Source organism: Ensifer sp. ENS11, assembly GCF_014851895.1.
In the GTDB taxonomy this organism is placed as follows: domain Bacteria; phylum Pseudomonadota; class Alphaproteobacteria; order Rhizobiales; family Rhizobiaceae; genus Ensifer; species Ensifer canadensis.
Genome location: NZ_JACVAN010000032.1, coordinates 1 through 52,099 on the forward strand (window position 1 = coordinate 1; position 52,099 = coordinate 52,099).

The window sequence follows — 52,099 nt, forward strand, 5'->3', positions numbered from 1 at the left end:
CCCACGGTACCGTCAAGCCGTTCCACCACGCCGCCAAGCTGCCAACCGGACGTGATCACCGGGGCGTCGTTGGTGCCGGTGATGACGATCGTCACCGTCTGCACTGCCGTGCCGCCATGGCCGTCATTGACGGTCACGTCGTACTTCTGCGTCAACGTCTGGCCTGCCTGCAGCGAGTCGAGCACGCCGTCGGCCACCTTGAAGCTCCAGCCAACCTTGTCAGTCGCCTGATTCACCGGGCCGAGCGAGAATGCGCCGAGATAACCGCCACCCTGCGCCGCGAAGCTGGCGTTGTGTGTGTCGAGCGTATCCACATCGGCAAAAGTGACCGCGCCGCCCTGCACATGCACAACCGCATTCTCACCGGCCGCGTTATCAGCTCGTTCCGTCACCGCACCGCTCTGCACCGCAGAGGTGATCACCGGAACGTCGTTCGTGCCGGTGATCACAATCGTCACCGTCTGCACTGCCGTGCCGCCATGGCCGTCATCGACCGTCACGTCATACTTCTGCGTCAGCGTCTGGCCGGCCTGCAGCGAGTCGAGCACGCCGTCGGCGACCTGGAAGTTCCAGCCGACCGAGTCACCCGCCTGGTTCAGCGCGCCGAGCGCGAAGGTGCCGAGGTAGCTGGCGCCCTGTGCGGTGAAAGTTGCGCTGTGCGTGTCGAGCGTATCGACGTCGGCAAAGGTTACCGCACCATTCTGTGCATGCGTTGTCGCATTCTCGCCCGCAACACCGTCGGCGATCTCCGTCACGGAGCCACTCTGCGTGCCCGAGGTGATCAGTGGAACGTCGTTCGTGCCGGTGATCACAATCGTCACCGTCTGCACTGCCGTGCCGCCATGGCCGTCATCGACGGTCACGTCATACTTCTGCGTCAGCGTCTGGCCGGCCTGCAGGCTGTCGAGCACGCCATCGGCGACCTCGAAGTTCCAGCCGACCGAGTCACCCGCCTGGTTCAGCGCGCCGAGCGCGAAGGTGCCGAGGTAGCTGGGGCCCTGGGCCGTGAAGCCGGCACTGTGGGTGTCGAGCGTATCGACATCGGCAAAGGTTACCGCACCATTCTGTGCATGCGTTGAAGCATTCTCGCCCGCAGCACCGTCGGCGATCTCCGTCACCGAGCCACTCTGCGTGCCCGAGGTGATCACCGGAACGTCGTTCGTGCCGGTGATGGTGATCGTCACCGTCGTCGACGATTTGTCGCCATCGCCATCAGTGATCTCGTAACTGAACGTATCCGTCACTGTCTGGCCCGCAGCAAGACCTTGGACGGCGCCATGCGCGTTGTTCAGTGTATAGGTGTAGCTGCCGTCAGCGCCCAAAACCAGCGTACCGAACTGGCCGACCGTTGCGCCACCAACCACGCCCGCCGCGTCGCCAGACGATACGGCCGTGACCGACGCCCCGTCTGCCCCCCGCACGTCCTTGACGCCGTCCGTACCATTGGCATCCGTGCCACCCGAGCCGGTCAGTACATTGCCATCCGCAACGAGCACACCATCTTCGGTCGCGCTATCCGTGTCCGCTGCAGCCGTCGCAACGTCGTCGGAGACCGAGACGGAGACGGTGCCTTCCGCCGTGTCGCCGTCCGTGTCGGAAGCGATGACCTTGACCGAGCCGAGTGCGGCGAGATCGTCGGCATTGACGCCGGGATGGCTGGCATAGTTGTCGGTAAGCGTCGCCGTCACGGTCGCGCTGTCGCCGCTGCGCACCAGGTCGAGGGTGACGATGGTCACGCCGCCGGCCTTGCCGACGATCTGGGTGTCGGAGACCCGATCCCAGGTCAGCGCACCGGTGAGGGTGCTGGTGTCGCCGAACACGATGGTGGCGATGGCATCTGAACCGGCCACGAAGCCGATCGTGCCGCTGCTGGTGTCGGCGCCCGGCGTGGTGCCGTCGGCCAGGTTCTGGTCGTCGAGTGCAAGCGAGGCGGAAGCCGCAAGCGGATCGACTGCCGGGCCGGCGCCGTCCGTCACGGTGATCGTCTGGCTGTCGCTCGTCGTGTCGTTGTCGGCATCCTTGGCCGACAGCGTGAAGCTGACATTGACTCCGCCCGCATTGTTGAGGTTGCTGGCCGCTGCAAACGACCAGGTCTTGTCGGCATTGACCGTCAGCGTACCCTCGGCAAGCGCAAACGCCACCGACTGGCCCGCCGTCAGGGTCAGCGTCTGCGTCGTGTTGCCGACCGTCACGTCGACTGTGCCGACGCCATCGGCACCTGCCGAAAGCGTCCAGCTGCCGGCAAGCGTCTGGCCTTCCACCACGCTCGGCGCGGCCGGATCGGTGATCCCGATCACCGGAACGTCGTCGATGATATCGATCTGGAGGGTGGCCGAACCGCCGGCACCATCGTGATCGGTGACCGTGAGGTCGAAGATGTCCCGGTCCTGCTCGATATTCGTACCGGGATTGACCCCGGAACTCGTGACTGCGCTCGTCAGCTCGTAGGTGTACTCCGCCACACCGGTAAGCGGGTTGTAGCCGGTGATGGTCAATGTACCGAATTGACCCACAACCGTTTGCCCGACGAGACCGCCGATGGCGAACGTCTGACCGTTGATGGTCAGGCCAGCGATGTCGTCAAGCCCGTCCGGATCGGTGAGCGCAAACACACCGCTGACCGACGCACTGCCATCGCCCGCACGCGATCCGACTGCGAGGCCGGCTTCGTCGACTTGCCTGTCGCTCACCGCGATGCCGCCTGGATTATCTTTGGAGTCGGGGATGATCGACGGGTCATCGTTGGGGTCAAGCGCGAAGGGCAGACGCTCGGTCGCTTCAAGCGCAGGAAACTCCAGGGCGGTCGGGGCGAGCAAGTCGATGACCGGCCCGGCCTGGCCGATGTCGCCGGTCGCATCGGAGAGATCCCCGCCGCTGCTTTGGTTCGACACGACGCTGATGGTGCCATCCGGGCCCGCGGCGACGTTGATACCGTTTTCTCCAAGCACCGCCACGAGGGTTTCGCGGGGGATTTCGGCGTCACCGATGACGAAGGTCGGAACTTTCAATGCGGCGTTCTGGATCGTGATTGTAGAGCCATCAGGCTGTTCTAAAACGATATCAGTGCCGACCACCTGGATCTTTTCGATCGATGCGCCTGCAGGGAGGTGCACGATATTTGAAGCATCGGCGCTGACCGTCGCCGGCATCGGCGGCGTTTGGGGCGCGTTCTCAGCGCCCTTCACCGGAGCGCCGGTTGCCTGGTCCAGGAGCTGCGGCTCTTCCGTCGCGCCACCACCGGTCTGTGCTACCAACCGGCCGGCTTTGCCATCCGGTGCGTCGCGGTACTCGATTGCCTCTGCCGGGTTTGCGGCGGCTTCGTTGGAATTTGTGGTGCCTGCGGTTGCCATAGAAAATACCCCTCGACCTTTGCGGGCAAGAGAACATCAACCTTGTGCAGCCGCAATCGGCATCGAAGGGATTAGAGAAAAACAGCATAATATGATATGCTAATACCCAAAATTGGTTAGATTGACGCAATTTTAATAGTTCTGGTCATGGGTTCGAAACGAATGCCCCATCCGGGCCGCCGGAGCTATAAAAAGAAGCCCTGATGTCACAGAGAACAGTGGCAAAATGCGCCCGTCAATCGCAACTGGCCGCGTTGCAAGACGTTCCGTTGAACGCATCCTCATGAAACAACCGGCACAGGTGCCAAACGGCATGCTCCGGGCTGGCGATCGCTTTCATGATGACGGAGTCGGCGACTTCTATACACGAATCCGTCAGTGCTCCAAAAGCATACACAAGTATAAAGTTTGAATAAAATTTTACATAAAACGTATTGGCGTGACACATACTAAATAATACATACGGCTTTACCTGCGTTTTTCTTTTGATTCGTAGAGTGTCTCCATGCAACCGAGAGACACGGCGATGAACAAGAAGAGCTGGAAGCACTGCGGAAAATACCTGAAGACTTCGGTGTTTGCGATCGGCCTGGCATCGCTTTCAGCGATATCCTCCGTGCAGGCCGGACAGCCCGGCATGCTCCAGCCCGGCGTCTTCCAGCAGATGCTGAGCCTCGCGAGTCCGCTGGCGGCCGTCGCCACTGAGGCAATCGGCACCTGGTCGAAGCAAGCCTCCGAAGGGCTCAAGCGGCAGCGGGTGCGGAAAGTGGCGGTGACGGCAGGCACCAACCTCGGTGGCCAAACACCGGCGCAGTCGACGCCCTCCGCCGTTTTCCATTCCGTCGCCTTCCGCGTCTCTTCGATCCCCGTGGCCCGCAAATGGAAAACCGTCTTTCCGGCGGTCGCTGCAGCCGATTTCGACCACTGCGCCAACGAGAGTGGTTGTGCCGCTCGCGGCATCCTCGGCAGGGCGATCGAAAACGCCAACGGCCTCGCCTTCCGGCAGAAGATCAGCGGCATCAACCGGACGGTGAACCGGCTTGTCCGCTACCAGCCGGACGCTGAGAACTACGGCTCCAAGGATTATTGGGCAACGCCGGACGAAATTCTCGCCCGCGGCAAGGGCGACTGCGAAGACTATGCCATCCTGAAGATGGCCGCTCTCAAGGCGGCCGGCCTGCCGCCGGAAGCCATGTCGGTCGTCGTTCTGCGCGATGTCCGACGCAACCTCTATCACGCGGTGCTCGCGATCACGACGAGCCAGGGCCACTTCATTCTCGACAATCTGAGCGACGAGGTGAAGCCCGACCGTGCCCTGCCCAACTACCAGCCGCTCTTCTCGGTCAGCGCCGACCGCTCTTGGATCCACGGCGTCAAGTCGACCGGCGACAAGGTCGCTTCGGCCGCACCTCTGTCCGATGTCATGCCCGGAGAGGGCGTCGCGCTTCGCTAAACCTCATCTCCAAACGCAATGCCTTTCGTCGAATGGGTGACCGCTCGAAAGGGTCGCCATTGTAACTACGCTGTCGCAGCGGCGGTCGCATTGGATCAGGCCAGAATAAAGCCGATGATGACGTCCTGGTCGGAGAGCGGTGCGAGGGCGGCGGTGAGTTTGCCCCGCGTGTTCTGCCCCTGCGCTCCTATGGTGAAGCCTGCCGATTGCGGTTCGCCGGGGGTCTCCTTGAGGCGGCGCACGAGATCGACAAACTGAACGTCGAAAGAGAGCTTCAAGCCTCGTGCCGGTTGGGGCAGGTGCGACCGCAGGACACGTGATTGGACGAAGGAGAGGAAGGCGGGGTTATAGGCAATGATATGTTTGTTCCCCGTGAGCGCAAAGGCCGGCGACGGGCTTGCTCGGACCTGGGCTGCAACCACAGCCAAGTTGCTGCGCTCATTGGCCGACGAAAGTTCGTTGCGCAGGTAGCGGGTGGCGATAAAACGCAGCCGCGCCGTCAGATTGCCTTCGCCCTCGAGTTCTGTTTCGCAGGCGGCAACGATATCCGCGAGCTTACGGCCTTGCCGCGCGGCAAGCTCGCCAAGGCTCTGCCAATAGATCTCCTCAAGCTTGATCCCGCGGCGCTGACCGCCGACGGTGACGACACGGAACCGCAGAGCGCTCAGGTCCGCGTCGGACGGGGGAGGCGGCGTCTCGTTCATCGTCAGCGCTCCCGCAGAGCTTCCTCGCGCGCCTTGTTGATCGGCTTCATCAGATAGGCAAGGATCGTTTTCTTGCCGGTCATGATATCCACGGACGCAATCATGCCGGGCATGATCGCATATTCGCGCCCATCCTTCACCAGCGCGGCTGTGTCGGTCTTGACGCGCACGAGATAGTAGGTTTCGCCATTGTTCTGATCGACCAGGCTGTCGGCGCTGATGGTCTCAACGACACCGCCGAGGCCACCGTAAATCGAGAAGTCATAAGCCGAGACCTTGATCAGCGCCGGCTGGCCGGCGCGCACGAACGCAACGTCCCTTGGAGATAGCCGTGCCTCAACGAGCAGTACTTCCGATGTCGGTACGACGCCGGCGATCACCCCACCGGGCGTCACATAGGCGCCGACCGTGTTGACATCGAGCGTATTGATGATGCCGTCGACTGGTGAGCGAATGTCGGTGTTGGCGACCCGGCTGCTGGCGCCGCGGATGGTTTCCTCGATTACGGAAAGTTGCGAAAGCGCCTCGGTCTTCTCCGCCAGGGCCTCCTGCTTCAGTTGCAACGACAATTCGGTCACCTGGAGGGTTGCCTCCCTGAGCGCCGCCTCTAGCTTTCCGACTGACTCCTTCCAGAGGGCGAGCTGACCCCGGGTATCGGTCAGCTCCTTCTCGACCCTGAGCACCTCGGTTTGCGCGACGAGCTTGCGCTTGACCATCGGCGCGAGCATTTCCTGTTCTTGCTCAGTCAACTGCAGGCTCTCTGTCAGGCGGGTGATATTGGCCTCCGCCTCGGCAAGCTCCTTCTGCCGCTGGCCTTCACGCGCTTGCATGACCGACAGCTTGTTGTTGAAATTGCCGGCCTTGGCTTGAAGCAGTTGTTCCTCGTTGGCGCATATGGCCGGCGCGACCTTAGTGATGTCCTCAGGACATTGGTATTTTGCGTCGTAGGCCCCGGTCTCCTCGAGTTTGAGCCGCGCGACTTGCGCGCGCAGCGATCGCCCCTTGGCCTCGAGTTCGCCAAGGGAGGAGCCGCTCGCGGTATCGTCGAGCCGGAGGATCAGATCGCCGCGGCGAACGACCTGTCCGGGCTGTACCGCGATCTCGCGCACGATGCCGGGTTCACTCGACTGGATAATCTGCGTCTTCGAGACGGGGATGACCTTGCCTTCACCGCGGGCGATCTCATCAACCTCGGCGATCGCCGCCCAGGCGACGAAAGAGCTGATCAGCAAGCCGATGACAAGCAACCCGGCGCGCGCGGCAAGCGGCGGTTTCTCAGTCATGCTGATCCCTCCTGCCACGTGCAAACCGACGTCTTTTCGTCATCTTTGTGAAGGCGTGCATCATAGGCCGGCTCCGGCCACTGGGCCAGCAGGACCGGGCCGTCTTTGCAACTGCTCGATGACCTCGGCCTTCGGGCCATCGGCAACGACGCGCCCGCGATCAAGAACCAGCAGCCGATCGACGAGGCTCAGCATGCTGTGGCGATGTGTCGATATCAAAAGAGTGACATCGCTACTGAAGACAGTAGAGAGCTTGTTGATCAGCTCACGCTCGCTTGCAAGGTCCATTGCCCCGGAGGGTTCATCAAGGAAGACGACCTTCGGCTTGCGCAACAGCAGCCGTGCGATGGCAACCGCCTGGCGTTGCCCGCCGGAGAGCTGAGAACCGCGTTCACCCACGGGCATGTCATAGCCGCGCGGATGGTGGGAGACGAATTCGTCCACGCCGGCAAGCCTCGCTGCCGCCACCACTTCTTCATCGCTGGCAGTCGGATTTGCCATCAGGAGGTTTTCCTTGATCGTGCCCGAGAACAGATCAGAATTCTGCGACACGAACGAGACCGCCGAGCGAACGACAGAGGGGTGCAGTTGGCGAATGTCGACGCCGTCGAGCAGGATTCGCCCCGCGCTTGGTGGGTAGAGGCCGGCAAGCAGCCGGCCGATCGTCGTCTTGCCGGAACCGATGCGGCCGATGATGCCCACCCGCTCTCCCGCTTTGATCGCCACATTCATGCCGCTTACCACTTTGTGGTCGGTCCCCGGGTAGGCGAAGTCGAGATTGGCGAAGGTAATGCTGCCGTTGCGGATCTCGCGATTGACGAAACCGATCGTATCGGGCCGATCCTCCGGCTGCTCCATCACCGCATTCAGGATCCGCAGCGATAGAAGCGCCTGGCGCAGTCGCGCCAGCGTCATCGCAATCTGGCCGAGCGGTGCGACGGCGCGGCCGGCCAGCATGCTGGCGGCGATGATCGCGCCGGAGGAGATGTTTCCCTCCGTGAATTCATAGGCGCCGGCCACGACGATGCAGACTGTCACCAACTGCTGCACGAACTGCGTCGCGTGCGACGCCCAGGAGGAAATCTCCTTGATTTTCTCGGCCGTGTTCGAGGAATGCTTGGCCAATTCGTTCCAGCGGCGAAGCAGCTGTTTTTCCGAATGCAGCGTTTTCACCGTCTCGATCGCGCTGATCGTTTCGACCAGGAGTGCCTGGCGCTGGGCGGACTCGTTGGATGCCGCGGCGACGCGATTGCCGATCTTGTACTGCGCAACGTAGCCGATCACGAGGCTCAAGATAAAAGCAATCGCTGGAATGAGCGCGATCCAACCTGCCACCGCATAGATGGCGGCGATGAAGACGAAGACGAAGAGACTGTCGATGATCATGCTGAGCGTATTCGACGTGAAAAACTCCCGCACGAATTCGTACTGCATCGCCCGGTTCGCATACTCGCCGGTGGACGGCGGCCGCGACGCCATGGTTGCATGCAGAATCTTCTCGAACAGCATGTAGGAGAGTTTCAGATCGGCCTTGCGGCCGGCGTAGTCGATCAGCGCCGCGCGTACCGTCTTCAATAGGAAATCGAAGAGGATGGCGGTGCTGATGCCCAGCGCCAGGACCCAGAGCGTCGCGATCGCCTTGTTCGGCAGGATGCGATCGTACACGTTCATCGTGAACAGCGGCGCGGCGAGCGCCAGGACGTTGATGAAGAATGTGGCGATCGCCACCTGGACATAGGCTTGCCAGAAGGGCTTGATCGTCGAAGTCAGCCAGTGTCGGCGGTCAATGTTGCGCGCCTCGCCAACACCCCGGCCGGCAGCCGCGTTCAAATAGGTCGCCGAGAACGACGCGGCATAGGCGAGCCCGCCGAGTTGCAGATCAGACAGCTTCACCGCCGTCTCGTCCGGCCTTGCCAATTTGTTCGAAAGACTGAGAGTCCCGTCCGGCGCCTCCTCCAACAACGCCGTGGCGCTGCCATCGCGAAAGACGAGCAGCAGCGGGAACACGAAATCACGATTGGCAAGGGCCCGCGTGGAAACAAGCTCCGTCTCCAGGCCAACGCGCTCAGCTATGCGGGAAACGTCTTCGGCGCTCGGCGACCGGGCGTCGAAGGGCACGTCGGAATAGAGCACACTGTCTGACGAGGGGCGGTTCAAGAAGATGCAAATCTCCTTGAACGCCTCGGAAAAGCCAGTCAAGGACGGGCCAATCTGCGCATGCCTGTCAATAGCTTGCATCACCACCGGTTGTGTCCGCCCTCACGAGGACTATCATTTCTGCCGGATCGGCGCCAACAAGTCGAGCGGCAAATCGTTCGTCTGGCGCGACGGAACACGGCGATAGGTTTCCGTAGCAGGCGTGTCCGGAACATTGAACTCGGTGCGCGCATAGGCTTCGGATTGAGCCGGTGCCTTGATCTGCATCGTCGCCAGGAGCTGGCCAGTTGCGGCAAGCAGGCGATATTCGGCAAACAAGGCTGCATATTGCGATGTTTTCGCCAGGACGCTGACATTGAAACGTGCGTTCTGCGCGCCCAGCACGTCGAGCAGCGAGCGCTGGCCGACCTTGAGCTGCTCGCGATAGGACTCGACGATCTGCACGTTCATCTGGGCCTGTGCATTCAGCGTGCGCGAAATGTCATACTGGCTCGTGCGGCGTTCCCAGGAAATGCGAACGGCCTCCTCGACCTCGCGATGCGCCTGGTGGAAGACCAGCCGCTGCTCGCTCGCCCGGCGCATCTGTTCCTGCTCGTTGGCGATGTCTATGCCGCCACGATAGAGATTCCATTTTGCGACGATCCGCGCTTGCGCGTCCCAGGAATTGCCGGTCGCGCCGTCGATATCGTTTCCGGAGCGCACGCTTCCTTCGGCAAAGACCTCCGGAAACATGCTCGAGCGCGCAGCCTTTACCTGCGAGTCCGCGACACTGATGTCGGAATCGGCAGCCTTGATGCGCGGGTTGTTGCCGCGGGCGATGCCGATCGCCGTCTCCAGCGTTTTCGGCAAGACGTTCGCAACCGACTTCGGCATCGACGGCTTGGTAAGCGGCTGGCCCACCAGGCGATTGAAGCTGATCTTGACGGTATCGAGCGCTTCCTCCGCTTCCAATAGGCGGGCCTTTGCGGAAAGCAGGCGTTCACTGGCCTGTTGGCGATCCGCATCAGTCAGCGTTCCACCTGAAATCAGCGAGCTGATATCCGATAGGATCGACTGATGAACGCCGACGTTCTTGCGGGCCTCCGCCACGATCTGCTGCTGAAGAATATACTCGAAGTACTCGCGGACGATCTGCAACCCAATGGTTTCGGAACGTTCCAGCACACGGAAGGAGGCGCTGTCGACGCGTGCTGCCTGCCGCTCCAGTTCGGCACGACGACCACCGCCGTCAAAGAGCTTCTGAGTGACTGTCAGACCGACATCGGAAGGATAGAGCGGGTCGTTTTCGATGGAGCCGAGCCGTCGTGCTTCGTCCTCGAGGTGTTGCACGCCCGTGGAAGCTTCCACATCGAGGCTCGGCAGGTAGAGACCGCGGGCCTGCCGCAGTTCGAACTCGATCGCCTCGCGGTTCTCCATCGACTGCCCGATCTCCGGGTTCGATTCCATCGCGATTTGAAGCGCTTCCCTGAGCGTCATCGCATCGGCCGCACCGCCCGCAAACACGGTTGACGCGAGCAGAATAGAAAACAACCCGCCCTTAAAGGTTTTCCCCACGTTCAATACTATCCCCCTCGCAATCAGTACGTCACGCTTGCAAATCCAAGCGCACATTACAACTGCAGAAATTTATCGCTAAATAATACAGCTGTAATAAAAGGCGGCCACCACTTTTGGGGTGGTGCAAGAGTATCCCAGCCTTTCGCACGGCCATGTTGCAAAAATGGAACAATCGCGCCCTCTAAGCCGAGATCCGTTAAGCTATTGAAATAGAACCGATCGCGCATCGCGTCTTCAGGATTTGAGCGACTAAGTTGCCGTCTACAACTCAATGCAGGCGCGAATTCAGCCGCTGGATCTCAGTCGCCGCGCGCAAAGGTTGTATCTTCACCTAACGTGAGCGCCAGCGCCCACATTGATTCAAGCCGAGGGCAGGCGGACAAAACCGACGCTCTGAGTCGCCGCAACAGCAACGGCCTCGGAAGCGGCAGTGCGGCGCAGCTGCTCCAGGTCAACGCTGCCGTCGAACAACGCACCGCCAACGCTGAAGGCAAGATCGACCTTGCTGCCGTCGGCAGCGAAATGCGACGAGGTCAGCGCTTTCGTCAGGCGTGTGCAAACCTGCTCTGCATCGGCTTCGGTCGCACCCACCAACAGGACGTCGAAGCTCGCTGGACCGGTTCGCGCGACGACATCGTCGCGCCGCACCGAGGTGCTGATGGTGGAGGCGACGAATTGGAGCAGTTCATCACTCCATTCCGGGCCGAAAGCGGCGCCGACATCGTCGAGGTTGTTGATCCGCAGATGGATGAGAGCCCCGTGAAGCTCCTCGGCACCGCGCTGACGGCGGCGCTCGAGACCATTAACATGCTGGACGAGCCCGCGGCCGGTAACGCAGCCGGTCGTGGCGTCATGGGCAACGACGTGGTTGATCTGGTTGCGCAGGCGCTGGGCCCGGCGAAACTGCATGGCCGCGACGACGATCAGCGGCACACCCATCAGCAAGGAAATCAAGGCCGCGCCGACCATCGCTGCCGCATAGGGCCGATCGACGAGAGCGACCAGGCTGAGATAAACCAGAACCTGGGCGAGTACGGCGAAACCAACGATGCCGGCGAGGACATAGCGCACGATCCGCCAATCCCTCTGCCCGTTGAATGGTAACTCTCTCTGCATGCATCCAGCTCCCGATTCACTGACGATAATCGGTCTAGTGCAGTTTTATGCATATTCCCTTTCCTAGGTATCTACAACTTTATGCACCGCATAGAATGCCCGAGGAAATGCACCAAAACGGCATAACTGCCGCCTGAATATTCGCACTCGGCGAGCAAATTCAAGATGGCTGCGGGGAAAACTGGTTCTTCTGCTGTCGGGAAAGCGCGTCCGGCGGACTTTGGTCCTACTCCTGATCCGACTTCAGTCCGCTTTGACACGGGCCCGCTTGTTCCGCACGCTGACAGCATGTTGGGCTGGTGTCACGAAAATGAGGATCAAGAACTCTCTGAACCGACTTCTTTCGCCGGCGCTCGGGCAAGAACTGGCGCCCAGGACACATGTTCTGGAGTCTCTTCTTGACCTTTGCCAAGCCTACAACCTGGCGGTCACGGAGCTGCACAGGTTGCAGCTAGAAACGCATCCGCGGCAGGATGCGATCCGGGAGTTTGAAGTTCTGTGTCGCGATATTGAAATGCGGCTCATGTCCTGTATTGAGAAGGTGGACTGTGCCGGCAAAGCCGAAGGTCCGCACTGAAAGCCTGCCACGGGTCGTTCGCGGCGCCCTGGCCCAACGCGTTTCAGCGATCAGGGCTTTCGGTTACAGGGGTTTGTCGAGGCGGTTGTCTCGGTTGAACTCATGCTATCGGCCGCCGGTTTGCGGTCTGGCAGAGCATGCCCAATCTCGACAACCTGTCGAAGCCCGGGCAAAGTTCTGTTCTGAGGAGATGTCATGCCTACGCGTCGGAAGTTTCTTACCGCAGTCAGCTCGGGAGCCGTTTGTCTGTTCGCCACAGCCCTTCCATATACCCTCGGCCCTGCCGGCTCGTTACTGGAACTTGTTCCCCAGGCCGCTTTTGCCAAGAGCGGCGAGAATAACGGCAATGGTGGTGGCGGCGGCGGTGGTAACGGTGGAGGCAATGGCGGAGGAAATGGCGGTGGTAACGGTGGAGGAAACGGTGGAGGAAACGGAGGGGGCAGGTCTGGAAAAGACAACTCGAGCGGCGGCAACGCCCGTGGCAATTCGAAGGGTGCCGGCGGCGGTGCTTCCAGGGTCGGCGTGCGCCATGCCGATGGCATGAGCGAGGAGATCAATAACGGCCGCTACATCATGAAGGATGCGCGGGGGCGCACGATCATCAACCGAAAGGCGACCCTGGCGGACTTGAAACGAATTCAGTCCCTCATTCAGTGAGGGGACGCCAATCGGCCGCGTCGCGCAGCACCATGGCAGCCTCGGTTCGGTTGGTGACGCTGAGCTTGGCCATGATCTGCGTCATATGGTGCTTTACTGTCTTTTCCTGAAGTTCGAGTTTCCGGGCGACGTGCTTGTTGCTCATGCCTGCGGCCACCAACTGCAGCACTTCATGTTCACGCGCGGTCAGGCTGGCGACCAGGGCCGACAGGTTTGATGGACCGCGCGTCCGATTGGAGAGAAGTTTGGCCGAGAGCGCCGGAGTGACATAGCTCTCGCCCGTGGCGACGTTGCGTATGATTTCCGCCAGGGCTCGGCCACCTACACCCTTCAGCACATATCCCAGCGCCCCTCGTTCGAGGGCTGCAGTAACATCGTCGCTCGTTTCGGAAACGGTCAGCATGATGATTTTTTGCGACGGCGATAACTCGAGGATAGGGAGGATTGCGTTCAAGCCGCCCCCCGGCATGGATATGTCCAGCAGCATGACATCGGGACGCAGATTCTCGGCAATAAGCAGGGCATCATCCCTAGAACTCCCCTCGGCAACGATTTCGAATCCGCCGATCTCCAGCAGGCTTCTTGTTACGCCCTCTCGAAACAAGGGATGGTCATCTACCACGGCTATGCGTATCGCTGTCTTCATACCGCTTTTGTCTCCTCGGTGCTGATTGTCATTCGAACAACGGTGCCAGTTGTTGAGACTTTAATCTCGAAGGCTCCACCCAAGCTTTCGATGCGTTCCCTTAATCCCTCAAGGCCAAGGCCCGTTGGCTCGACGCGATCCGGGTCGAAGCCAGGCCCATTGTCCCCGACCTCGACCATCACCTGCTCACCCACTGTCGATTGTGAGACACGCTGGCCGACGCCGCCGCCATGGCGGTACGCGTTGTTGAGCGCTTCCTGCACGAAGCGGTAGATACAGATTTTGGCGGACAGAGCGAGGTGATCAGGCGGGTCGAAAACCGACAGTTCCACGGTCGTTTCCGTTCGTTGCTGATGGGCGTGAACGACCCGCTTCAAGATCTCGGGCAGGGTCGCCGTTTCGATCTGCGGCAAAACAAGACCGCTGCAGATCGTCCGGATCTCCTGCATTGCTTCATCGAGGCTTTCCTTGATTTCGGCGATGCTGCGCTCGCGCGTCGCTCCGGGTGCTTTCGGGTTCGTCAAAGCATCGCTGTCGAGCCGCAGGGAGGCGAAGGCCAGCAGTTGCGCGGGCCCGTCGTGCAGATCAGCACCGATGCGGCGCAGATGACTTTCGTTGAGCGCCGCCGTGCGCTGTGAGGCCCGCTGAAGCCGCCCCCGTAGAGCTTCGTTCTGCGCGAGCAGCGCTGAAAGCTGGGCGATCCGATCCTTGAGCGCATGGCGCTGCGTCTCAATGGTCCGGCTGCCTCGCAGCACGATCGCAGAGAGAACCACGAAAAAAGCAAGCGTAAAGGCTGCGACCGCTAACCAGGTATAGAAGCGCGCTTGGTTCAAGCCGTGTTGGAAATCATAGGAGACCTCATGAAATTCAGAAACTGCGACGACCTCTCCCGACCACGGTTGCAGCACCGGATTGTAGATCTCAAGGATCGGCATGTCGGCTGGGCGTTTGTCTGACTGCTCCCCTGATTGATCGAAGAGCGCCACCATCCTGCCGGAGAATGCCGTTCGCAACTCGTCGCTGAGCTCGAGCCGTTTTCCAATCTGGGCTTCGTCGCTTGAGTACAGAACCGTGCCGTCCGCCCGCCAAAGGCGGAAGGACAAGAGACGGTCTCCCAGGGCGCCCTGACCAAGGGTTTCGTCGAGCGCGCGCGCGACACCGCCGTCGAGTATCTGGGTCGTCTGCATATCGGGCAACAACGGTGCGATCACACTGTCCACATAGAGAGCCGTGGTTGCGGCGGAGTTGCGAGTGACTGCCTCCTCGATAAGGCGTGAAACAAACGCCCCAACCAGCACCATCGCAGCCGCTGCAACAAGGCCGCCGATCAGCAGGAACTGCGTTGCCAGTGAGCGGGCGTTCCAATTTTTGATGAGTTGGGTGGCGCGCACGAAATTTCCCGGGATCGACTGCTGGTCGTCAGCGTCGCTGTGGTACAACAAACCCGCGTTAACCTAAACGCTTGGGCAGGCTGGTCAATGCCGTGGCTCGGTTCTCAATCCTTATCGGACCTTAGGCTGTCTGCCCGACAGGACCAAGGTCCTATAGGCCGCCGCAATGGTCCGGGGGGCATAGTAGCTCCCTTTTGCCCAAGATAAGTTACGCTTCTCTACAAACGCGGCCTTCATCGAAGTCGGTGCCGCGGCTATTCGAAGAGGAGTTTCTTATGGTTTTCGCGAAAGCAATCGCTCGTGGCGCCTTGGCGCTGAGTCTGGTCGTAGCCCCCGCGGTAGGCGGGATGGTCGGTGCGGCGGGCACAGCCCTGGCCAAGGAAGGCCATGGCAATTCCGGTGGCGGTGGCGGCGGTGGTAATGGAAATGGAAATGGAAATGGCGGCAGCCATGGCGGGGGCTCAGGTTCCAGCCATGGAAAATCAGGTTCCAGCCATGGAAAATCGGGAACCACGCGCGCAAGCAACGACACCTCGAGCAAGGCCAGCGACACGCCGACGTGGAAATCGTTGTTCACACGTGGCAAAAAAGGCCCGGACACGGCGAAAAAAGCTGCCAAGGCCGACAAGCTGACCAAGGTGGAGCCAATTGAAGCTGGCGTCGGCACGCCGGGACTGCGCTCGCTGAACCGCAACTATCACGCTTATCTCAACTCGAACGATCCCCGAATGGCCGCGGTTTCCGCCTACGCCATCGCCTATGCAGAGTTTGAAGCTGAGAACGGCGTAGACGCCATCCCAAGCGACCCGGCCCTCAGCGACGAGGCTCTGCGCGATGCGCTTGCCGGCTTCTCGAAAGACGGTGTCGTAACCGATGATATGCTTGACGAAGCCAAGGATATCCTTGGCGTCGGGCCCGACGTCGGCAAGATCGATCAGATCCGCGAAACGCTTCCTCCGGCACCCGTGAATTGACGATTGTGGACCGCCATTCGGCGGGGCCAGACAGTTGATCGTGGTCGGCAGATAACGGGGCGCCAAAGATGCTCCGGTCTCGCAATTGGTGCATAGCCGGAAGAGATTGACAGCCAAATCAAACAAGGCCCGCAAACGAAATGTTTGCGGGCCTTTTGATGTTCTACAGCGCCGCACGTCTTATTAGACGCGCAAAGGTCGCTGTAGCCCTTTGAACTGCTGCATGTTTTTATCCTTAAACGCCGCCGCCATGAACACAGATTGCGCAACCTGGCGGCACGGCCGCTCCTTGCGGCGTAGCGCCATCAGGCGATTGCGCGCAGGGGCGTCATGAGCGCATGCATCTCGCCGGAGATCCCTGCTGCAATGTCGGCGCGCGCCATTGCCATGTGCAGGTTGGCCGCGACGAAGCCGGTCGGATTTCCGCAGTCGAACGTGCGGCCGCCGAATTCGAAAGCGCGAATTTCCTGGTCTTTCATCAGGGTGATCATCGCGTCGGTCAACTGGATCTCGCCGCCTGCGCCGGGCTCCTGGTTTTCGAGGATGTTGAAGATCTCCGGCTGCAGAATGTAGCGCCCTGAGATAAACAGGTTGCTCGGCGCCGTGCCCGGGGCCGGTTTTTCCACAAGGCCATCGACCAGTGCGCCCCCAATGGTCTGCTTCAGGGAAACGATGCCGAATTTGTGAGCCTCTTCCGGCAGGCATCGTTCGACCGCCACGACATTGCCGCCGTGTCGCTGGTGGAGGGTCGTCATCGATTGGAGGCAGGGTTCGTGATCGACCATCAGCATATCCGGCAGCAACACGGCGAAAGGTTCGTCGCCGACGATGTGGCGCGCCGTCCAGACCGCGTGGCCAAGGCCACGCGCCTGTTGCTGGCGCACGAATGAGATGCTGCCGACATCAGGCGTTGCCGTCGCCAGCCGATCGGCAAGCGGGTTCTTGCCGGCTCGCCGCAGCGTTGCGTCGACCTCGAATGCGTGATCGAAATAATCCTCGATCGCACCCTTCATGCGGCCGGTGACGATGATGACGTGTTCGATGCCTGCGGCAAACGCCTCGCTGACGATGTAGTCGAGGATCGGCCGATCAACGATCGGCAGCAGTTCCTTGGGAACGCTTTTTGTCGCCGGCAGCATTCGCGTACCGAATCCGGCGGCCGGGATGATCGCCTTGCGCACTTTGTTCTGCATGTCAGCACCTTTTCGCTTCAAGCAACTCGGGAGATTTTTGCGGGTGGGGATTTGAGGATGTCGTGCATCTTGTGCTCGACACCATTTTCAGTGAGGAAACGGTACATTTCGCCGTAGGTGTGGAACCAGGCACGGTTGTACCTGTCGAAGAGGGCCTGGTCCCAATAGTCCTCGAGGCAGAACGCCTGCTGCCCGAAGATGTCGAAACTGGGGATCTTGAATGTGTCGCAGAACTCGGCCGTTCGGCTGTCATAGGTGCAGTAGATCGACGGAACCCCATTCGCCAGCGCCATGAGATTGCCGTGCAGGCGGTAGCCGAGCACCAGGTCCTGGGCGCGGATCAGCCGTTCGTAATCGGCAACCACATCGGAATAGAACAGCCTTTGCTGGTAGAGGCGCAGCATCACCTCATCGAGATACCAGGACGATGTCCAATGGTCGGCCTTGAGCGCGGCGAGTGCTTCTTCGCGCTGGGCCTCGTCTCCCAGGACAAGCTTCTTTTCCTCGACCTCGCCCTGCGTCAACAGCACGGTCTCGAAGCGCCCGGCCATGGTTTTCACCAGTTCGCGGTGGAAGCCGAGATAGCGTTCTATATCCTTGGCATAGGCATTGGAGACTTCTCGCCTGACGGTGACCCCGACCTTGCGGACCTGTTCGAGCGGCGGCAGCGTGATGCGCAATTCCGGATCGTTCAGACGGAAGGCGGTCGGGCATCCGATGATCCGGACGTTGCGGATGCCGAGATCCCACAGAACCTCGGCCGAATAGGCACCCCGCACACCGATTGATGTCGTCGATTCGGACATCAGGCGCAGGACGGCACGCGTATCGTCGGAGAGCCTGATTTTTCCATCCACCGGAGCCTGTGCACCGATCCCAAAGCCGATCACTGGCAGGCCGAGCGCCTTCAGGACCGTTGCTGCCGCCTCCCAGTTCATGGCGTCGTGAATGTAATTTGATCCGCGCAGGAACACGTAATCGTATTCCTCCCGAAGCCGGGCGATGTCGCGTGGCCTGAATTCCGATATTTCGAGCACACCGAGTTCATCGAACCGCAGCAGTTTCAGCGACGAGTCGAAGACGAAGGCATCGCCCATATTGTGGTAGTGGTTGATGTGAGACTGGATGTCTTGATGTTGATACCAGCGAACGCTGTCATGTGCGTAGACTTCGCCGGCGGGGATCATGACCAATATGCGTGCCAAAAGCTTAATCCGTCATTGGAACTGTGACGAGACGCGCATCTCGACGCGATGTTCGCGTTGCGCGGCACCGTCTTTTTCGCGCAGCAGGCTGCGATAGACGCCCAGGTGTTCCCGTGCGCAATCCTTGGAGCTGAAGGGACCGCGCATGCTGCTGCGCAAGCGGTCCCAGACCGTGTCGTCGTTCAGGACCTCGACGATCCGATCCGCGAGGTGCTGGCCGTTGCCGGCGCGAAAATGCAGGCCATCGGCGCCATCGCGAACTTTCTCGGCCATGCCGCCAATGTCGGAGCAGATGATCGGCCGGCGGTGCAGCAGCGCTTCCTGGATGACGACGGGTGAGTTTTCCCACCAGATTGATGGGAAGATCACCCAATCGACGGAGCGCATGAGCTTCGGCAGATCGGCATTCTGATAGCTGCCGTAGAAGCGGACCCGACGACCGGCTCGCTCGATCAGCTTCTTCATCCGCGCCTGAAATTCGACCGGCTGGCGTTCGAGATTGGCGCCAAAGATCATCAGGTAGGCGTCATCGCCCCAGATCTCATCCGGTACGCGGCCGATGGCATCGATCAGCACGTCGACGCCCTTGAACGGCGTCATCTGGCCGAAGAAGGCGAAGCGGTTGCGACGCGCGTCGCTTCGCGCAAGTTCGCGCGCGGGTGTCGCTTCCTCGCCCATGATCCCGTTTTCGATGACGTGAATGCGTTGGCGATCTATGCCCCACTCCGCATAGCGCTTGGCGAGAAAGGCGCTTGGCGCAACGAACGCGTCGACCATATCGAGGAGCATGGTCCGCACGAGCGCTTCACGCCGGAGGAACCTTGACGCCGGAATATCCGGAAAACAGCTGTTGCAGGCGGTCGGCGAAGCCTGCTCGCAAAGCTGGCCGGTCGGCCGTTTCACCATCTGCCCGTGGTTGTGGCAGATCGGCACGAATTCGTGGAGCGTGAGAAGGATTGCCGCGTCTGGCAGTGCGGAGCGCACCGCATAGAGCGCCTCGAGACCGAACCCCAGAACGTGATGGAAATGAATGACATCCGGTTTCACGTCGCGCACGAAGCGCAGGAGATCGCGCTCGATCGACTCGACGTCCTCATTCGCCAGGTGAAAATGATCATAGGCATCGGTGTGGAACAACACCTCTTCCTGCGGCAGGCGCGCACTCATCAGCGCCGATGAGGCGTGTCGTTGCAGCGGCGGGGAGGCGGCCGCCAAGTACACGGATTCGACACCTTCCATCGCGTTCAGGCCGCGGTGCAGGTTGTGCGAGGCAATCTCCGCCCCGCCCAGCGAAAAGGAGGGGTGCGCATGCGAGATCACCAGGACGCGAAGCTTTTGTTCCCTCATGCGGAAATCCTGTCAAACGATCTTTGGCTCTGGTGAGCGCTTCGCCACCGCGACTTGAGTATTTCCGCATCGATGCGTTCGGCGAGAGCTGCAAGCTTGCCGTTTTGCTCTCCCGACATCGGCTCGTCGCAGCCGAGCAATTGGATCGACGGCAGCAAATAGGCAGCGGTGCCTGCCCGGTTGATCCGCAGGCCGATTTCGCAGGCCTTCTGTTTTGAGCCGAGATAGACGCCGCAATCGCGCATCGCGTCGTTCAGGACCGCACGCGGCATGATGCAGCATTCGAGCGACGCCACGTCGACCCGTGTCAATTGCAGTGCCGCAATCGCCATCAGCGGATAACCGGCATAGCGATCGAGCAGCAGTTGATCGCCGTCCTCGGAGAGCCAGCTTCCTGCCCATTTCACCGAGTGATCGTCATAGGCAAGCATCGGCGAAATCACGCTTCCGACGTGGGCCTCTCCGACTGCCGTCAGTGCGTCGTACCAGCCTTTGCCGGTAGGGACGAGTGAGCCCGCCATGGTTACGATCGTGTCGCATGAAACCACCTCCGCCCCGACCGACAGCAGATCGAAGCGATCCTGTGCCGCGGCCGCGCAGACCAGGCGAACCGAGAGACCATAAAACCGTGCCAGTTGCCTAAGACGGACGAGATCCCTCTGGAAGGCGGGCTTGCTGACAACGATCACGAGCGGAGCGCAGCGCGTCTGCGGGTCGAGCGCAAACAATGCGAGGAGCGGGCCGACTTCCGGCATTCCGACGGTGGAGCCGACGATGATGGGAACGCCGGCATTTTCGTCGAACACCCCGACGTCGATGATCGTTTCCATGCGCGGCGCGGCGCAGGCGGCCTTGGAGAGAAGCGGAACGATCTGGTGATCGACGATCGCCGGCAGCGCCCAGTTGGCGGCATCGAACAAAGACAATTGCTGGATTGCGGCCCGTCGCGCCGGCATCCGCTTGGGTGTCAATGGCAGAAACGCGCGCCGACCTTCTCTCAAGGTCAGTTCAAGATAGGGTGTAGCGTCGAGATTGCCGGCAGGCAGTCTCGCATGGGCGACAAATCCGTGGGCCTGATCGTCGCTGTCGAGTGATGCCCGGAATGCGGGTTGATCGGCGAAGCTTTGCGAAACGTCGAGCCGATCGAGGCGCGTCCAGATGTCGTCGAGCCTGGCCTCTGCGCCAGGTCGCCGCAGTTTGACGGAGGAAACATGGTGCTCCGGGTCGAGCAGCCAGCCCGAAATCAGCATGTCGCCTTCATCGGTTTCGAACACCCGGTCGACGTCCAGGCGAACCGGGTATGGAAGGCTCGATATCGTGTCCTTTCCGGTGAAACCGTTTGCCGCTGAACGCAGGCGCAGCATGGCCTCTGGCGTTGCCCGGGCTTCGAGCAGCACGGAACGGATGTGGTCCGGAGTGTCCAGGGCCGCGCTGATCTGCACGCGCGAATGCGCCGGTGTCAGGTGCCAGCCTCCGCCAGCATTGTAGACGATGCCTTTGAGCGCGTCTGCGCGTACCCTCCCGCCCGTTTCCAGAACGGCGATGAAACCCAGCTCGCCCTCCGGTATATCCGGCCGGGCAAAACTGGCGACGAAACAATCGGCGACGGTCGTCGCGCCGGCTAGAAGATAGGCCTGGCAACGGCCGGGAACGAACGCGCGGCTCCAGCCCATGATGACGATGACGCCGTCATGGGTCTCTCCGACCAGTTCGATGAAGCCGTCGGACGGCTGCAGTGCCTTGATCAGCGAAAGTCCGGCGAAAACCCTGTTGCGGTTGCCCGGTTGCGCCATGAGCTGATCGGCGAGGCGACTGACGACGGCGGCCGTTTCTCCTGCTGCGGTCTGCGCAATAAGGGTTGCCGCGTCTTCGATCGAAATCGGTCTGGGGGCAACGATGAAGCGCTCGCTGATGCGCCCATCGTCAACGTCGATCAGCGAGATGGGCACATCGGGATTCGGTTGCGTCAGGAGTGCCGCAAAACCGTGCGTCGCCGACGGCGACGATGCAGTCAAGGGCCAGCTTGCAACGGAAGCGCCGTCTCGCGCGGGCTTGGCGCCATCGGCTCTGACGGAAACAGCGTGGCCCCTGGCCCGTCCGCTGCCAAGGACGAGCATGGTTTCCGGATCGATCCGAGCGGAAACAGCCCGACCCTTGCCGAAGCGCAAGGGCGCCCCCGCGGCGCGGGTGCCGTTGGTGCCAGCGGGCCTTTCATCGTTCGCCATCGCCTGCCGCATCATCATCTTGCCAGCAATGCCAGCAGCGCTCCGGCTGCAAATCCCATGAGGACGAAGAGAAGCAACACGAGCGGCCTGGTCTCGCCGCCCGACCGTTTTTGAAGTGTGGAGAGTGTCTTCTCCATGCCCGCCACGACGCCATCCATTCGCAGCAGATGCACGTCCAGATCGTCGAGCCGTCGGCTCATCTCGGCACGAAGGCCGTCGATGCCGGCGCTCGGGTCTGCCGCTCCGTCGGTTTCCGCCGCATCTGCACCGATATGAGGTACGCGCTGCAGCGAACGTTGGGAAATCTGCAGCTGACGCTGCGCAGCCATCAGCACGTCCAGTTTGTCGAGCACCCTGGTCAATGGTGCTGCGATCAGCGCTTCGGCTGCCTGTTCGTCTGGTTGCGGCACGCGCAGGGGCTGCCCCGCTCCGTCTCCCGTAAACGCCATGACGACAAGATCGCGGCTGCGCTTCTGCACAGCCTCAGGCAGGGCGATTTCGAATGCGTGCTGGCCGTCACCGATCCCGTTTCGCTTGAGGTCCGGGCGATTGCGGTCGGCGATCGCTTCGGCGACCGGTGCGCCATCGAGGAGGACGCGCACTTTGAGGCGTTGGCCGGGGGCGGCGGGATCGTGCGCCCAGCCGAACAGGCGTCCCCCATCGATGGCATCGACGCGACCGTTGATGGGTTTGGCGCCTTCATTCTCGGGCGGCGGCGTGTCGAGTTTTTCTGCGACTTGGGCCATGGGTCCTCTTTATGCGGCCTGAACCTGCTGGAGATTGAAAAGAGCAAGGTAACGACCGGCTGTGGTGTCGATGTCATCAGGGCGAACGGCTCGGCCGGAAAGCTGTCGCAAAAGCGTCGGCTTTTCGATGACCTGCCGCATGGCGGCTGCGAGCTGGCGTGGATCGTCGGGTGCCACGGTCAGGCCATTGACGCCGTTCCTGACCAGTTCGGCCATTCCGCCGATATTGCTGGCGATCACCGGGCGTCCCTGCGCCTGCGCCTCCTGGATCACCAGCGGCGCATTTTCCCACCAGATGGAGGGGACAACGGTGCAGTCGACGCCGCCGATGAGGGCTGCCACATCTTCTCGCCGATAGGGGCCGCGCCGCTGGACGAAGGGTGCGGTTTCGGAAAACAGGCGGTCGGTGACGGCGACGAATTCCTGGGTCTGAAACGGTGCGCCGCCATGGACGCGCAGCTCGAAGTCGACGCCATCGGCGATCAGTTGGCGCGCCGCCTCCAGTAGCACCTTGATACCTTTCCAAGGGTTCAGGTTGCCGAAATAGCCGAAGACGGGGCGGCCGCTCTTAGGTTTGTCCTTGCCGGCCTCAAACGCCTGGGGCGGTAGGCCGTTGGCAATGACGGAGATGCGGTCTTCGGCAATTCCCCAGTCGACATAGCGTCGTTTCAGGAACTCGCTCGGCGCGGCGAAGCAATCAACCGTGCTCAGAAGCGCCTTGAGATGTTGTTCCCTGAGCGCGAAGCGGTCGGGCTTGATGTCCTTGAAGCAGGCGTGACAACGGTCCGGACTAGAGCCGTGGCAGAGCTCCCGCTTGTCGGTGCGCACCATCAGACCGTCATGATGGCAGATCGGGTAGTAATCATGCAGGGTCATGACGATCTTGCACGCCGGCAACGTTCTGCGCACGATATGTGGAAACTCGGCGCCCATCAGCAGAATATGGTGGAGATGCACCACATCGGGCCGGAATTCGCGCAGCAGTTCCACCAGATCCGGCACGAAACCGTAAAGGTCGATCTGGCTCATGAAAAAGCGATCGAAATGCCCCGCCCAAAGCAGGATTTCGTCGCCTGTCGGCCCTATGGCCTGGAAACTCGTGCCCGGTCTGGCCTCGCGATGGACCTGGTTGACCGCGCCCAGGAACAGGGCCTCGTGTCCTGCGCGCTGGTAGGCGCGGAAGAGATCGTGCGCAAAGACTTCCGTGCCGCCGGGATGAAGGGCCGGATGATTGTGCGCCACCACGAGAATGCGCTTGCTCATGGGCGGCCCCGGTGACGCTCACCCACGAGCACATCCTGATAGTGCGTGCCGCCCGGTTCGCGCCAATGGCCAAAGGACTTGAGCGCGAGCGAGAGACCGGTGCGATTGAACGCGCCGTCGAGAAAACCATCGTCGAAGCCGACGGCGGCCAATGGCGGCTGACCCGGTACGAACCAGCAAGGCCCCTGACCGGCGCGCTCGAAGGCAAGGCGCGGATCGCGCCGCCCCGTGGCATTTCGCCTGGCGATGTCGTCGACGATGAAGGCGGTCATGAACAAACGGCCGCCATGTGCCAGGACCCGGACGATCTCCGCCAGATAGGCCATGACCTCGTCAGCCGGCAGGTGCGTGACGACCGACGTCATGATGATGAAATCGAACTGCGCGTCTGCAAATGGCAGTTTCAGTTCCCGGCCCTTGATCGTCCCCGTCGGGTTGTAGAGATCATGGGCGATGTCGAGGCGTTGGAAGGTGAAGTTCGGATAGGTCGGCGTCACCGTCGCCCGGCACCAGCGGATGCCGCCCTCCACGGGATCGAGGCCATCATAACGGCCTCGGTCGCCATCGAGATATTGGGTGAGCGGCACGGCCATGCGGCCGATGCCGCAGCCGATATCGAGAACGCGATGATTGGCCCGCAAGCCGCCCATGCGGATGAAATGTCCGAGAAACTCCGCGCCGATCGCACGGAAATCACCGTCGCCGACAAAAATGCTGTTCGCGTCCGGCTGCGGAAGGAACCGGTTGCGCGACACGCTGTCGGTCAGCCAGCGAAGATGTGCGTCGTCCAGTGGCGGTGGCGCACCGATTTCATCGCGGGGCAGGGCATCGATCATGCATTCGTCCATTCAATTGCGTGGTCATCGGGAGACGCGGTCTTGGGGCTGCTCGGCGATCGATGGTCGCGCGCCATCAGCGCGGCGATGTCATCGTCCCAGCGCTGGGTGTGGAGCCAGGAGTTGTATTGGCTGGCGACCCCGCGCATGTAGTCCTGGCTGCGCCGGATCGACTGGCGCTCGAAGTGATACAGGCAGGCCGACGGCTCGTAGCCGATCTCGAAGCCGGCCCGGCGGATCTTCAGGCAAAGGTCGCTGTCTTCATAATCACCGATGATATAGTCCTCGGTGAAGCCGCCGACGCTCTCGTAGAGATCCCTCGTGGTGACGAGGCAGGCGCCCGTGACACCGGGAACCGTTCGCGCCTGCTGCGCCGGCATGTAGTCGCTGGGCATGCCCTTGTAGAAGTGGTGGTTCAGCCAGATCCCACGCTGGTCGCGGCCGAAATAGAGGCCTGCGTGCTGCAGCGATTTGTCTTCGAAGATCAGCCTGGGGCCGACCGCGCCGTACGCCCCGCTCATGATCGGATCTATCAGCGTCTGCACCCAGCCGGGTTCGCAGGGCACGACATCGGAATTGAGCATGACCAGAACGGAGCCGCGCGCCATACGCGCGCCGGTATTGCACGCCCGCGCGTAGCCGCCGTTCCGGTTCATGACCACCAGCCGCATGGGCAAACCGTGCAACAGGTGCAGCCCGCCGAGCAGATGCTCGGTCTCGTCCTGAATTTCCGGGGAATCCAGAACGAAGACCAGTTCCGCGTTTTCCATGAGCCAGGGGTCCGTCGCCATGCCCGACAACTGGAAGCGGAGAAAATCGAGAACCTTGTAGAGCGGGATGACGATGGAAACGAGCGGTGCATGCTGCGGCAGGCCGTAGTCTCTCGTCCGCTTTACCTCGACCGTCTTGCCCAGACGTTGCTCCACTTCTCTAAGCGCCGGCGCAAGTATCGTGCGGAATGCATCGTCGATAGCGTGTTGCGGCGGCACCGCGCGCAGGATCTGGTTTCGCTGCAGCACGGGTTCGAAGGGTTGCGGCGGCGGGATGAGGGACCTCACGGCCCCGGAGGCGAGCCGCATCTGAAAACGCGGCTGAAGCAGCGGGCCGAGCGGTTGATCGAGGGGTAGACGGGCAACGAAGCCGGTCACGTCCGTCTTCGATTTGTCGGCCTGTGTCTGCGCCCATCCGGGGAATTCGTAGATATTGCCGTCCAGCGGCACCGCTTTGCCATCCGCCTGCAGATAGTCGATGCCGGCGAGCATGGATGACGGATCATGATACCATCCGCCGACCAGCAGGCTGTCGGAAAGGGCGAGCGCCAGGTCGACCTGTCCGGATGGCTGCTGTGCCGCTCTCGGAACGTGACGCTCTTTCAAGGGCGCCCGGACCTGCAGGTCGATTGCGGTCGCCGGTCCACCGTTCGGCCAGGCGGCGAGATGCTGAACGAGCAATTCGCGCAGTTCGAGCGCGTCGCGATTGTCTGCCCACCAGCGCGTAAGGCTTGGACATTGCGCTTCGCGCTCGGAAAGCTGTCTTATGGCGATGCCGTTCTTGCTGAGCAGCACAATCTGAAAGGGTGGGCTGAGGCTTGGCATCTCGGCAATGAAGTGGCAGGCCTGCCAGGCCGAGCGTGTGCCGCGACGGATGATCGCCTTCGGCCTTAATTGGCTGACGCTTGCAGCGCTCACGACATAGATCCCGAGCTTGTCGTCGAACTCCGGATTGATGGTCGTTTCGATCAAGAACCGTCCGCGGCCCAGCTCGCAGGTGATGCGCGCCGGTCGAGGCGTTGGCGCCAATGCGTTGAGGGCGTCTTCGACGATAAGTGAGAAATATGGGTCGCTAGCGACCTTGAATGCGCTTCGCCACGTCGTCAGCAGGACGTTGAGAAATCTGATACGCGCTTCCGGCGCGAGTTCCAGGAACAGCTGCTCCATGTCGAGTGGAGGCAGACCGCTTGCCGGTTCGATGCCGATCGGCACTGCGCTGTCGCTGCCTTCGACGGCAATGACAGCCGACATCGGCGCTCTCGCTGTCCGCATCGCCCACAGCGTTCGCTGATGTCCGTCAACGAGCGAAAGAGTTACGCTCACGAGCGGCACCGGCGGCTTTGACATCGTCAGCACCGGCCGCGTTGGAATTGGCAGCCCCGGCGGCAGGTCCCAGATGAGAACAGCCAGGTCCGATCCTAAACGAAATGCCTTTGCGTCCCGATGATCGGTATTCGGCTGCTTGATATCGCTGAACGGCAAATTCAATCCCTCTTGGAGTGCGCGCCCTGCGGGAGGAATGCAGGGCACGCCTAGTCCACGCTTAGTGAACCGTGAAATAGTTCTCGGGATTTGCGTGAATGTCGTCGACGTCGACGTTGACCAGGGTCAGTGAATCGCCGTGGCCGAGGTCGATGATGACATTGCCGCCGACCTGGGTGACCCGCGAAGCGAGGTCGTCAGGCGAGGTGATATCGAGACCATTGATGCCCTTCGAGATCTGCAGCAGATCTTCGCCGGGCGTGAAGTCGAGGATGACGTCGTTGCCGCCGCCGCCGTCGAATACGAAGACGTCACTGCCGGCACCGCCAACCAGGAGGTCGTCGCCAGCGCCGCCGTCGATGACGTCATTGCCGCCACCGCCGAAGAGCATGTCGCTGCCTTTGCCGCCGGACAGGAAGTCGTTACCTTGACCGCCGAGCAAAATGTCGTCGCCTTTGCCGCCGGAAAGGAGATCGTCACCCCATCCACCGGTTAGCGTATCGTTGCCGTTCTCGCCATAGAGAACGTCGTCGCCTTCGCCGCCAAACAGCGTATCGTTGCCGTTGCCGCCGAAAAGCTGGTCGTCACCTTCGTCACCGAAAATGATGTCATGTCCGTTGCCGCCGCTCACGAAATCATCACCCGCTCGAGCATGGATGAAATCGTTGAAGCGAGAGCCGAACAGCGCGTCGTCGTATGCGCCGCCTTCTAGTGTGGCCATCTGCCTCTCCTCTTGGTGGATAAATCGCACGTCCACCGACCAGGTCGATGTTGATGCGCCGGGAGTGTGCATCGGCCTCGAATATATTTCAACATCGATTCCAGATTAAATCATGAAATCTTCGCGACATTATTGCCAATTTTCGTGGGAAATCAATACAGAAATTAAACTATGCATAGTTTTCCGCGATTCATTGGGTAGTTTAGTAGCAAACTAGTTCAATATTTGCAGTAGTTTACTACGTATCCCGCTTGCCGGCGCTGGATCAATCTTCCCTGAAAGCGCGATTGAAGCTCTCTGTCAGCGGAGACACCAGGTAGTCGATGGCGCGGCGTGCCTTGTGCACGATCAGCACCTCGGCAGGCGCGCCCGGATACAGGCGAACATCGGGATCGGCGGCAAGAGACGCCGCATCGATCTTGGCGCGAGCGGTGAAATAGGAGGCACCCGACTTCTCATCGACCGTCTGGTCCGCGGCAATGTAGGTCACCGCGCCATTGAAGGGCATGCGCGAGCGCTGATTGTAGGCGGTCAGACGGATCTGCGTCGGAGAGCCCACCGATATGCTGTCGATGTCACGAGGGTTGACGCGCATCTCGACGACCAACGGCTCGTCTTCCGGTACGATTTCCATCAGGGGCTGGCCGGGCGTGACAGCACTTCCGGGGGTGCGCAGCCAGATGTTGCTGACCACGCCTGCCTGGGGCGAGCGGATTTCCATGCGCCGCAGGACATCCTTTGCCGCAACGATCTGTTCTTCGACATCCGTCAGGTCGATGCGCGCCGTGGTGATCTCACCCGCGATGGTCGATTGAAACTCGCTTTCGATGCCGATCAGCGCGAGTTGGGCGCCAGCCCTTGCCTTTTCTGCCTGCGCCTTATCGCCGGCCAGTTCGCCGCGCGCTCTGGCGAGCTCACTCAGGCGCGTATCGACCTCTATGAGCTTCGCGCGCTGCACGAAGCCCTTCTCGACCAGCGTGGCGATTGCGGTGCGCTGTTCGGTGATGAGGGCGATCTGCCGGTCGGTCGCTTCAAGCTGGATGAGCAGCGATTTCGTCTGCTCGCCATATTCCTCGATGGTTTTCGTCTGAACGTCGACGCGCCCGGCCTTGGCCTCGTGTCGCTTGTCGAAGAAGACATTCTCCGCCTTGATCGCTTCGTCGACGGCGATCTCGCCGGCTTCGCCGAAATTTTTAGGGAAGGCGATTGCGGCGGCGCCGTCCTGTTCCGCCTTGAGCCTGGCGAGCCTGGCAATGAGGCCGATGCGACGGCTGGTGAGGGCATTCAAGTTGGAGCGTGCCCGCGTGTCTTCCAAGAGGATGAGCGGCTGACCCACGGCCACCTGTTCGCCCTCCTGAACCAGAAGGCGCCCCATGACGCCTCCTTCGAAATGGCTGATCGTCTTGCGCTTGGAGTCGACGATCACGCTGCCGTTGGCAACGGTCGCGCTGCTAAGTTCCGTCGACACCGCCCATGTGAAGAAGCCACCGAAGGATACGATGATGGTCGCAAGCCCCGCGACCATCAGGCGGCGAAGCGCGCGTTCGGAATGCGCCTCATCGATATCGGCCAGGGTCGGTGCCGCCTGAGGGGCGATTTTTGTCAGCGGTCTGACAACGGGCTCTGAAGGCTGCGGACGAAGCGGAAGCATCTGTTTGTCGGTCATGCGGAAGCAACCTCGCGCCGAGTTTCGCCGGGCCCAGGCACGGTCGTCAGGATATCCGTTCGCGGCCCAAACTGGCTGATACGACCATTTTCGAGGACAAGAAGCTTGTCGGCGACCTGCATGATCGATGGCCGGTGGGCGATCATGATGACGATGGCACCCTGGTCGCGCATGCGCTGGATCGCACGCACCAAAGCGCGCTCGCCAAGCGAATCGAGGTTGGCATTGGGTTCATCGAGAACGACTAGGCGCGGGCGATTGTAGAGGCAGCGCGCCAGCGCGATGCGCTGCCTTTGTCCACCGGAAAGCGTCAGGTGGCCATCGCCGACGGGCGTGTCATAGCCGAGCGGCAGGCGGCCGATCATCTCGTGCACTTCTGCAAGCCGCGCGGCCTCTATGACCTTGTAGGGGTCCCCATCTTCCATTCTGGCGATGTTTTCCCGGATCGTGCCCTCCAGCAGCGATACCGATTGCGGGAGGTATCCGACCGATTCCCCGAAGGACCCGCGCTCCCAAAGGTAAGTATTGTGGCCATCGAGAAAGACCCCACCCGAGGTCGGCTTCAAGATGCCGACCAGCAGCCGGGCCAGCGTCGATTTTCCGGCGGCCGACGGACCGACCACGCCCAGCACTTCGCCGGGGGAAAGCGAGAAGGAAATGCCCTTGATGATCGGAACCTCGACACCGGGGACGGCGTAAACGAGTTTATCCACAATCATGTCGCCCACGTCGCCGACCGAATGGGGCGTTGGTGTCGTCTGGCGGATTGCCAGATCTTCGCCGATTGCCGCCTCGAGCCGGCGCCAGCCGGCAATGGCAAGCACCCATTGGCGCCAGTTTTCAATGATCGTGTCGAAGGGGATGAGCAGACGGCCGACAAGGATGCTCGAAGCCATCATCGGGCCGGGGGTGATGGCCTGGTCGAGAACCAGCAGGGCGCCGGCCGCGAGCGTGATCACCTGGATCGAATAGCGCAGGCTGCGCGTCAGCGACGCCATCGCCCTGCTCCTGGTTCCTCCGGCCTCAAGAGCGCCCAAAGCGTGGATTTGCAGGCCGCGCCAGCGCTTTGCGAGCGCCGGCAACATACCCATCGCCTCGATCGCTTCGGCGTGCCTAAGGGAGCCGGCGATCTTTGAGACCGCTTCGACATTCGCCTGGTTGGCCTCCTTGGTGAGCTGGCGCGTCATCAAATCGTTGACCAGTCCGCAGCACACGAGCAACACCACGGACACGACGCCGATCAGGCCGAAAAGCGGATGCAGCAGGAACAGCGCCCCTAGAAAAATCGGGGACCAAGCGGCGTCGAGCGGCGCGACCACCGCCGATGAAGTGAGGAAGCTGCGAAGTTCCGACAGGTCGCGGAGGGATTGGGCGGCGCGAGTAAGCCCCTGGTTCACCGATGCCTGCACCGCCGATGCCAGAACCGGAGCATTCAGTTTTCGCACGATGGCGCTGCCCATGGCCTGGAAAGCTAGGGCTCGGATAAGATCTAGGACCCCATAGACGACCAATGCGCTGATCGCGAGCAGCGTCAGCATGGTAAGCGTATCAAAGCTCTGGCTGTTGAGAACCCTGTCATGAATCTGCAACATGAACAGCGGTATCGTGAGCTGAAGCAGGCTTATGCAGACACTGAGCAATGCGGCGTAAAGCGATACGGAAAGAAACACACGCTTGGCTTGCAATATTAGCAATCTTGGATTGATAATCTCATCCTGGCGCAGAACCCCTAAAATTTGAGCGTTGCTTATCGTCTCGTTCCGAACAGTATCACGCATGGGCGGTAGCCTGAGGTTGACGTTAAAGCCATCCGTGGAGGACGTCTGGCTTTAAAATAGGGTGAAGCATAGTATTGCTTCGCTATGTGTGGCACAAAAGTAAGAGGTAATGCAAGTTCAAGGTAGAGGGGAGGGGTTGTTGTAGTATGATTTACTTCAAGATTTGAAGTAAATTTCGAAATGGAGAGTTGGATGAATGAAAGAGTACTCTATCCGTCCACGGGGATCAAAGATGTGTCGTTGCTCCAGCAGGAGGACCAGACGTCGAAGGCGGTAGGAGCCCACGATCAAGCCGAAGCCGCGAACGATTGCCGACAGCTGACCTATTTCGAGCTTGCGCGCCTGATGGAGAGGGTGAGTAGGCGGTTTTCCGGTTTGGTGCGCGCCGAGCTGACCAAGCTGCGTGTCGACGACATCGGTCCGGCTCAGGCCATGGTCTTGCTGGCAATCGGAGATGCCGAGCTTTCGGTGGCCGAGCTGCTCGATCGCGGGCACTATGTCGGCTCGAACGTGTCGTACTATCTGAAGCAACTGGCAGATGGCGACTACATCGATCGGGTTGCCTCCCAGCGCGACAAGCGTTCGGCGCGCATCAAGCTGACGGAAAAGGGCCGGCTGCTGAGGGCGAACTTGCGCGACGCGGCGATGGCCTACGAGCGGGCGCTCAATCGCGGCCATCAGGATCGCCAGAACCTGGAGACCGCCTTTCAGACCCTGCATCAACTCGAACTCGTCTGGGGCAGCGCGTCACGTTACGACATGTGACCGGGCGGAACCCAATGTGGACGTCATTCAGGTAGCGGATTAGATAGCATGCATGTGGCATTTGTTCATCGGCGCGGCTTCGGCCAGTTCGCCGCGTTGGCGGCTGACCTGGTGCGGTCGGGCAACAGCGTCAGCCTGATCACCGAAACCGTGGATCAGAAGATTCCGTCCGTGCGCGTCATTCGGCACCGGGCCGAGCCTGGGCCGCGCATGTCCGCGGCCATCGCTCGGCACATGGCGGTGCCGGATCACCATGCCCGGATCGGACATCGCGTTGCCGAAACGCTCGATGCGATGACGCGACAGGACATGACGCCGGACATCGTCGTCGGCCACATCGGCTGGGGCAGCATGATGTTCGTCAAGGATGCCCTTCCTCGCGTTCCGGCCCTTGGCTACTGCGAGTTTTTCTATCGGTCGCAGGGGGCCGATATCGGCTTTGCGCCCGACGATCAACCTGACCTCGAAGAGCGCAAGAGATTGCGACTGCGCAACGTCGCGCAATTGCTGTCACTGGAAGCCATGGATGGCGGCATCAGCCCCACCGAATGGCAAAAGAGCCTTTATCCCGCCGATACGCGCGAGCGCATTGCCGTTTGCCACGAAGGTATCGATACCGCGCTGTTCCGCCCCAACGCTTCGGCGTCGGTGCGGCTTCCGGACGGTCGCGTGCTGAAGGCCAACGATCCGCCGGTGGTCACCTTTGTCGCCCGCGATCTTGAGCCCTATCGTGGTTTTCCCCAGGCGCTGCAGGCCGCCGCTCAAGTCGTGAAGAAGCGTCCTGACACGGTTTTCGTCTTCGTCGGAGGTGACGGAACCAGCTACGGGCCGCCGCCTCCTGGTGGTGGATCGTGGAAATCGCACCTGCTCGCCTCGCTTGACGTGCCGCCTGACAACATCATCTTTCCAGGCGTTGTCCCGCACCACATCCTTCGCCAGCTTTTTCAGGTCTCCGCGGCCCATGTCTACATGACCTATCCGTTCGTGCTTTCCTGGTCCGTGCTCGAGGCCATGGCATGCGGCGCCTTGGTTATCGGATCCGACACGCCTCCGGTTCGCGAAGTCATTCGCTCGGGTCACAACGGTATCCTTGTGCCGTTCTTCGACGCCGACGCGCTCAGTGAAGCAATCCTCGGCGCCGTCAGCAATCCGCAGGCGTCCGTCGGCATGCGGGCGGCAGCGCGAAGGACTGTCGAGCGGCGCTTCCGGCTCGAGGATTGTCTGCTGCGTCAGCGAGACCTTATGACAACGATGACGGGGCGTCCGGCAGCAATGTGACAATAACATTTCAGAATACTTCAAATATTGAAGTATTTGTTATGTTTATTGTTGGACGCTCTATGTATTTTGCCGTTGTGCACTGCGAAATTCACTGCTACGTAATCAGCGTGATGAATGGCGATCGACAGTATAGCTGTCGTCGGTTCAGAAACTCCATCGATATGCGTTATCGTTTCTTCTGAGGGCGTTACGTGCAAGAAGTAAGACACTCCGCCATGGGGCCTCGGCTCGGTTTGAAAAAGCTGCTTCTGGCATCGGATCGCGATCGGGCGATCTTGCAGGGCAGCAATGTTGCCCATCTGGTGGACTATGTGGAAGCCGACGGTGGTTCCTTCGACACGTTGAAGGATACGTTTCCGATCGCCGCGGTCGCCTTTTCCGACAAGGGAGAGGTGGACCTGAAGAAGGGGCTGGCGCGACTGTCTGCCTTGCGAACGCTGCCGGAGCTGGCGGTCTTGCGTCTTGACCCGGCCAATGTGGCGGAGAGCTCGGCGCTCCTGCGTGCGCTTGCCGAAGACGGCGTAGGTCGGCTCGCCCGATATTCGGCTTCGATCACGTCGGAACTCGCCATGCTGAGGCGTGAGCGCGAAGAGTTGTTCGAAAACTATCGCCTTCTGGAAGACGCCTTCCATGCGCGAAACTGGGAGCCGGTCGCCGAAGTCTTTGGCCATGATCCCTTTGCCGATCCGAAGGACGAGGGTGTAGGGCAGCTGTTGAGCAGCGCGTTCATCGAGCAGCTCCTGCCCGTCTCGAGCCTCGGGGTCGCCGGCTTCGCGCTACATCTGCACTCATTGCCGAAGGGCAGTGGAGAGCTGATCGTCACTTTGAACTACCTGGAAAGTGGCGAAGGCGTGGCGGAATGGAATGTTCCCTATGTCGGCCTGGTTTCCGGCTGGAACTTCTTTTCTCTGCCGCGTGCCTGCGGCGGCGCGGCAAGAACCCTTCGCCTGCGCGTATCTGCAAGCGGCTCCGACGCGCTTGGCCTTTCGCTCGGGCACCACATCGCCAGCGAGCGCTACTCGGCGCGATCGGAACACCCGCATCCTGACCTCGACCTGCGCCCGCTCGCGTTCCGGGTGTTTACGGGGCTGCCCGGGGTCAAGCCCGCCAGCACCGCGAACATGATCGCTCCCACCAGTTTGCTGGAAGGACAATTCACCGTCGACTACAGGCTGGGGATCGAGAAGCTCAGCCAGATCACTGACGTTTCGGTGACCCAGATCGTCCCGGATTTCCAGACGATCCGGTTCCTCGAACACGAACATGCGATCGTCTGCCACCCGCTGCCGACCGGTATCTCAGCCGGGGCGATCAACCGCGCCATCGAGCCTGGCACCGTCTCGTTGTCGGCAAGCGCCATTATCGATCATCCCAAGGGCGCGCCGGCAGCAGTCAGTTTTCTCTTGAGCCCCGCCAGTTCGAACGCGCGCGCGGAAGTCGCCGAGCTCGCGCGCAAGGGTTCGGTGAAACCTTCGACCCTGTTCAGCGGCTGGCGCGAGGTCGGTGCCCAGCAATCCATCAGCATCAGCATGCAGATGGACGAGGCGATCCGCGTGCCAATGGATCTGATCATCCTCAGCCGGGCCGTGGATGAGACCGTCGATTTTTGCTGGCTCAAGTTGTCGAGCTTCCGACTGGTAAAGCAGTCGACGGAGGCCCTGAATGCCAGGTAATCCGGAGGCCGATCTCATCGCCATCGCGATGCCGCTTTACGGTCATGCGGCGCTTGTCCTGGAAGCCATCGAATCCGCTCTTGCGTCCGATCTGAACACATCCAGGCTCGCGATCGTGGTTTCGGTCGATGGCGACCCGTGCCACGAAACGTTCGACCAGCTGTTGCTCTATGCTGCGGTCCATCCGTTCATTCACGTGATATTCGGCCGCAACGCGGGGCCGGGTGGTGCCCGCAACCGCGCCATCGACTTCATTCTCGAGCATCTGCCCGAGGCGCGGGCGGTGTATTTCCTCGATGCCGACAATCGTGTTCTGCCTCGCACCATCGAGACCCTCTATGAAAAGCTCGGCAGCAGTGCTTGTGGCTGGGTCTATACCAACATCGATACGTTCTCCGTGTCGTGGCGCGCGCATTACGGCAATCAATATTCGCGACTGGCGCACTGCATCACGGACAACATTTGCGACACGGGGTCGCTGATTTCCATCGACGTTTTCCGCGCCGGCGTGCGCTTCAGCGACGACCGGCAGAACGGATTTGAAGACTGGGAATTCTGGTTGTCCTGCATCGAGAATGGCTTCGTCGGGGTGCCATGCCACGACACGGTCTTCGAGTATCGGTTGCGCGCCGAAAGCCGTTTCAAGGAAGCCAACCGGGAGCGCGCTACTTCGGTCAGTTACCTCAGAAAACGCCACAAGGCTCTGTATCGCCGCCCGATGCTCGTCGATTTCGAGCATGAGGAAGCGCCGCGCTATCTCTTCGCCCGCACCGAAAATGCGTCGATCTCGCTGTTTACCGATCCGACCAAGGCACCAACCGTGCTTCGGCTGGACGACATCATCCCGGCGTTCTGGGCAAATGTCGGCGAACCCGACAATGCACACTTCCCGCCCTTTCTCGTGGCGGGCAGTGGTTCGGCTTTCGATCTCTTGCTGCGCTCGCGCATGCTTCCAAACATTCTCGCCCACCTGGAGCGGTTGAGCGAAAATACCAACGCGTTGTTCGTTCAACTTGCAAATGACGGCGTGAAGCGCGGGATCGAGGCGGTTGCACTACCGGCAGGTTCGCAGAATGTCGGCCCGGCTGACCTTGTTTTCCTTCCGACGCCGCTGGTCAGAGACGTGATCCAGAACAACGCGCTGGAGTGGTTCGCATCGATCGGCAACCAGCAGATCTGGCCGACGGTGACGCTGCTGAAAGTTCGCTTTCCCTTCCCCAAGAGCCTGTCGCGCCGTTCGCTGATCACGCCGCAGCAGATGATGATCAATTGCATCAATGCCATTGCTTCGAGCCCCTTGCGCCATACGGCGGGCAAACGGTGGACATGGCGACCTTCGCGGCTGGTGCCCTATGGCGAGCTATACAAGGAGCTGCGAAGGGAAGTCGGCGGTTCGCCGGTCCTGCCGCTCGGGCACAGCTCCGGCAAGCGCACTGCGGCTCTGCTGGTGCCGAACGCCTCTTTCGGTGGGGCCGAAAAGGTCATTTATGCTGTCGCGCGCGAGCTGAAGCGAACCGGTTTCGAAACACATCTGTTCGTGCTCGGCAGCGCCAAGATGGATGTCATCGACGAATTCGATGCGAGCTTTGATCACATTCACTTCTGGGATGCCGGCGTTCCTGCATGGGGCGGGTCGGGCTCATTCCTCGGACAGGATTTTATCGCCGACGAGCATGGAGTCGATTGGCAGGCGTTGAAGGGCCAGCTGTCTGGTTTCGATCTGGTGATCAACAACCATGTCATGGCCGTACATCCCCTCATCGCCCGGCTGCGTTCCGAGGGAACGCGCACGGCATGCTATCTTCACGTCGTCGACAACACCGCGTTCAAGCGCCCGGCGGGCCAGCCTTTTGCTGCGATCGCTCACGAACATTGCTACGACGCGTTCCTGACCTGCTCCGAGCAGTTGAAGACCTACCTGCACAGTTTCGGCGTGCCGCACGCAAAGGTCTTTGCCGTCTCCAACAGCGCGGGCTTTACGGTGCCACCGAAAGTCCAGGCAGACGTGATCGCCGCCCGACGGCAGCCGCGCGACGATGCGCGCTTGCACGTACTCTACATGGGGCGACTTGATCGGCAGAAGGGGATCGACAGGCTGGCAGCGACGCTGTCCGAGCTTCGAGCGAGGAATGTTCCATTCGAGGCGCGTGCCGTCGGCGGCGAGATTCTTGCCGACTCGAGCGTCTCATGGACGGAACGATTGAAGGACCTCTCCGTCGACGTCCGTCCACCGGCCTTCGCCAGCAAGGAACTCATCAAGGCACTGTCCTGGGCGGATGTGCTCGTCATGCCGTCCCGTTGGGAAGGTGCGCCGCTCGCCATCGCCGAGGCGCAGCAGCTCGGATGCGTTCCGATTGCCACGGCGGTTGGCGCCGTCGACGAACTCATCATCGACGGCGAAGATGGCGTGCTGATCCATGCGGCGGCCGATCCCGAAGTCGTCAGGTCGATGGCACAGGCCATCGAGGCGGTTGCCCGCAACCCAGACCAACTTGCTCCGCTGATCGAAGGCTGCATCAAGACTGCATCCCGTCGTTCGTGGACATCCTCGTTTTCGCAGTTTCTCGCGTGGTGCGACACCTGGGTCGATAACTCGTCCCAGTCAAGAACGGCCGTCTTTCCAGCGGATCCAGCGGTAGACGCCGGCATCCGGGCGGCCAGTTGAGCCCACGCCGGTATTTCAAGCAGAAAGGTCGATTGCATGCCTGCAAGGATTCTTGTGACCGGTATTCCCGGTCACTACACCCGCCTCGTCAATGGCGCCCACGGTTTGTCCGTCTCCTATGCGGAGCGTCAAAAACAGCCGGAGACGAAAGAGGAGTTTCTGCAGGAGTTGCGCAATATCAGCAACACCGGCAACTACCTCATCGGCGAAGGTGCCCTGCGCGCGCTTTCACCCCACGCCAAGCACGTGCCGTTCTGGCATCTCTATAATTGCGCCAAGAATGGCGTCGGCCTCGACGAATTCAACTCGAACTTCGACATCTGCGTCTTCACTTGCGCCAATCTGCTGCGCAAGGGGCTTTCAGCCGACGCGGAAGCCGATGTGCTCGAGCAGCTCAAGATGCCGATCGTCATGCTCGGCATCGGTCAGCAGAACCGCAAGGACCTGGAGAACAATCTGCCAGAGGGCACGAAACGGCTGCTGGCCATTCTCAAGGAGCGTGAGCACTTCTTCCTGACGCGCGGCTTCGAGACGGAAGGTTTCCTGAAAGATCAAGGCTTTAACTTCGTGCGGCCGACCGGTTGCCCGTCCGTCTATTTCATGCCCGACAACATGCGGAAATCGCTCAGAAAGCTGCCTGAGGTCGATGTCGGCAAGGCGCGCACCATTTTCTCCGGTTACCTTGGCGGCAATCAGGATACGGTCCTGGATGCCAAGGCTCTGCCTGGCGGCGACAGCGTCCCGCAATACGTGGTCCAGGACGAGTTTCTGCACTTCGACATGAGCGTCGAGCCCAATGGGGAGGGGCGCGTCTACGACACGGCGTCGGGCACAATGGTGGGCAACCTCGCCTATCCCGGCGCCGACAGGCTGGGCAAACCATTCCAGGTGCGCACCTTCTTCGACACCAACCAGTGGCGAGCCTGGGCTTCGTCGATGGACTTCAATCTGGGTCGCCGTTTCCACGGCTCGATCATTGCCATGCAGGCGGCCGTACCGAGCCTGATGGTCGCGGTGGACGACCGCATGCGCGAAATGCTCGGCTACACCGGATTGCCTGCAGTCGACATCAACGAGATCGACAGCGCCGAGAACCGCAGCGAATTCGTCGCCGACCATCTGGGGAAGCTCAATGCTTCGGAGCTCGTCGACAGATATTCCGATCGCGAGCGCACATTCCGTTCGACTTTGCGGGAAATCGGCATCGGTCACTAGCAGAACTCGGCATCCTCCCAAGCGCTCGTTCAAAGGACAGTTATGCGTATCTTACTTACAGGGATCCCCTCGTATCTGCAGCGCACGATCGGCTCAGTTGCCGGTATGACGGTGCACCATCGCCCCTATTTCGACGAGGTGACGGCGAAGAAGGACTTCCTCTCCCAGGTCAGGCGAATCGCCAATACCGGCAATTATCTGATCGGCGAGGGTGCTGCACAAAGCCTGCGGGGGCACGATGTCACCTATGTGCCCTTCTGGCACCTGGTCAACAATCGCACCTCGGACGATCTCTACGAGCAGGCCAACCGCGAATTCGATATCTGCGTCTTCGCTTCCGCCAACCTGTTGCGGCCCGGATATTCCGCCGATCTCGAAGCCGAGGTTTTCGCCAAGCTGAAGATGCCCGTGGTGGTGATGGGCATCGGCATCCAGCGCAAGGAAGGTCTCAAGGAGTTGCTGCCGGCAGGCACGCTCAAGTTCCTGGACGTGCTCAGGAACAGGGAAAGCTTCTTCCTGACACGCGGCTATTTTACCGCGGAGTTCCTGAGAGAGCAGGGGATGAAATTCGTCAAGCCGACGGGCTGCCCTTCGCTCTATTTCGCCCCGAACGAAATGGTCCGATCGCTCACGGCACTCGCCAATCCGGCCTTGGCGGACGCGCAGAAGATCGCCTTCGGTGGTTACCTCGGCAGCGTCGCCGACACGATCGTCGACGCGCACGCACTACTGGGGCCGAAGTCCGTTGCCAGCTATGTGGTCCAGGACGAGGTCATCGCCTACAATCTCGATCTGCCGGGTGAGGATACGACCCCGGTTTACGATCGCGCCAGTGGACGTATTACCGGGGCGACGCAGTACAAGCACAAGGAGAAGTGGCAGCGCGAACACGAGCTGATCGCCTTCTTCGACACAAACCAATGGCGAGGCTGGACGACGACCAGAGACATGTGTTTCGGCCGTCGATTCCATGGCTGCATCATCGGCATGCAGGCCGGCGTTCCGGCGCTGATGATCGCGGTCGACGACCGCATGCGCGAAATGCTCGAGTTCATCGGCTTCCCCTATATCGAGGCGGCGACCTGGAATCGCGAGGCCGACAAGCGGACCTATCTTTCGAACTTCCTTTCCAAGATCGACGCAGAGGCGGCCGTCGACCGTTATCGCGCCTGTGAGACCAACTTCAGAAATGTGCTCGGCCAGATTGGGATCTGAGCGCGTGGCATGGAAGGTTGCAGCGCGCAAAGTCCTTCTTTGCGCGCTGATTTCGCTTCTTGTCTTCGAGCCCAGATCGGCGATCGCACAGGATCAAAACCCGGCGGCGATCGTCGGGATCAATAGGGTCAATCTCGCTTGGCAGACACCCGACGAGCAGAGAAAAATCCTTGGTGACATCGCCGCGAGCGGCGCAACCCACGTGCGGCTATCCCTGTCGGCCCCGGTAGACAAGAGCATCGACGCGGTCGAGATCGCTCATGGCCTCGGCTTGGAGATCCTGCTGGAGATTCAGCTCGCGAATCCCGACTACTACGCGGATGAGGTTCGTGCTCGAACCGGCTTCGGTCGTATCTGGGACATTCGCCGCCTCTCCGACCTCGATCCGGCGAAGTACCGCGAAAGCCTCAAGGCGGCATTGCGCAGATTGGACGATGCAGGCGTTACGCTGATGGCCGTCGAGCCCGGTAACGAGATCAATTACAGCGCCTACAATGGCGATCTCGTCGTTTATCGAAAACCCGGTGCCGTCACACCGCGCCGTGTCTCCGACATCCGCAACAGGCAGGCCTTCGAGCGAGGACTGGCAACCTATGTGGAGGTTGCCAGGATTACCCGGCAGGAGCTGAAGGCGACGATCCATAGCCGCGACGCGGTGGTCGTTTCTGCCGGCTTGTCCGACATGAGCGCCGGGGAGGCGGATCATAGGGGCATGGAGCGCCTGGACCCGGAAGAAGTGATCACCCTTCTTAAATTGCGTGGGCTCGATGAGTATGTCGACGCCTATGGCATTCACGTCTATCCGGGACGTAAGGCAGGGCCGAAGCTTGCCGGCTATATCCGCGAACTCCTTCGTTTCTGCGGGGCAGGGGACACAGGCAAGCCCTGCTGGATCACCGAATGGGGCGTGGCGAACTCCGCCCGTTCCTGCCCGCTCGACGACCAGAAGCGCACCGGGGCGGTGGCGGCGATACGATCAGTTTTTAGCGACCTCATGTCGTCAGGGCGATTGGAAGCCGCTTTCTATTATGACTGGGATACCAACGCCGGCTACGGTGTCTGGCGATGCGGCCAGCTCAGTTCTGCCGGTATCAAGGCAATCGCTCCGAACTAGCTGACGGCCCTCAATCGGGGCAGCTTGCGCGTGGGGGCGAGGATGGCCCGCGTCGTGTCGAGGCATTGTCGCCTCCAGGTTCGGAGAGTTTGCCTTCGCCCTACGTTTGGCTCAGGTCGCCATTGATCCCCGTATCTGCTGGTGCGGGCCGCTAACAGGCGCACTGGTCGCGGCCCGTTACCTTCATACCTCGAAGACGTCCTCGAACGATTCCGGGAAGCTCTGGCGAGCGACCTTTTCGTTGATGACGAACAAGGCTTCATAGGACACCGGGTCGAAGTCCTTGTCCACAGCCAAGACCTCGCGGCCGAACAGGAGGTTCAGCCGGGCGGCGTCAAGATTGCCACGTTCGAACGGTTCCGCGCCGAAATGATGCCAAAGGGCGTGGAGGAAGGCCGCGTCGATGCGGTGCGCTCCCGAGCCCGGCCGCGCATGGCGGGGCAACGCCTTGATCGGCGTTGCCCCCTTTGGATTGGCGCGACGGATCACGAACTGGATGCCTGTACCCGGCATGGCGTAGGGAAATCCCCGGTGTTTCGTCATATCAGGCAGCTTGGCCATTCCACTCTCCTTACGCGGTCTCTTTCTGGGCGATCTTATCCTGCGTCTTCGTGTCGAAGTCGGAGGCATCGTGGCGTTCGTGCAATTGTTCCGACGGATCACCGCTCAGGCGGTTGACCATGCGGCCGCGCTTGACTGCCGGACGCGCCGCGATTTCGGCCGTCCAGCGCTGGACGTGCTTGTAGCTCCCTACATCGAGAAAGGTGCCGGCGTCACCATAGGTCTGGTGGAGGGCCAGGCCGCCATACCAGGGCCAGATGGCCATGTCGGCGATAGTGAATTCGGACCCGGCCATGAACCGATTGCCTTCGAGATGGCGGTCGAGCACGTCGAGCTGACGCTTCACTTCCATGGCGTAGCGGTCGATGGCGTATTTGATGTGCATCGGCGCATAGGCATAGAAATGGCCGAAGCCGCCCCCGAGAAAGGGCGCGGAGCCCATCTGCCAGAACAGCCAGTTGAACGTTTCCGTGCGGGCGCGAAGCTCGGTTGGCAGGAAGGCGCCAAACTTTTCGGCGAGATAGAGCAGGATGGAAGCAGATTCGAAAACGCGAACCGGCGCCCCGCCACCCTTCGGCGCGTGGTCCATCATCGCCGGGATCTTGGAATTCGGATTGGCCTCGACGAAGCCGGAACCGAACTGGTCGCCATCGCCGATGCGGATTGGCCAGGCGTCGTATTCCGCGCCTGAATGGCCGGCAGCCAGAAGCTCTTCCAGCATGATCGTGACCTTAACGCCATTGGGTGTGGCGAGCGAATAGAGCTGCAGCGGATGCTTGCCGACGGGCAACGCCTTGTCATGGGTCGGGCCGGCAATCGGGCGGTTGATGCTGGCAAACGCGCCGCCATTGCCCGCTTCCCAGGTCCAGACCTTAGGAAGTGCATAGCCGGCGGGGAAATTATCGGCGGGGGATTTCTCGGTCATGAAAATTCAACCTTGTCTTCTCGGAAACACGTCACTCTGCCGGGTTTGGCATCTCTCGATATAGGAAAGCAATCACTGTTAATCACGACTTTGAGCGACGAAACCAGAGAGACCGTGCTGGGCGGTTTCCGTCAACCGGACCTGTGCGTTTTTTCTCGGGTTCGATTCCACCCCATCATGGTCGATGATCCCAGTAATTTTCCTGCAAAGCTCGCTTGACATTCGTCCATTATACAGGTCAATTCCTGTTTAGCGGATATAAAGTTCGGTATACCGGACGAAGGCGGGGAGGCCTTTTCTACAGATCGCGCAGCGACACCATGTTGCCGGCGGACGAATGCGCCCAGTTGGTGCGTGAACATTCCAGAATACCTGCTCTCACAAGTCAAAACTAAAAAAGGGGGACTTAAATGAGTGAAATTGTATCCATCAATCGTAGAACTGCGCTGAAACTGCTTGGTGCGGGAGGGGCTGTTCTTGCGGCGCCTTACATTATTCGTCCGCGCCCGGCCTGGGCCGACAATGGTGTCCTCAACATCACCACCTATGACAAGTTCCTGCCGCAGGAATTCATCGACAAGTTCCAGAAGGACACCGGTATCGAGGTTCGCATCCGTCTGACCGACGACCAGGGCAAACAGTACAACCTGCTTACCGCCGAGGGTGCTAATCCGTCGACCGATATCGTCACCGTTGCCGGCCACCGCTATTCGCAGTTCATCAGCTCAAAGCTGCTGCAGCCGCTCGACACCGGCAAGATTGCCAACTGGAAGAACCTCAATCCCGCCTATCAGGACGCGCCCTGGGCGCGTGTCGACGGCAATCTGTGGGGTCTGCCAATCCTGGCCGGCTACGAGGGTCTCGCCCGCAACGTCGACTATGTGAAGGAGGCGCCGAGCTGGGAGATCATGTTCGATCCGCAGTTCAAGGGCCAAACCTCCTACATCGTCAGCGATTTCATGACCATCGTCATGCAATATCTCGGCCATGACGGCGACTTCGTCAGCTATGCCGGTAAAGCGGACGTCGCCCAGAAGGCGACCAACGAGGCGCGCGACTTCCTGATCAAGAACAAGGACATGGTTCGCAAGTACTATGATGCCGGGTCTGAAGTGCAGCAGATGTTCATCAACGAGGACATCTATCTGGCCCATTCGTGGTCTGGCCCGGCTGCAAAGCTGATCATCGACGGTCATCCGATCCAGCTGTCAGTGCCGAAGGAAGGCACGTTCGGCTTTTGCTACACACTCAATGTCGTCAATAACGCGCCGAACGCAGCGAATGCGTACAAGCTGCTCGACGCCATCCTGGCGAGCCCGGAAGTAGGTGCTGCAATGACCCGCCAGTCGGGCTACAGCTCGACGATGAACGGCGTCGGCGATCTGCTCAACGAACGCGAAAAGCTCGCCTCGACGCTTCCTCAGGAAGAAGTCGAGCGCATCATCTTCTTCTCGTCGGTCAACCGCGACATGAAGAACGAAATGATCGACCGTGCGACCACAGAGGTCAAGGCGGCCTGATCAGGCGAAGCTTCGCATAGCTTACACCTGTCCCGGAGCGCTTCGGCGATCTCCGGGCCGGTGGCCGGCCTGCTGGCCCCTTCCAGCCAACAACGCGCAATGACTGACCGCCGGCGACGCCGCGCGGCACTGGTCGGGCTGCGCCAACTGAGATCGTCTAATGGTGACTAGCAACACGACAGCCGGATACGGCACGGTGCGCGATGCGGCCGTGCCGAGATATTCCACCGGCATAGCCAAGGTGGTCAACTCCTCGCTTTACCGGAAAACGCTGGGGGCGGCGGTGGAATCGCGGATCGGTCGCATCATCCTTCTGGCCGGTGTGCCGATGATCTGGCTGATCATGCTGCATGTCGGGCCGATCTATCAGATGCTGAAGATCAGCCTCCTGTCCCATTACCCGGTTCAGCCGGGCGTGGAGTCGCGCTTCACCCTCGACAACTATGCGATCTTCTTCCGGGAAGCGATCTATTTCACGCCGCTGATCAAGAGCTTCATCTTTGCCACCGTCGCGACCGCCGCGACCCTGGTCGTTGTCTATCCGGTTGCCTACTACGTCGCCAAGGTCGTCAGGCCGGAGGGCCGCTCCAAGGCGCTGCTGTTGTTGCTCGTGCCGTTCTGGGCGGGCGAACTGATCCGGACGTTTTCGGTGATCATGCTGCTTGCCAACCGCGGCGCCGTCAACGTTCTGCTGCGCGAGATCGGCCTGATCGACCGGCCGATTCCGATGCTTTATACGTCGTTCTCGCTGGGCTTCGGCCTTGTCTACCTGATCTGCCTCTACATGCTGCTGCCGCTTTATTCGGCGATCGAAAAGATCCCGTCGCCGTTGCTGGATGCGGCTGCCGATCTCGGCGCCGGGCCGTTCACGCGCTTCCGCCGGATCATCCTGCCGCTGTCGCGCGATGGCATCGTATCGGGGTGCTGCCTGGTCTTCCTGACATGTATCGGCGTCTTTGCCACCCCCATGCTGCTCGGCGGCCCCAACACCGTGCTGTTTCCCGAAACGATCAGCGGTTTCTTCCATGGTGCCAGCGACAAGTGGCCGGTCGGCGCCGCCTTCGCCCTGATCATGCTGGTGACCGCACTTGTCGCCGCCGCCATCTTCATGCGGCTGGTCGGTGGGCGTAAAAGGAGAGCAATCTAATGCGCAATCTGTTTTCCGATGCCCCGCGCGCATCACTGACCGCGTTCTATTGGGCCTTCATCCTCTATCTGCTTCTGCCGCTCACGCTGATGATGGCCATGAGCTTCAAGGGCGCCAATTTCGTCGCCTTCCCGATCGGGGAGTGGACGTTTGACTGGTACGTCAAGGTGATGCAGGACAAGCAGTTCCTGGAAGCCTGCCTCTATTCCATCATGATCGCGGGAGCGACGACGCTTGCGGCGACAATCCTCGGTGTCTGGATCGCCATGCTGATCGTTGCCGAGGGCGTCCGCGGCCAGGTCATCATCTTCGCGCTCGCCTGTCTGCCGGCGGTCGTCCCGGGCATGATCTCAGCGATCTCACTGCGCATCTTCATCTCGACCATCGACATGCCGACGGGTACGGCGGCCGTCATCCTCGGCCACACCGTGCACGCCGTGCCCTTCGTCGTCGTTATGGCGCTCACCCGCCTGCGCTCGATGCCCGGCAACCTCGTCGATGCGGCACGCGATCTCGGTGCCGACAGCGTCGTTGCCTTCTTCCGCGTGACGCTGCCCTATCTCGGACCGGCGCTGCTCGGTGGCATGATCTTCTGTGTGCTTCTGTCGATCGACGATTTTGTCCGCACCTTCTTCCTTGGCGGCTATCGCCCGACCCTGCCCATGCTGATCTTCGCCAAGGTGCAGGGCGGCATGTCTCCTGAAATCAACGCAATGGCGACGCTTGTCCTCGTGGTTACGGCCGCGGTCGGACTGTACGCCGAACATCTCACCCGCCGCGCGAGGACCCGCTGATGGAACCCGTCGTCCAATTCGACAATGTCAACAAGAGCTACGGCAAACACGTCGCCGTCGACAACCTGAACCTGAGCATCGAGGCTGGCAAGTTCGTCACCTTGCTCGGACCTTCCGGTTGCGGAAAGTCGACGTCGCTTCGCATGCTTGGCGGTTTCGAAACGCCGACATCCGGCCGCATCCTGCTGAGGGGCAAGGACGTCACCAAGGTTCCGCCCAACAAGCGCAACGTTAACATCGTCTTCCAGGACTATGCGCTATTTCCGCATATGACTGTTGCCAAGAACATTGCCTTCGGCCTCGAGCTGAAGGGCCTCGACAACCAGGCGATTCATCGCCGGGTATCGGAACTCCTGGAACTGGTCCAGCTCCAGGACTATGCCAATCGCCTGCCGGCGGAGCTGTCCGGCGGTCAGCGCCAGCGCGTCGCGCTCATGCGCGCCCTTGCGCCGGATCCGGACGTGCTGCTGCTCGATGAGCCGCTTTCCGCACTCGACGCCAAGCTGCGTCAGCAGATGCAGATCGAGCTCAAGGCCATCCAGGAAAAGACCGGCAAGACCTTCATGTTCGTCACCCACGATCAGGAAGAAGCGTTGACCATGTCCGACACGATCGTGGTCATGAACAAGGGCCGGATCGAGCAGATGGGCGATCCCCACACGCTGTACGGCCGCCCCGGCTCGGTCTTCGTCGCCAACTTCATCGGTGAGACCAACCTGTTGCGCAGTACCGTTGTCGGAACCGAAGGCGATGTCGCGGCTCTCAGCTGGAACGGCATCACCATCACGGCAAACCAAGGCGGGCTTTCGCCGAAGGTCGGCGAGCATCTCTACGTGGTCCTGCGCCCGGAGGCGATCCATTGTTCGGCGAGCGAGCCGACCAGCGGAAACCGCATCAAGGGCAAGATCCGTCAACGGGTGTTCAAGGGCAACCACACCTCGCTGATGGTCGAAGTCGGCGCGGGCACCTTGCTCAACACCCTTGTGCATCCAAGCGATGTCGCGCAACTTAACGGCGAGGACATCTGGGTCGGTTGGAAGCCCGAGACGGCGACGGTCATTCCCGACCGGCACGCTCACAACTAATCAACCAACGGCGCGCATCGCATTGGTGCGGGTCCTAAGCAGGCAAGGCGGCCAATGCGAACCCCAAGTTCCATCGGCCGACGGAGGTGAACCATGGCTTATAACGTAGAGACACCGATCCCATCGGCGGCGACGAGCCTGCTGGAGCTGGAACAGCGTGTCCGCGACGATCTTGCCTGCCTGTGCTATCCGCCGGCAAACTGGGTTGTGCCCACCGCCTCTGATGAACAGGTCCATGACGTCGTCGTCATCGGTGGCGGCATGTGCGGCCTGGTGGCCAGTTTCGCTCTGATCGGCGCCGGCATTCAGAATATCCGCATCTTCGATCGCAGCGAAGAGGGCCTCGAAGGGCCCTGGCTGACCTATGCGCGCATGGAGACTCTGCGTTCGCCCAAGCAACTGACCGGCCCGGCATATGGCATGGCCTCGCTCACCTTCCGCGCCTGGCACGTTGCCCAGTTCGGCAATGACGCATGGGCCAAGCTCGACAAGATCCCCCGCCCGATGTGGATGGAGTATCTGCGCTGGTACCGCAAGGTGCTCGATCTGCCGGTCGAAAACGGCGTCGAGGTCAAGGCGATCCAGCCCGAGGGCGCTTTCATGCGGTTGGCGATAACAGGCCAGGGCGCGCGGGAAACGTCGGTGCTTACCCGGAAGGTGGTGATGGCAACCGGCCGCGACGGCATGGGGCATCCCAGCATTCCCGACTTCGTCGGCGATCTGCCGGAGAAATACTGGGCGCATTCCTCCCACGAGATCGACTTTGCTGCCCTCAGCGGCAAGCGGGTCGTGGTTGTCGGGGTCGGCGCCTCGGCGGTCGACAACGCCGCCGAGGCGCTGGAAGCGGGGGCTGCCGAAGTCCGCCATCTCATCCGGCGCAAGGAAATGCCCTGCATCAACAAACTGATGGGTATCGGCTCGTTCGGCTTCACCGCTGCGTTCCCGCAGCTGGGTGACGCCAGGCGGTGGCAGATCATGAACTACTCGCTGCGCACCCAGACGCCGGCGCCGCGTGGGTCGACGATGCGCGTCAGCCGCCATCCCAACGCCTATTTCCATTTTGACGCCGCCGTCGAAAGTGTCGAACTCGACGGCGGCGAAATCGTCATCGAGACGTCGCAAGGCAAGTCGGTCCGCGCGGATTTCCTTATCCTCGGCACCGGCTTTGGGGTCGATCCGCTGGCGCGCAAGGAACTCGACGGCTACGCCGACAAGATCCTTTTGTGGCAGGACCGATTCACGCCGCCTGAAAGCGAGGAGAATGACCAACTCGGCCGGTTCCCCTATCTCGCCGACGATTTCAGTTTCCTCGAGCGCGAACCAGGCCAGGCGCCGTGGCTTGCCAACATCCACAGCTTCAACTCGGGCGCTGCCGCCAGCCTCGGCAAGGTGAGTGGCGACATTCCGGGCATAAGTGAAGGCGCGTCGTGGCTGGTGCGGGAGATCGCCGCCAAGCTCTACTCAGAGAATTTCGACCAATATTGGCAGCGTTTGCTTGACTACGACACGCCCGAATTGCGCGGCGACGAATGGACGGCATCGCCCTTGCCGGACAGCGTAGCGGTCAACGATCGCAAGCAGGCATAGGAGGATCACATGGCTGAAAACGAGGACGTGATTGCCGCGATCGTCGGCATCGAGCCCGGCAGCGCGATGGCCGGCGTGCTATCGGCGCGCGCGGACATCATGGCGCTGACCCAGAAGACACATGACAGTGCGCTGACGCCGGAAAATCCCGGAGGCCTGTCGCATGCCGAGCGCGCAGCACTTGCCTGGCGCATTGCAAAGATCAATGACCATAAAGCCTTCGAGGATCATTTCGAGGCTTTGCTGGAAAAAGCCGGTGCGCCCGACGCCGCTGCCCGGATGGCCGATATCTGGTTCGATGGTGGCAGCGATATCCGTGCCAAGGCGCTGATCCGCCACGTCGACCTGGTGGCGCATGCGCCGAAGCAGGCAACCCGCCGTGACATCGAATTGTTGCAGGAAGCGGGTCTTGCCGATGACGACATCGTGCGGCTTTCAGAACTCGTCGCCTTCGTCAGCTACCAGATCAGGGTTGCCGTCGGCCTGGAGTTGATGAGGGGGCTGGCATGAGCGAGATCGTGCACGACTTGACCACCGATATCCCGGTCTGGAGGCCTTATGTGACCCCGCTCAAGCTGGCGGACGCGAGCGCCGAGCAGCTCGAAGCGCTCAAGGTCACTCCATCCAACACCAAGGTCTCGGACTATGTGCTGGTGCTGGCGCATGATGTCGAAACGCTGACGCACAGAAGCCCGCTCTTCAACGGTGTCATGTATAATAGTGGCGGCCTGTCACGCGCCGAGCGCGAGATCGGCGCCGTCGGTGCTTCCATCGTCAACCGTTGCGTCTACTGTGCGGCGGTTCATGCCAGTCGCTACAACCAGTTGACCAAAAGCACCGATGTGATTGCGTCCATTTTTGCCGATGGCGTCGATGCCGAGATCGACCCGCGGTTGAAGGCGATCTTGAAGTTTGCGGTCAAACTTTCGAAATGCCCGTCCGAAGCAAGCGCCGATGATATGGCGGCGCTGGTGGAGGCTGGTTTAGGTAAGGAGGAAATCCTCGATCTCATCCTGTCCACGTCTCTGTTCGGCTGGGCCAACCGGCTTATGCATACGCTCGGCGAACCGATCAGGGAATGACAGGAGGAGACACTCACTCGATTGGCAAAGAGGGACAAGCCATGGTGTTGGTCAACCCGCCCGAGATCGGGCCGCGCTTGCAGGCATATCGAAAAGAGTTGAATCTGACACTCGCCGAACTGGCTGCAATGTCCGGCGTATCGCGCTCCATGCTGTCGGAGATTGAGCGCGGCAATGCCAACCCGACCTACGGAACGCTGTGGCATCTGACGCGTGCGCTCAAGATCGACCTCAACAGTCTGGTCAGCGGCGCAAGCGAAGAGCGCGGCGGTTCCATCATCGATCTCCAACCGGGAAACCTGACGCCGACCATCCGCAGTGCGGACGGCAGTTGCACGCTGCAGATCCTGTCACCGGCCAGCATGGTGTCGCTGATCGAATGGTATCTGCTGAGTTTTGAGGCTGAAGGGGAACTGGTGAGCGACCCGCATGGGGCAGGCACCGTTGAGCATCTGCACTGCACCAAGGGTGAGATCGTGGTGCGCAGCGCAGACAACACCATGATCGTTCGGGCCGGAGAAACGGCGCGCTATGCCGCCGACGTCCCCCATTCGCTGACAAGCGTCGGTCCTGTCGGGGCGGGGGCATTCCTGGTGGTTGCGTCCGGCGATGTCGGGCCGAACACGCCGAGAACGTCGATACGTCCGAAATAACGATCGGCCAGCGGGCCGAATTCATGAGCAGAAAAGGGAATGATAATGCGGGTAGGAATAGTCGGGGCGGGTTCGATCGCTTTTGGAACGGCGGCGCTTGTTGAGCAGCAGGCCACAAGGTGACCTTGTGGTCTCCATCCGGCGAACGGACGCGTGCCTTGGCCAGCGGCCAGGCGCTGGTTGCGGAAGGCGCGATCAAGGACACCTTCCATCCGGCCGTTGCAACAAGTGCCGAAGATCTCGTCGCCGATGCCGAGGCGCTCGTCATCGCGCTGCCGGCCTATGGTCACAAGACTGTCCTCGATGCGATTGCACCGCACATTACCCCGGGACAGATCGTCATCTTCAGTTCGCACGCCTCGTTTGGCGCGCTGTACCTGTCCCGCCTGCTGGCCGCACGCGGCGTCGTCGTTCCGATCGTTGCCTGGGGCACGACAGCTGTGTCGGGCAGGCAGTTGAGCCCGACCTCGGTCAATGTGAACACGATCCGCAAGCAGGTCGATCTCGCGACGGTGCCGGCATCCGAGAGCGCCAAGGGGCTCTCGATCTGCCAGTCCTTGTTCGGCGACCGTTTCCTCGACCGCGGCAGCCTGATGGCGATCGCGCTTTCCAACCTCAATCCGCAGAACCATATGGGCATCGCGCTCGGCAACATGACCCGCATGGAGCGCGGCGAAAGCTGGAGCCAGGGCCAGAACGTGACGCCGAACGTCGGACGCCTTCTTGAGGATCTCGACCGGGAGCGCATCGCCATCGCCAGCAAGCTCGGACTTGAGGTGCGCAATATCTTTCAGCACTTTCATCTGTCATTCCACGTGCCGATGAGCTCCATCTCCCAGATGAATCAGGAGATGCACGAAGCCGGCAATGGCGGCAGCGGCCCGACCACCGCCGATAGCCGCTACGTGACGGAAGACGTGCCCTTCGGTCTGGTCATGACGGCGAAGATCGGACGTCTCGCAGGCCATCCCGCGGAACTGCACGAGGCGGGCATCCGAATTTTCTCGGCGATGTATGGCCGTGATTTCACTGCGGAGAACGACCTTCTGACGGCCCTTGATCTCGACGCGATGTCGCTGGACGAGCTCAAGGAGCTGTGCCGCAACGGGTTTGCCGCGGCGGCCTGACTTCAGTCCTGATTGCCCGCTTTCACGCGCTCGCGGCAGCCAGCCCGCCGATCGTGCGTGAAGGCCGGGCGATTGTGGCAAACGATCGGGCAACAGCCCGGTCCTCGTTGTTCAATATGGATTTCCCAGTGCTGCGACACGGAAGTGTGTCGCCGGCAAGAGGCTTTACCTGCCATGACCAATGCTTTTCTTTCCCACCTCCGCTCCGAACTCGATGGCTTGAAATCATCCGGTCTCTACAAGTCGGAGCGGGTGATCGTCTCGAAGCAGGCGGGCGAGATCGGGGTTGCCTCGGGCGAGCGGGTGCTGAACTTCTGCGCCAACAACTATCTCGGCCTGGCCGACAATGCGGAACTGACTGAGGCCGGCAAAAAGGCGCTCGATCGTTACGGCTACGGTATGGCGTCGGTACGCTTCATCTGCGGCACGCAGGAAGAGCACAAGCAGCTGGAGGCGCGGATCTCCTCCTTCCTCGGCCTGGAAGACACGATCCTTTATTCCTCCTGTTTCGACGCCAATGGCGGCCTGTTCGAGACGCTGCTGGGCGAAGAGGACGCGATCATCTCCGACGCCTTGAACCACGCCTCGATCAT

The 52,099-nt window shown here is 61.0% G+C and carries 41 protein-coding genes and 1 pseudogene; 21 read left to right on the forward strand and 21 right to left on the reverse strand.

All coding sequences use genetic code 11. The features are described from left to right. Positions 1-3,350, reverse strand: a 3,350-nt coding sequence (locus IB264_RS32490) for a VCBS domain-containing protein (protein ID WP_210335706.1), incomplete at its 3' end; no start/stop codon positions are given. A gap of 505 nt (positions 3,351-3,855) precedes the next feature. Here IB264_RS32490 and IB264_RS32495 point away from each other — a divergent pair. Then, complete coding sequence (locus IB264_RS32495; protein WP_246811869.1) at positions 3,856-4,803, forward strand: transglutaminase-like cysteine peptidase; 948 nt, start codon at positions 3,856-3,858, stop codon at positions 4,801-4,803. Positions 4,804-4,898: 95 nt separating this feature from the next. On the opposite strand, the gene IB264_RS32500 is transcribed toward IB264_RS32495, so the two are convergent. From IB264_RS32500 to IB264_RS32520, 5 genes are all read right to left on the reverse strand, one after another. Next, the gene (locus IB264_RS32500) at positions 4,899-5,507 is read right to left on the reverse strand and encodes a ribbon-helix-helix domain-containing protein (protein ID WP_192435092.1); all 609 of its coding nucleotides are present in this window, start codon (positions 5,505-5,507) and stop codon (positions 4,899-4,901) included. 2 nt (positions 5,508-5,509) lie between these two features. Continuing rightward, on the reverse strand, positions 5,510-6,790 hold the full coding sequence (locus IB264_RS32505) for an HlyD family type I secretion periplasmic adaptor subunit (protein ID WP_084815365.1): 1,281 nt from the start codon (positions 6,788-6,790) through the stop codon (positions 5,510-5,512). A 60-nt stretch (positions 6,791-6,850) separates the two neighbouring features. Then, positions 6,851-9,028: a type I secretion system permease/ATPase gene (locus IB264_RS32510; protein ID WP_057221324.1), complete on the reverse strand. Its 2,178-nt coding sequence runs from the start codon at positions 9,026-9,028 to the stop codon at positions 6,851-6,853. 33 nt (positions 9,029-9,061) lie between these two features. Continuing rightward, entirely contained in the window at positions 9,062-10,507 is a 1,446-nt protein-coding gene (locus IB264_RS32515; RefSeq protein WP_057217284.1) for a TolC family outer membrane protein, read from the reverse strand. Positions 10,508-10,864: 357 nt separating this feature from the next. Then, positions 10,865-11,620 (reverse strand): GGDEF domain-containing protein, encoded by a 756-nt coding sequence (locus IB264_RS32520; protein WP_082557407.1) that lies wholly within the window; start codon positions 11,618-11,620, stop codon positions 10,865-10,867. 310 nt (positions 11,621-11,930) lie between these two features. Between IB264_RS32520 and IB264_RS32525 the strand changes: the two genes are divergently transcribed. Both IB264_RS32525 and IB264_RS32530 read left to right on the forward strand, forming a co-directional pair. Continuing rightward, positions 11,931-12,197, forward strand: a complete 267-nt coding sequence (locus IB264_RS32525; RefSeq protein ID WP_144239278.1) for a hypothetical protein — start codon at positions 11,931-11,933, stop codon at positions 12,195-12,197. 195 nt (positions 12,198-12,392) lie between these two features. Continuing rightward, complete coding sequence (locus IB264_RS32530) at positions 12,393-12,854, forward strand: hypothetical protein (protein ID WP_041692987.1); 462 nt, start codon at positions 12,393-12,395, stop codon at positions 12,852-12,854. Here the strand turns inward: IB264_RS32530 and IB264_RS32535 are convergent. Both IB264_RS32535 and IB264_RS32540 read right to left on the reverse strand, forming a co-directional pair. Further along, a complete protein-coding gene (locus IB264_RS32535; protein ID WP_084815361.1) occupies positions 12,844-13,500 on the reverse strand; it encodes a response regulator transcription factor in 657 nt (218 codons plus the stop codon). The two genes, IB264_RS32530 and IB264_RS32535, sit on opposite strands and share 11 nt — an antisense overlap. Continuing rightward, a complete protein-coding gene (locus IB264_RS32540; protein WP_309141686.1) occupies positions 13,497-14,891 on the reverse strand; it encodes a sensor histidine kinase in 1,395 nt (464 codons plus the stop codon). Before IB264_RS32540 ends, IB264_RS32535 begins: the two co-directional genes overlap by 4 nt. A gap of 308 nt (positions 14,892-15,199) precedes the next feature. Between IB264_RS32540 and IB264_RS32545 the strand changes: the two genes are divergently transcribed. After that, the gene (locus IB264_RS32545; protein WP_246811870.1) at positions 15,200-15,865 is read left to right on the forward strand and encodes a hypothetical protein; all 666 of its coding nucleotides are present in this window, start codon (positions 15,200-15,202) and stop codon (positions 15,863-15,865) included. 305 nt (positions 15,866-16,170) lie between these two features. Here the strand turns inward: IB264_RS32545 and IB264_RS32550 are convergent, their stop codons facing one another. From IB264_RS32550 to IB264_RS32600, 11 genes are all read right to left on the reverse strand, one after another. Beyond that, entirely contained in the window at positions 16,171-17,058 is an 888-nt protein-coding gene (locus IB264_RS32550) for a UTP--glucose-1-phosphate uridylyltransferase (RefSeq protein ID WP_057208339.1), read from the reverse strand. A 17-nt stretch (positions 17,059-17,075) separates the two neighbouring features. Then, the gene (locus IB264_RS32555) at positions 17,076-18,263 is read right to left on the reverse strand and encodes a polysaccharide pyruvyl transferase family protein (RefSeq protein WP_192435094.1); all 1,188 of its coding nucleotides are present in this window, start codon (positions 18,261-18,263) and stop codon (positions 17,076-17,078) included. A gap of 12 nt (positions 18,264-18,275) precedes the next feature. Further along, positions 18,276-19,610 carry a glycosyltransferase family 4 protein gene (locus IB264_RS32560; RefSeq protein ID WP_025431422.1) on the reverse strand — a complete coding sequence of 445 codons (1,335 nt, stop codon included), beginning with the start codon at positions 19,608-19,610 and terminating at the stop codon, positions 18,276-18,278. Continuing rightward, complete coding sequence (locus tag IB264_RS32565; RefSeq protein ID WP_192435096.1) at positions 19,607-21,835, reverse strand: hypothetical protein; 2,229 nt, start codon at positions 21,833-21,835, stop codon at positions 19,607-19,609. The genes IB264_RS32560 and IB264_RS32565 overlap by 4 nt, the downstream gene beginning before the upstream one ends. Before the next feature lie 14 nt (positions 21,836-21,849). Further along, on the reverse strand, positions 21,850-22,581 hold the full coding sequence (locus tag IB264_RS32570) for a hypothetical protein (protein WP_192435098.1): 732 nt from the start codon (positions 22,579-22,581) through the stop codon (positions 21,850-21,852). Between the two features lie 9 nt (positions 22,582-22,590). Further along, positions 22,591-23,844 carry a glycosyltransferase family 4 protein gene (locus tag IB264_RS32575; protein WP_192435100.1) on the reverse strand — a complete coding sequence of 418 codons (1,254 nt, stop codon included), beginning with the start codon at positions 23,842-23,844 and terminating at the stop codon, positions 22,591-22,593. After that, a complete protein-coding gene (locus IB264_RS32580; protein WP_025431418.1) occupies positions 23,841-24,680 on the reverse strand; it encodes a class I SAM-dependent methyltransferase in 840 nt (279 codons plus the stop codon). Before IB264_RS32580 ends, IB264_RS32575 begins: the two co-directional genes overlap by 4 nt. Beyond that, positions 24,677-26,701: a glycosyltransferase family 2 protein gene (locus tag IB264_RS32585; protein WP_246811871.1), complete on the reverse strand. Its 2,025-nt coding sequence runs from the start codon at positions 26,699-26,701 to the stop codon at positions 24,677-24,679. The genes IB264_RS32580 and IB264_RS32585 overlap by 4 nt, the downstream gene beginning before the upstream one ends. 292 nt (positions 26,702-26,993) lie before the next feature. Then, a complete protein-coding gene (locus tag IB264_RS32590; RefSeq protein WP_025431416.1) occupies positions 26,994-27,653 on the reverse strand; it encodes a calcium-binding protein in 660 nt (219 codons plus the stop codon). Positions 27,654-27,918: 265 nt separating this feature from the next. Further along, a complete protein-coding gene (locus tag IB264_RS32595) occupies positions 27,919-29,319 on the reverse strand; it encodes an HlyD family type I secretion periplasmic adaptor subunit (protein ID WP_192435103.1) in 1,401 nt (466 codons plus the stop codon). Next, entirely contained in the window at positions 29,316-31,097 is a 1,782-nt protein-coding gene (locus IB264_RS32600) for a type I secretion system permease/ATPase (RefSeq protein WP_192435104.1), read from the reverse strand. The genes IB264_RS32595 and IB264_RS32600 overlap by 4 nt, the downstream gene beginning before the upstream one ends. A gap of 192 nt (positions 31,098-31,289) precedes the next feature. Between IB264_RS32600 and IB264_RS32605 the strand changes: the two genes are divergently transcribed. From IB264_RS32605 to IB264_RS32635, 7 genes are all read left to right on the forward strand, one after another. Next, on the forward strand, positions 31,290-31,862 hold the full coding sequence (locus IB264_RS32605; RefSeq protein ID WP_025431413.1) for a MarR family transcriptional regulator: 573 nt from the start codon (positions 31,290-31,292) through the stop codon (positions 31,860-31,862). 48 nt (positions 31,863-31,910) lie between these two features. Further along, complete coding sequence (locus IB264_RS32610; protein WP_171520742.1) at positions 31,911-33,140, forward strand: glycosyltransferase family 4 protein; 1,230 nt, start codon at positions 31,911-31,913, stop codon at positions 33,138-33,140. 218 nt (positions 33,141-33,358) lie between these two features. Beyond that, positions 33,359-34,816, forward strand: coding sequence for a DUF6212 domain-containing protein (locus tag IB264_RS32615; RefSeq protein WP_128090533.1), 1,458 nt, complete (start codon positions 33,359-33,361; stop codon positions 34,814-34,816). Then, positions 34,806-37,481 (forward strand): glycosyltransferase, encoded by a 2,676-nt coding sequence (locus IB264_RS32620; protein WP_192435105.1) that lies wholly within the window; start codon positions 34,806-34,808, stop codon positions 37,479-37,481. Before IB264_RS32615 ends, IB264_RS32620 begins: the two co-directional genes overlap by 11 nt. A 36-nt stretch (positions 37,482-37,517) precedes the next feature. Next, complete coding sequence (locus IB264_RS32625) at positions 37,518-38,696, forward strand: polysaccharide pyruvyl transferase family protein (protein WP_057217255.1); 1,179 nt, start codon at positions 37,518-37,520, stop codon at positions 38,694-38,696. A gap of 42 nt (positions 38,697-38,738) precedes the next feature. After that, positions 38,739-39,911: a polysaccharide pyruvyl transferase family protein gene (locus tag IB264_RS32630; RefSeq protein ID WP_057217254.1), complete on the forward strand. Its 1,173-nt coding sequence runs from the start codon at positions 38,739-38,741 to the stop codon at positions 39,909-39,911. Positions 39,912-39,915: 4 nt separating this feature from the next. Beyond that, the gene (locus IB264_RS32635; RefSeq protein WP_041692985.1) at positions 39,916-41,025 is read left to right on the forward strand and encodes a glycoside hydrolase; all 1,110 of its coding nucleotides are present in this window, start codon (positions 39,916-39,918) and stop codon (positions 41,023-41,025) included. A gap of 183 nt (positions 41,026-41,208) precedes the next feature. Here the strand turns inward: IB264_RS32635 and IB264_RS32640 are convergent, their stop codons facing one another. Beyond that, entirely contained in the window at positions 41,209-41,586 is a 378-nt protein-coding gene (locus IB264_RS32640; protein WP_192435106.1) for a hypothetical protein, read from the reverse strand. 10 nt (positions 41,587-41,596) lie between these two features. Continuing rightward, positions 41,597-42,511 (reverse strand): glutathione-dependent disulfide-bond oxidoreductase, encoded by a 915-nt coding sequence (yghU, locus tag IB264_RS32645; RefSeq protein WP_192435107.1) that lies wholly within the window; start codon positions 42,509-42,511, stop codon positions 41,597-41,599. A 410-nt stretch (positions 42,512-42,921) separates the two neighbouring features. Here yghU and IB264_RS32650 point away from each other — a divergent pair, with 410 nt between their 5' ends. The 10 genes and pseudogenes from IB264_RS32650 to IB264_RS32695 form a co-directional block, all read left to right on the forward strand. Further along, positions 42,922-44,031 carry an extracellular solute-binding protein gene (locus IB264_RS32650; protein ID WP_025431404.1) on the forward strand — a complete coding sequence of 370 codons (1,110 nt, stop codon included), beginning with the start codon at positions 42,922-42,924 and terminating at the stop codon, positions 44,029-44,031. A gap of 160 nt (positions 44,032-44,191) precedes the next feature. Next, positions 44,192-45,178, forward strand: coding sequence for an ABC transporter permease (locus IB264_RS32655; protein ID WP_025431403.1), 987 nt, complete (start codon positions 44,192-44,194; stop codon positions 45,176-45,178). Next, positions 45,178-45,972, forward strand: a complete 795-nt coding sequence (locus IB264_RS32660; protein ID WP_025431402.1) for an ABC transporter permease — start codon at positions 45,178-45,180, stop codon at positions 45,970-45,972. The genes IB264_RS32655 and IB264_RS32660 overlap by 1 nt, the downstream gene beginning before the upstream one ends. Continuing rightward, positions 45,972-47,057, forward strand: a complete 1,086-nt coding sequence (locus tag IB264_RS32665) for an ABC transporter ATP-binding protein (protein WP_025431401.1) — start codon at positions 45,972-45,974, stop codon at positions 47,055-47,057. The genes IB264_RS32660 and IB264_RS32665 overlap by 1 nt, the downstream gene beginning before the upstream one ends. Positions 47,058-47,150: 93 nt before the next feature. After that, complete coding sequence (locus IB264_RS32670; protein ID WP_025431400.1) at positions 47,151-48,644, forward strand: NAD(P)/FAD-dependent oxidoreductase; 1,494 nt, start codon at positions 47,151-47,153, stop codon at positions 48,642-48,644. Positions 48,645-48,653: 9 nt separating this feature from the next. After that, positions 48,654-49,154 (forward strand): CMD domain-containing protein, encoded by a 501-nt coding sequence (locus IB264_RS32675; protein ID WP_041692984.1) that lies wholly within the window; start codon positions 48,654-48,656, stop codon positions 49,152-49,154. After that, positions 49,151-49,726 (forward strand): peroxidase-related enzyme, encoded by a 576-nt coding sequence (locus IB264_RS32680; protein WP_192435108.1) that lies wholly within the window; start codon positions 49,151-49,153, stop codon positions 49,724-49,726. The genes IB264_RS32675 and IB264_RS32680 overlap by 4 nt, the downstream gene beginning before the upstream one ends. A gap of 41 nt (positions 49,727-49,767) precedes the next feature. Further along, positions 49,768-50,379: a helix-turn-helix domain-containing protein gene (locus IB264_RS32685; RefSeq protein WP_025431397.1), complete on the forward strand. Its 612-nt coding sequence runs from the start codon at positions 49,768-49,770 to the stop codon at positions 50,377-50,379. 45 nt (positions 50,380-50,424) lie between these two features. After that, a pseudogene (locus IB264_RS32690) lies at positions 50,425-51,506 on the forward strand (NAD/NADP octopine/nopaline dehydrogenase family protein). A 174-nt stretch (positions 51,507-51,680) separates the two neighbouring features. Then, positions 51,681-52,099: aminotransferase class I/II-fold pyridoxal phosphate-dependent enzyme (locus IB264_RS32695; RefSeq protein WP_192435109.1), on the forward strand; the 419-nt coding region annotated here is incomplete at its 3' end.

Excerpts from the sequence above, each read along its gene's own strand:
- IB264_RS32520 (WP_082557407.1), bottom strand. The coding sequence starts at position 11,620 with ATGCAGAGAGAGTTACCATTCAACGGGCAGAGGGATTGGCGGATCGTG.
- IB264_RS32495 (WP_246811869.1), top strand. The coding sequence starts at position 3,856 with ATGCAACCGAGAGACACGGCGATGAACAAGAAGAGCTGGAAGCACTGC.
- IB264_RS32580 (WP_025431418.1), bottom strand. The coding sequence starts at position 24,680 with ATGATCGATGCCCTGCCCCGCGATGAAATCGGTGCGCCACCGCCACTG.
- IB264_RS32590 (WP_025431416.1), bottom strand. The coding sequence starts at position 27,653 with ATGGCCACACTAGAAGGCGGCGCATACGACGACGCGCTGTTCGGCTCT.
- IB264_RS32660 (WP_025431402.1), top strand. The coding sequence starts at position 45,178 with ATGCGCAATCTGTTTTCCGATGCCCCGCGCGCATCACTGACCGCGTTC.
- IB264_RS32600 (WP_192435104.1), bottom strand. The coding sequence starts at position 31,097 with ATGCGTGATACTGTTCGGAACGAGACGATAAGCAACGCTCAAATTTTA.
- IB264_RS32605 (WP_025431413.1), top strand. The coding sequence starts at position 31,290 with ATGAATGAAAGAGTACTCTATCCGTCCACGGGGATCAAAGATGTGTCG.
- IB264_RS32650 (WP_025431404.1), top strand. The coding sequence starts at position 42,922 with ATGAGTGAAATTGTATCCATCAATCGTAGAACTGCGCTGAAACTGCTT.
- IB264_RS32620 (WP_192435105.1), top strand. The coding sequence starts at position 34,806 with ATGCCAGGTAATCCGGAGGCCGATCTCATCGCCATCGCGATGCCGCTT.
- yghU (WP_192435107.1), bottom strand. The coding sequence starts at position 42,511 with ATGACCGAGAAATCCCCCGCCGATAATTTCCCCGCCGGCTATGCACTT.
- IB264_RS32680 (WP_192435108.1), top strand. The coding sequence starts at position 49,151 with ATGAGCGAGATCGTGCACGACTTGACCACCGATATCCCGGTCTGGAGG.
- IB264_RS32610 (WP_171520742.1), top strand. The coding sequence starts at position 31,911 with ATGCATGTGGCATTTGTTCATCGGCGCGGCTTCGGCCAGTTCGCCGCG.
- IB264_RS32585 (WP_246811871.1), bottom strand. The coding sequence starts at position 26,701 with ATGTCGGCTGTCATTGCCGTCGAAGGCAGCGACAGCGCAGTGCCGATC.
- IB264_RS32505 (WP_084815365.1), bottom strand. The coding sequence starts at position 6,790 with ATGACTGAGAAACCGCCGCTTGCCGCGCGCGCCGGGTTGCTTGTCATC.
- IB264_RS32550 (WP_057208339.1), bottom strand. The coding sequence starts at position 17,058 with ATGCAGAACAAAGTGCGCAAGGCGATCATCCCGGCCGCCGGATTCGGT.
- IB264_RS32500 (WP_192435092.1), bottom strand. The coding sequence starts at position 5,507 with ATGAACGAGACGCCGCCTCCCCCGTCCGACGCGGACCTGAGCGCTCTG.
- IB264_RS32510 (WP_057221324.1), bottom strand. The coding sequence starts at position 9,028 with ATGCAAGCTATTGACAGGCATGCGCAGATTGGCCCGTCCTTGACTGGC.
- IB264_RS32570 (WP_192435098.1), bottom strand. The coding sequence starts at position 22,581 with ATGGCCCAAGTCGCAGAAAAACTCGACACGCCGCCGCCCGAGAATGAA.
- IB264_RS32615 (WP_128090533.1), top strand. The coding sequence starts at position 33,359 with ATGGGGCCTCGGCTCGGTTTGAAAAAGCTGCTTCTGGCATCGGATCGC.
- IB264_RS32525 (WP_144239278.1), top strand. The coding sequence starts at position 11,931 with ATGAGGATCAAGAACTCTCTGAACCGACTTCTTTCGCCGGCGCTCGGG.
- IB264_RS32685 (WP_025431397.1), top strand. The coding sequence starts at position 49,768 with ATGGTGTTGGTCAACCCGCCCGAGATCGGGCCGCGCTTGCAGGCATAT.
- IB264_RS32640 (WP_192435106.1), bottom strand. The coding sequence starts at position 41,586 with ATGGCCAAGCTGCCTGATATGACGAAACACCGGGGATTTCCCTACGCC.
- IB264_RS32565 (WP_192435096.1), bottom strand. The coding sequence starts at position 21,835 with ATGGCGAACGATGAAAGGCCCGCTGGCACCAACGGCACCCGCGCCGCG.
- IB264_RS32665 (WP_025431401.1), top strand. The coding sequence starts at position 45,972 with ATGGAACCCGTCGTCCAATTCGACAATGTCAACAAGAGCTACGGCAAA.
- IB264_RS32675 (WP_041692984.1), top strand. The coding sequence starts at position 48,654 with ATGGCTGAAAACGAGGACGTGATTGCCGCGATCGTCGGCATCGAGCCC.
- IB264_RS32670 (WP_025431400.1), top strand. The coding sequence starts at position 47,151 with ATGGCTTATAACGTAGAGACACCGATCCCATCGGCGGCGACGAGCCTG.
- IB264_RS32535 (WP_084815361.1), bottom strand. The coding sequence starts at position 13,500 with ATGAAGACAGCGATACGCATAGCCGTGGTAGATGACCATCCCTTGTTT.
- IB264_RS32530 (WP_041692987.1), top strand. The coding sequence starts at position 12,393 with ATGCCTACGCGTCGGAAGTTTCTTACCGCAGTCAGCTCGGGAGCCGTT.
- IB264_RS32595 (WP_192435103.1), bottom strand. The coding sequence starts at position 29,319 with ATGACCGACAAACAGATGCTTCCGCTTCGTCCGCAGCCTTCAGAGCCC.
- IB264_RS32630 (WP_057217254.1), top strand. The coding sequence starts at position 38,739 with ATGCGTATCTTACTTACAGGGATCCCCTCGTATCTGCAGCGCACGATC.
- IB264_RS32625 (WP_057217255.1), top strand. The coding sequence starts at position 37,518 with ATGCCTGCAAGGATTCTTGTGACCGGTATTCCCGGTCACTACACCCGC.
- IB264_RS32655 (WP_025431403.1), top strand. The coding sequence starts at position 44,192 with ATGGTGACTAGCAACACGACAGCCGGATACGGCACGGTGCGCGATGCG.
- IB264_RS32575 (WP_192435100.1), bottom strand. The coding sequence starts at position 23,844 with ATGAGCAAGCGCATTCTCGTGGTGGCGCACAATCATCCGGCCCTTCAT.
- IB264_RS32560 (WP_025431422.1), bottom strand. The coding sequence starts at position 19,610 with ATGAGGGAACAAAAGCTTCGCGTCCTGGTGATCTCGCATGCGCACCCC.